This window comes from Bartonella sp. AU55XJBT, assembly GCF_028618525.1.
Genome location: NZ_JAQITC010000002.1, coordinates 1 through 57671 on the forward strand (window position 1 = coordinate 1; position 57671 = coordinate 57671).

General features: G+C 37.5%; 47 protein-coding genes, 1 tRNA gene and 3 pseudogenes (1 of these 51 running past the window's edge). 25 read left to right on the forward strand and 26 right to left on the reverse strand.

What is annotated here, in order from left to right:
• The 3 genes and pseudogenes from PVV70_RS01205 to PVV70_RS01215 all read right to left on the reverse strand — a co-directional run.
• A partial coding sequence (locus PVV70_RS01205) for an antA/AntB antirepressor family protein (RefSeq protein WP_273757609.1) occupies positions 1-416 on the reverse strand: 416 nt, incomplete at its 3' end.
• Between the two features lie 585 nt (positions 417-1001).
• Entirely contained in the window at positions 1002-1580 is a 579-nt protein-coding gene (locus PVV70_RS01210; protein WP_273757610.1) for a hypothetical protein, read from the reverse strand.
• Positions 1577-1905, reverse strand: a pseudogene (locus PVV70_RS01215) (hypothetical protein). The gene PVV70_RS01210 and the pseudogene PVV70_RS01215 overlap by 4 nt, the downstream one beginning before the upstream one ends.
• Before the next feature lie 352 nt (positions 1906-2257).
• Between PVV70_RS01215 and PVV70_RS01220 the strand changes: the two are divergent.
• A complete protein-coding gene (locus PVV70_RS01220; protein ID WP_038473319.1) occupies positions 2258-2440 on the forward strand; it encodes a type II toxin-antitoxin system HicA family toxin in 183 nt (60 codons plus the stop codon).
• Between the two features lie 20 nt (positions 2441-2460).
• On the forward strand, positions 2461-2883 hold the full coding sequence (locus PVV70_RS01225) for a type II toxin-antitoxin system HicB family antitoxin (protein WP_273757611.1): 423 nt from the start codon (positions 2461-2463) through the stop codon (positions 2881-2883).
• A gap of 3 nt (positions 2884-2886) precedes the next feature.
• Here PVV70_RS01225 and PVV70_RS01230 read toward each other — a convergent pair whose 3' ends face one another.
• Both PVV70_RS01230 and ssb read right to left on the reverse strand, forming a co-directional pair.
• Positions 2887-3429, reverse strand: coding sequence for a hypothetical protein (locus PVV70_RS01230; protein WP_273757612.1), 543 nt, complete (start codon positions 3427-3429; stop codon positions 2887-2889).
• A gap of 10 nt (positions 3430-3439) precedes the next feature.
• Positions 3440-3730 (reverse strand): annotated as a pseudogene (ssb, locus tag PVV70_RS01235) (single-stranded DNA-binding protein); the annotation flags it as partial.
• Positions 3731-3750: 20 nt separating this feature from the next.
• Between ssb and PVV70_RS01240 the strand changes: the two are divergent.
• From PVV70_RS01240 to PVV70_RS01265, 6 genes and pseudogenes are all read left to right on the forward strand, one after another.
• Positions 3751-3978, forward strand: coding sequence for a hypothetical protein (locus PVV70_RS01240; RefSeq protein WP_273757613.1), 228 nt, complete (start codon positions 3751-3753; stop codon positions 3976-3978).
• Positions 3979-4024: 46 nt separating this feature from the next.
• Complete coding sequence (locus PVV70_RS01245; protein ID WP_273757614.1) at positions 4025-4513, forward strand: hypothetical protein; 489 nt, start codon at positions 4025-4027, stop codon at positions 4511-4513.
• A gap of 34 nt (positions 4514-4547) precedes the next feature.
• A pseudogene (locus PVV70_RS01250) lies at positions 4548-4885 on the forward strand (hypothetical protein).
• A 207-nt stretch (positions 4886-5092) separates the two neighbouring features.
• Positions 5093-5311 carry a hypothetical protein gene (locus PVV70_RS01255; RefSeq protein WP_273757615.1) on the forward strand — a complete coding sequence of 73 codons (219 nt, stop codon included), beginning with the start codon at positions 5093-5095 and terminating at the stop codon, positions 5309-5311.
• 9 nt (positions 5312-5320) lie between these two features.
• Complete coding sequence (locus PVV70_RS01260) at positions 5321-5752, forward strand: hypothetical protein (RefSeq protein ID WP_273757616.1); 432 nt, start codon at positions 5321-5323, stop codon at positions 5750-5752.
• 97 nt (positions 5753-5849) lie between these two features.
• Positions 5850-6275 carry a helix-turn-helix domain-containing protein gene (locus PVV70_RS01265; protein ID WP_273757617.1) on the forward strand — a complete coding sequence of 142 codons (426 nt, stop codon included), beginning with the start codon at positions 5850-5852 and terminating at the stop codon, positions 6273-6275.
• 43 nt (positions 6276-6318) lie between these two features.
• On the opposite strand, the gene PVV70_RS01270 is transcribed toward PVV70_RS01265, so the two are convergent.
• A tRNA-Glu gene (locus PVV70_RS01270) sits at positions 6319-6393 on the reverse strand.
• A 1267-nt stretch (positions 6394-7660) separates the two neighbouring features.
• Here PVV70_RS01270 and PVV70_RS01275 point away from each other — a divergent pair.
• Together PVV70_RS01275 and glpX are read left to right on the forward strand one after the other, a co-directional pair.
• Positions 7661-8977 carry a homoserine dehydrogenase gene (locus PVV70_RS01275; protein ID WP_273757618.1) on the forward strand — a complete coding sequence of 439 codons (1317 nt, stop codon included), beginning with the start codon at positions 7661-7663 and terminating at the stop codon, positions 8975-8977.
• A gap of 135 nt (positions 8978-9112) precedes the next feature.
• Positions 9113-10099, forward strand: coding sequence for a class II fructose-bisphosphatase (glpX, locus tag PVV70_RS01280; RefSeq protein ID WP_273757619.1), 987 nt, complete (start codon positions 9113-9115; stop codon positions 10097-10099).
• Positions 10100-10215: 116 nt separating this feature from the next.
• On the opposite strand, the gene PVV70_RS01285 is transcribed toward glpX, so the two are convergent.
• Positions 10216-11322 carry a branched-chain amino acid aminotransferase gene (locus PVV70_RS01285; RefSeq protein WP_273757620.1) on the reverse strand — a complete coding sequence of 369 codons (1107 nt, stop codon included), beginning with the start codon at positions 11320-11322 and terminating at the stop codon, positions 10216-10218.
• A gap of 309 nt (positions 11323-11631) precedes the next feature.
• Between PVV70_RS01285 and PVV70_RS01290 the strand changes: the two genes are divergently transcribed.
• Positions 11632-11907 (forward strand): hypothetical protein, encoded by a 276-nt coding sequence (locus PVV70_RS01290; RefSeq protein ID WP_273757621.1) that lies wholly within the window; start codon positions 11632-11634, stop codon positions 11905-11907.
• 184 nt (positions 11908-12091) lie between these two features.
• On the opposite strand, the gene PVV70_RS01295 is transcribed toward PVV70_RS01290, so the two are convergent.
• The 3 genes from PVV70_RS01295 to PVV70_RS01305 all read right to left on the reverse strand — a co-directional run bounded on the left by PVV70_RS01295 (position 12092) and on the right by PVV70_RS01305 (position 17746).
• Complete coding sequence (locus tag PVV70_RS01295) at positions 12092-14602, reverse strand: SPOR domain-containing protein (RefSeq protein ID WP_273757622.1); 2511 nt, start codon at positions 14600-14602, stop codon at positions 12092-12094.
• A gap of 153 nt (positions 14603-14755) precedes the next feature.
• A complete protein-coding gene (gene argS, locus PVV70_RS01300; RefSeq protein WP_273757623.1) occupies positions 14756-16513 on the reverse strand; it encodes an arginine--tRNA ligase in 1758 nt (585 codons plus the stop codon).
• Between the two features lie 30 nt (positions 16514-16543).
• Positions 16544-17746 (reverse strand): deoxyguanosinetriphosphate triphosphohydrolase, encoded by a 1203-nt coding sequence (locus PVV70_RS01305; RefSeq protein ID WP_273757624.1) that lies wholly within the window; start codon positions 17744-17746, stop codon positions 16544-16546.
• Between the two features lie 110 nt (positions 17747-17856).
• Here PVV70_RS01305 and PVV70_RS01310 point away from each other — a divergent pair, with 110 nt between their 5' ends.
• From PVV70_RS01310 to glmS, 5 genes are all read left to right on the forward strand, one after another.
• Complete coding sequence (locus PVV70_RS01310; protein WP_273757625.1) at positions 17857-18180, forward strand: iron-sulfur cluster assembly accessory protein; 324 nt, start codon at positions 17857-17859, stop codon at positions 18178-18180.
• Between the two features lie 40 nt (positions 18181-18220).
• A complete protein-coding gene (locus PVV70_RS01315; RefSeq protein ID WP_273757768.1) occupies positions 18221-19204 on the forward strand; it encodes a carboxypeptidase regulatory-like domain-containing protein in 984 nt (327 codons plus the stop codon).
• 25 nt (positions 19205-19229) lie between these two features.
• Positions 19230-20036, forward strand: a complete 807-nt coding sequence (locus PVV70_RS01320) for a cytochrome c biogenesis CcdA family protein (RefSeq protein WP_273757769.1) — start codon at positions 19230-19232, stop codon at positions 20034-20036.
• 14 nt (positions 20037-20050) lie between these two features.
• A complete protein-coding gene (glmU, locus tag PVV70_RS01325; RefSeq protein WP_273757626.1) occupies positions 20051-21415 on the forward strand; it encodes a bifunctional UDP-N-acetylglucosamine diphosphorylase/glucosamine-1-phosphate N-acetyltransferase GlmU in 1365 nt (454 codons plus the stop codon).
• Positions 21416-21586: 171 nt separating this feature from the next.
• Positions 21587-23410 (forward strand): glutamine--fructose-6-phosphate transaminase (isomerizing), encoded by a 1824-nt coding sequence (glmS, locus tag PVV70_RS01330; protein WP_273757627.1) that lies wholly within the window; start codon positions 21587-21589, stop codon positions 23408-23410.
• A gap of 404 nt (positions 23411-23814) precedes the next feature.
• Here glmS and recG read toward each other — a convergent pair whose 3' ends face one another.
• On the reverse strand, positions 23815-25923 hold the full coding sequence (recG, locus tag PVV70_RS01335; RefSeq protein WP_273757628.1) for an ATP-dependent DNA helicase RecG: 2109 nt from the start codon (positions 25921-25923) through the stop codon (positions 23815-23817).
• Between the two features lie 379 nt (positions 25924-26302).
• Here recG and dnaE point away from each other — a divergent pair, with 379 nt between their 5' ends.
• Positions 26303-29791, forward strand: a complete 3489-nt coding sequence (gene dnaE, locus PVV70_RS01340) for a DNA polymerase III subunit alpha (RefSeq protein ID WP_273757629.1) — start codon at positions 26303-26305, stop codon at positions 29789-29791.
• 188 nt (positions 29792-29979) lie between these two features.
• Here dnaE and PVV70_RS01345 read toward each other — a convergent pair whose 3' ends face one another.
• Together PVV70_RS01345 and PVV70_RS01350 are read right to left on the reverse strand one after the other, a co-directional pair.
• On the reverse strand, positions 29980-31227 hold the full coding sequence (locus tag PVV70_RS01345; protein ID WP_273757630.1) for an FAD-binding protein: 1248 nt from the start codon (positions 31225-31227) through the stop codon (positions 29980-29982).
• 46 nt (positions 31228-31273) lie between these two features.
• A complete protein-coding gene (locus tag PVV70_RS01350; RefSeq protein WP_273757631.1) occupies positions 31274-31522 on the reverse strand; it encodes a zinc-finger domain-containing protein in 249 nt (82 codons plus the stop codon).
• 326 nt (positions 31523-31848) lie between these two features.
• Here PVV70_RS01350 and PVV70_RS01355 point away from each other — a divergent pair, with 326 nt between their 5' ends.
• Together PVV70_RS01355 and ppx are read left to right on the forward strand one after the other, a co-directional pair.
• Positions 31849-34029, forward strand: a complete 2181-nt coding sequence (locus PVV70_RS01355) for an RNA degradosome polyphosphate kinase (RefSeq protein WP_273757632.1) — start codon at positions 31849-31851, stop codon at positions 34027-34029.
• Between the two features lie 6 nt (positions 34030-34035).
• Positions 34036-35553: an exopolyphosphatase gene (gene ppx / locus PVV70_RS01360; RefSeq protein WP_273757633.1), complete on the forward strand. Its 1518-nt coding sequence runs from the start codon at positions 34036-34038 to the stop codon at positions 35551-35553.
• Between the two features lie 407 nt (positions 35554-35960).
• On the opposite strand, the gene rnd is transcribed toward ppx, so the two are convergent.
• Positions 35961-37115 (reverse strand): ribonuclease D, encoded by a 1155-nt coding sequence (gene rnd, locus PVV70_RS01365; protein ID WP_273757634.1) that lies wholly within the window; start codon positions 37113-37115, stop codon positions 35961-35963.
• A 133-nt stretch (positions 37116-37248) separates the two neighbouring features.
• On the opposite strand from rnd, the gene aspS reads away from it, so the two are divergent.
• Both aspS and parC read left to right on the forward strand, forming a co-directional pair.
• The gene (gene aspS, locus PVV70_RS01370; RefSeq protein WP_273757635.1) at positions 37249-39042 is read left to right on the forward strand and encodes an aspartate--tRNA ligase; all 1794 of its coding nucleotides are present in this window, start codon (positions 37249-37251) and stop codon (positions 39040-39042) included.
• 1225 nt (positions 39043-40267) lie between these two features.
• Positions 40268-42517 (forward strand): DNA topoisomerase IV subunit A, encoded by a 2250-nt coding sequence (parC, locus tag PVV70_RS01375; protein ID WP_273757636.1) that lies wholly within the window; start codon positions 40268-40270, stop codon positions 42515-42517.
• 554 nt (positions 42518-43071) lie between these two features.
• Here parC and PVV70_RS01380 read toward each other — a convergent pair.
• From PVV70_RS01380 to rpe, 10 genes are all read right to left on the reverse strand, one after another.
• Positions 43072-44328 (reverse strand): multidrug effflux MFS transporter, encoded by a 1257-nt coding sequence (locus PVV70_RS01380; protein ID WP_273757637.1) that lies wholly within the window; start codon positions 44326-44328, stop codon positions 43072-43074.
• Positions 44329-44399: 71 nt separating this feature from the next.
• On the reverse strand, positions 44400-44732 hold the full coding sequence (gene grxD, locus PVV70_RS01385) for a Grx4 family monothiol glutaredoxin (RefSeq protein ID WP_273757638.1): 333 nt from the start codon (positions 44730-44732) through the stop codon (positions 44400-44402).
• 94 nt (positions 44733-44826) lie between these two features.
• On the reverse strand, positions 44827-45060 hold the full coding sequence (locus tag PVV70_RS01390) for a BolA family transcriptional regulator (RefSeq protein WP_273757639.1): 234 nt from the start codon (positions 45058-45060) through the stop codon (positions 44827-44829).
• 60 nt (positions 45061-45120) lie between these two features.
• Positions 45121-47331: a phosphoribosylformylglycinamidine synthase subunit PurL gene (gene purL / locus PVV70_RS01395; RefSeq protein WP_273757640.1), complete on the reverse strand. Its 2211-nt coding sequence runs from the start codon at positions 47329-47331 to the stop codon at positions 45121-45123.
• A gap of 288 nt (positions 47332-47619) precedes the next feature.
• Positions 47620-48291 (reverse strand): phosphoribosylformylglycinamidine synthase subunit PurQ, encoded by a 672-nt coding sequence (gene purQ / locus PVV70_RS01400; protein WP_273757641.1) that lies wholly within the window; start codon positions 48289-48291, stop codon positions 47620-47622.
• 11 nt (positions 48292-48302) lie between these two features.
• A complete protein-coding gene (gene purS, locus PVV70_RS01405) occupies positions 48303-48542 on the reverse strand; it encodes a phosphoribosylformylglycinamidine synthase subunit PurS (RefSeq protein WP_273757642.1) in 240 nt (79 codons plus the stop codon).
• A gap of 88 nt (positions 48543-48630) precedes the next feature.
• Positions 48631-49395, reverse strand: a complete 765-nt coding sequence (purC, locus tag PVV70_RS01410) for a phosphoribosylaminoimidazolesuccinocarboxamide synthase (protein ID WP_273757643.1) — start codon at positions 49393-49395, stop codon at positions 48631-48633.
• Positions 49396-49568: 173 nt separating this feature from the next.
• The gene (locus PVV70_RS01415) at positions 49569-50117 is read right to left on the reverse strand and encodes an alpha/beta hydrolase (RefSeq protein ID WP_273757644.1); all 549 of its coding nucleotides are present in this window, start codon (positions 50115-50117) and stop codon (positions 49569-49571) included.
• A 67-nt stretch (positions 50118-50184) separates the two neighbouring features.
• Complete coding sequence (gene purB, locus PVV70_RS01420; RefSeq protein ID WP_273757770.1) at positions 50185-51492, reverse strand: adenylosuccinate lyase; 1308 nt, start codon at positions 51490-51492, stop codon at positions 50185-50187.
• On the reverse strand, positions 51492-52178 hold the full coding sequence (gene rpe / locus PVV70_RS01425; RefSeq protein ID WP_273757645.1) for a ribulose-phosphate 3-epimerase: 687 nt from the start codon (positions 52176-52178) through the stop codon (positions 51492-51494). Before rpe ends, purB begins: the two co-directional genes overlap by 1 nt.
• A gap of 143 nt (positions 52179-52321) precedes the next feature.
• Here rpe and PVV70_RS01430 point away from each other — a divergent pair, with 143 nt between their 5' ends.
• Both PVV70_RS01430 and dksA read left to right on the forward strand, forming a co-directional pair.
• Positions 52322-52855, forward strand: a complete 534-nt coding sequence (locus tag PVV70_RS01430) for a flavin reductase (protein WP_273757646.1) — start codon at positions 52322-52324, stop codon at positions 52853-52855.
• A 312-nt stretch (positions 52856-53167) separates the two neighbouring features.
• Entirely contained in the window at positions 53168-53584 is a 417-nt protein-coding gene (gene dksA / locus PVV70_RS01435; protein WP_273757647.1) for an RNA polymerase-binding protein DksA, read from the forward strand.
• Between the two features lie 51 nt (positions 53585-53635).
• Here the strand turns inward: dksA and PVV70_RS01440 are convergent, their stop codons facing one another.
• Positions 53636-54022 carry a flagellar biosynthetic protein FliO gene (locus PVV70_RS01440; RefSeq protein ID WP_273757648.1) on the reverse strand — a complete coding sequence of 129 codons (387 nt, stop codon included), beginning with the start codon at positions 54020-54022 and terminating at the stop codon, positions 53636-53638.
• A 7-nt stretch (positions 54023-54029) separates the two neighbouring features.
• Between PVV70_RS01440 and PVV70_RS01445 the strand changes: the two genes are divergently transcribed.
• Together PVV70_RS01445 and PVV70_RS01450 are read left to right on the forward strand one after the other, a co-directional pair.
• Positions 54030-54161, forward strand: coding sequence for a hypothetical protein (locus PVV70_RS01445; protein ID WP_273757649.1), 132 nt, complete (start codon positions 54030-54032; stop codon positions 54159-54161).
• A 165-nt stretch (positions 54162-54326) separates the two neighbouring features.
• Positions 54327-56870: a response regulator gene (locus PVV70_RS01450; protein WP_273757650.1), complete on the forward strand. Its 2544-nt coding sequence runs from the start codon at positions 54327-54329 to the stop codon at positions 56868-56870.
• A gap of 279 nt (positions 56871-57149) precedes the next feature.
• Here the strand turns inward: PVV70_RS01450 and purN are convergent, their stop codons facing one another.
• A protein-coding gene (gene purN / locus PVV70_RS01455; RefSeq protein WP_273757651.1) for a phosphoribosylglycinamide formyltransferase crosses the window boundary here: on the reverse strand, positions 57150-57671 show its 3' portion. 90 nt of this gene lie beyond the right edge of the window; only the last 522 of its 612 coding nucleotides appear in the window; the start codon falls outside the window, past its right edge — the gene reads right to left on this strand; its stop codon occupies positions 57150-57152.

The following is a 57671-nucleotide window of genomic DNA, read 5'->3' on the forward strand; positions in this document are numbered from 1 at the left end:
AATTCTGCAATCACATGATCTTTTTGTTCAATTTGACTTTGTAAGTGATTCAAAACACCAAGTAATGCTTCGGGTTTTGAGTAATCAACTTGTGGTGTTGCTACTTTTTTCAAAAGCCGTTCACATTTGATAAAGTATTGACGTGCTTCATGCCCCTCATCATTACGCTCTATCATCGAAAGGTGTTTAGCCATGTCGAGCGTGAGATAGTATTCTTTCATTTTTCCACCCCGGTAAAAATTTACCGCGGTTATAAAGTCTATATTTTCTCGAAAGTTACATTCTTTAATACGATTTTTAATCCAGTCTGCAAACTTTGATGTAATTTCTAAAAACGCGTGTAAATCACGCGCATTAACTGTTTGAACAGTCTCTTGATCAATAACTTGTTCTTTAATTTCTATAAGAGTGTTCATAATGAACTCCTTATCGTTAGATGTTTGTTAATGACACTCTAAAAAAGAGTGCCGGGCGCTAACAAATACGGCGATAAGTCCGTCGTTACACTTTCCCCGCAAGGGTATTGTATAATGTAACCACACCCGACAAAATCACTATATGCTACAAAGCATGTGATGAGTCAAAGTTTTTAAATTTCGGCGGGAAGAGATTATTTCGGTAATCTATCCGCTTATCGTTGGGTGTTTGTTAGGCACCTGATTCGACAATAGACATATTGTCAAGAGGTGACTTCATATTTTTTAAAATAATTATAGATTGTATAGTGTGTATATAAGTACACATTAAATTCGTTATTTATCAATGGCTTATGTGTACAATGTACAGTCGATTTGCAAATTCTGTTGCTAGCGATAGTTCGCGCTAGCCTGCCCCGCAACGAAGCCAACCCGCTGGGAAGTACCTTTTGCATTGATTTTATTGGTTTTTTTATGGAAATAACAAAGTGCAAGTGATAATTTGTTTTTAAAATTGTCATAAGAACATGTAATGTATAAACCAATAAGGATATGTAATATAGAGATAGAGCTTGGAAACATGATCTAGCCTCTTTTATTGGCAGCGTATTCTTGACGAGCAAGTTGTCTCTGTATGTTTTTGGTTAGTCTTTCACTGGCATATTGTGCGATAGCATTTGCAATTTCTGGCTTAGACATAACTTTAGCAATTGATGGTTCTTCTTGTTTTGCAATAGGGAATTGGTCTCCATCATCTCTTTGAAACACATTCCCTCCCATTTTTAAATCAACTCGCTTAGGAAAACTTCCTCCCTTAATAAAACCATGGGGCAAGATTTGTTTTTTCCCAAACAATTTGTAAGTTACACCGCGTTTTGTTTCTTTTGCCTTAAAAAATTTAAGAGGGATCGGTGTTCCAGAACCAGTGATATCTGTCTCGAGAAATTTTGCTGTAGCTTTTTCTTTAATATAAACGCCTTTTTTAACGCGCTTTGGTTGGGCTGATGAGATGTCAGCAACTTGCTTTTCAGTAAATCGTTCTACTTGTTTTGCTGCGGTGTTGACAGCATTACGCAAAGCCCAATTAAGGCGAGGTGCTTGAAGATTGGTAAAGGTATCTTTTACTTGTTGAAGATACCATCCTTGATGGATAATTAATTTCAACTTTTATGCTTTTTAGCAGGAGGTGTTGATGGCTTGGAAACTTTTTTAGGTGTTTCGGTCTGTTGAAGTGAAGTTTCTTCTGCTCTTAGTTTAGAAGATGTTTGTACAACTTCTTTTTCGATTGGCTTAGTCTGTTCAATTACCTTTTCAGATTTTGCTGTTGTTTTACTTTCAACAAAGGGTTTTACGGCATTGGCGCGTTTGAGGCGTGGTAGACTTGATTGGAAACCTCCACAAATGGATTACTTGAAGTTGATGGTTCAAAACGAATAGTGCTTTTATTATCGCCAACAACACACATTGGTTTGGTGATGATTGCTTTCATCTTGACTCCTTTTGAGGTAATTAATTAATGACATCATTGGTCAATTAATGGCTTTTGATGTATGCAAAATAGATAAGCCAATTTTATCAATAAAAACAGTAATTTAAACTGCTTTTAAAGCTTAATATTTTATCAAATTTTAGAGGATATTTTTGAATTTTAGATACAATACGACTAGTGCCGTACTGCCACTAAATACGATTTTTCACGTATTGTCAACAGAAAAATCTAAATATTGTATATTTTTTCATTTTTTTGATCAAAACTTAGTATTTTAAAAGTCAATCTTTAATTTTATACAAATAACAACATTTATGTTGTATTTAAACATTTTAGATGTTATATTATATTTATGAACAGTCAAGAATTAAAAAGATATCTTACAAAACATGGTTGCAGTTTTACTTCAGGGAAAGGCGGCCATTTGCTTGTAAAACGTGGTTCTAAAAAATCCGTTTTACCTATGCATGGTACGCGGAAAGAATTAGGAACGGGATTAGTTCAAAAGATTCTTAAAGATCTTGACCTAAGGTAAGTCTGAATATGGAGATGTAAATGAAATATGCACTTAAATTTATCAAAGATGACAATGATACTCTTCTTGTCGTTTCCAAAGACTTTCAAGAATTTATTACCTATGGTAACGACGAAAAAGAGGCTTTGGAACACGCAAAAAATGCCCTTTTAACAGTTATTATGGGGCGTTTCCAAGATCGAGAAGTTGTTCCTTTTGGGGCTCGTGATACTGCCTATCCTTTTGTTGAAGTATCTTCATTGGTCACTTTAAAAATTGCAATACATAACGCTATGGTTGAAAAGAATTTACGCAAAGCTGATCTTACGCGTCTTTTAAAACTCAATCCAATACAAATTGACCGATTATTGGATTTTAACCACGCAACAAAATTAGACTCTTTAGAATCCACTCTTATTACTCTTGGCAAAGAAGTTACCATTAGTATCCAAGATGCCGCTTGAAACTTATTGGTTTTGCGTAAAATGTTTATGGAGCGCATTAAGAGCAACATACAGCGAACTAACAAGATATGATAGTGATTGATCTTCGATAACAAGATATTGTAATGCGGCATGAAGATTATATTGATGGTAAAAACATTGCGCTTCTTTGATAACCCCTTTCATTTCTTCATAACAATGAGTTACTCTTTCAATCCACCGTTGTTGTGCCTCTTCATTTGATGAAGGAGTAAAATCATCATAAATTGCATTAGGCAACCCTTTTTCACAGAGGTAATTATTTCTCACTTCAAGATATTTTTGTGCAGCGTCATATTGATCTTGATTGAGATTTCCTTTTAAGTAAAGCCGCCCGATATAGGTACCGGAAAGCGGATTTTTTGCCTCTTCTGTGGTCAAACAGAAGCGTTTGGCACGCATTTCTATTGCCAATTTATCAATGGGGGCACGAGGCATTTTTGTCCGTGAGATACGCCCATTGGGTTCTCTGATACATCCTTCAATGCGTGGGCGACCACGTTTTGCTCGTTTTTTTCTTTTTGTCATATTTTTTCAATCAGAATGGTATGCTGTCATTAAGAGATGCACTATAATTGGAGGCACCAGAGGCGATAGCATAATTTTGAGAAGTTACGGGTGAGGGAAGAGATTGCTCTTTCTTTGCATCAAGCAACTGCAATTCACCTTTGTATTGTGACAAGACAATCTCTGTTGTGAAGCGGTCAATACCATTTTTATCTTGCCATTTACGGGTTTGTAATTTGCCTTCTACATAAACTTTTGAACCTTTGTTTAAGTATTGAAGAGCGATTTTTGCCAAATGTGGATTAAAAACCACCGCGGAATGCCCATCCTGAGGGAGAAGTTGTGCATGATGAAAATGGCAATGTCCTCTATAAAAATGGAAACTATTTAAAACCAGAAGAAGAACAGCATTTACAAAAAGGCTCTGATGGCGAGGTTCATATGTTTTATAATGGTATTTTTACCTCACCCGATGATGCCGCGCGTTATGCCGTCCAGTTTGCTGACAATGATCATGATCATCTGTATTTTACTATTTCCCCCAAGCTAAAGACTGGGAAGTGGAGATAGGGATAGCGGTTTTTCAGAAGCTTCTGGAAGGTAAACTTTTTTTGGATTGACCAATTCGACCAAGAAGTTTCAGAATACAATGTCTCTCTATGGCAATGACGGATTACATATTGATGCACACAGCCGTCGTAGCTTAACAGTAGGCAATGGAATGCGTGACTTTGAAGAGCATGGCATCCACGGTATATCCCAAAAAACAGATATCTATCTTTATGGACCAGCGGATCATGCTCGATCGATAGCGAATGCACACTATTATGTGAGTGATGGCAAGAAAGATCATATTTATTTACAAAACCATATATTTGATCCCAATGGTACAGGAATTGGTCATAATCTACCGACAGCTTATAAGGTACCCTTGAAGTTCCCCTATATATTATCTCCACCAGCAATTGCAATAAGAGAGCAAGTGGGAGCGCTACGCGACTTTAAACCTAGCACCCATAATTGTTATGGTATGCAGGGAAAAAATGCTAAGATACCTATGGAACACCTCATAATGCAACAATTTATGCATCTCATGCGATTTTAGATAATTTAGGTTTAGGTTATTTATGGAGGAAAAAATGAATACATTGTTTAAATTATTGAGTGGGCTGATTCTGTTAAGTATAACTGGATGTGACATATCAAATATCGATAAACCTTCTCTAGAAGAAGTATACGTGTGGTTGAAGCCAAGAGCAGACTTTACTGAGATAGGAAAAGCCCTGTTAGAATGTGGTATGCCGAGTCTTATTGATCAGGATTCCGTGATAGATACGGTGGTCCATATTGGTGCTACAATTATAAAGACCTCTCCATTTGCCAGCCTAGTGCTGTTATTCCGAAGCGAAGTGTCAAGAAGCGCTTAAACAGCCCTTATTGTAAAAGGTATAAAAACGCGGATGAATGCGTACCTTAAGTCTTGCTGTTGATGAAAAACACAATCCCCACATTCATGTATCCCCATGCTTGTGCGGGATTGTTCCTTCAACAAACCATCTAACACTGTATGTGAAACAATATGACATAGGGAATACACTCAGTAATCCTGTTACTTGCATTAAAAAATGTGATTTTTGATTTTGCACTTCATAAGCTTCGTGTGAAAATGAAAAGCCTTGTCCATATGAGTAGAAAGAAAAGTAATGAGGAGCAAGAACTTACACAAACAGAACGACAGCTTCTTCACGAGATGATAGAAACCTATCAAGGCTTAAAGATGATGTCACGTATTGTGAAGTGGTTAGCCTTTATTGTCTTTATGTTTGTAATTGATTTATCCCGTTTCATGGACGCATTAGGGAATAGCTTCTCACATTTAAAAAAATGGATAGCTAAAAGTTAGAGAAAACCTATGTTTGATATACCACATAGAATTAGATTTTTAAAAACTCATAATGGAGATTCAAGCTTAGAACAAGACTGCCTCTTAACATCAACAATGAATCGTCAATGGCAAAAAATTTTTAATAATCTTCTCATAGTTAGCTATCATCATCAGAAAAAAAATAAAGTAAAAAATCCAGATATTAGTTTTCAGAAGGATGTGATTGATTTTTCTGATGATGACGCAATTGAACAACGTATTGCGTTGATTAATTATTATTTGTCTGATTTCTTCAAGGAGGATTTTGATGATTGCTATATTGCAAAACGCTATAGTTCCGGTAGTTTTAACGATTTTTATTTCGTGGCAAAAGTAAACGGTTTTAGTTTTCCACTTCATTTAGGAAACAAGAAATACCGTAAGGTTTTTCATTCTAAAATTATCCAAACCTCTCCTTAAAAAGGAGTTCTGATTCGCAATAACAATAATTGAGGAAAGCTTGAAAAAGATTTGTTAGAATCAGAAGGAATATTTCTTCTCTAACAGGACCTTTTATATGGTTACATCTTTTGGTAAAATTTTACGTAAACTTCGCGCTGATCACTCAGAACGTCTCTTAGATATGTCTAAGAAATTAGACGTATCTGTATCATTTTTATCTTCTGTAGAAATTGGCAAAAAATCTGTACCTGTTGGTATGGAAGAAAAGATCATAGAGCTTTATGGTTTAGATCAAAAGGAAGCATTACTTTTAAGAAAAGAAGCCTATGCATGTCGAAAGAGTTTTACAATAAAGCCTTCTGATTCATGCAGATGTGAAATTGTTGGCATGTTTGTTAGAAACTTAGAAAATTTTTCACAACAAGACTTAACAAAATTTAAAAAATTGTTAGAGAAATTCGATAAAAAAAGCAGGCGTCCTATAGAGACATGTTGCAAACCCTATTCCCTTAACTTTATTCGGGTATCCCTTACCTCTTAAAACATAAGTAAAATGAATATCTTATATAGAAGGAAAAGAAGAATGGTACGCCCAAGGGGAATCGAACCCCTGTTTCCGCCGTGAAAGGGCGATGTCCTAACCGCTAGACGATGGGCGCAAACCAATGATGAGGCTTATAGAGAGGATCTTTTTACTTCGCAAGCCCTTAGGGGCATTTTTTTTGAAAAAAGTGTGTTTTATTGAATAATTTTTTATGTGACTTTTGTTTGGATCGTTTTATTTTCTAAGTTTTTTGTAGAAAAAATACAGAGTTATCATGATGAATAGAAAATTTTACTGCGAATATCATATTGAGTGAATGATATTTGTTGTTTATTTTCAGTTTGAGGCATAGATAAAAATGATCATAACAGCATTTTAAAGATATTTATTTTTGCATATTTTATTCATCTTTGTTTCATGCTTATACATGTAAATATTCTTTAACTTGCTTGCGTGAGACCTTATATAGGAAGGCTACTTATTTGAGCTTATCATAAAGCAAAGCCATATAATTTATGAAGGAGAAAGCCAATATTTATGAGCTAGTTAATAAATAAAATATACGAATCACATAAAAAGTTTTCTTTATATTTTACAAATTGTTTTTCTTAACTTTATTTTTACATGGCTGTAAAAAAAATAAAGGCTTTTTATTTGTTCTCTCACATCTTTAGAAAGTTTTTTATTTGAAAGTGAGTCAGCACAGATACAGATAAAGGAGATTTATTGAGGTTCTTGTCATTTCAATTCGTTCGTTTTTCAAAATAGTGCCAATAAGTTGAGATAAAATATTCGAATTTTGCAAATTTATTCTCAATATTTATAATATTTCAGAGTTATGCTGTACACACATGAGTTTTTGCTTTTTACTTTTGTAAGGTTTTGTTTTGATATATGAGAGCGTTAAGATTTTTGTATTAAAGAATGACTTTAAGCTATATAATGGAGGAAAGAATGTGGTATTATGTATTAATCTACTTTATTTTGTCCATTCTCTTTACGTATCATATGAAAGAATGTTTTTTGTTTAATACTTGTTAATTTAGAAGAGTTGTGTTTTTGTTTTTTACTAAGTTTTCAGTATTCTTTTTTTAAAATAAGGAAATTTTAAAAGGAAACTTGCATTTATCCGTTTTGCAGATTTTCATTTTGAATTAAATTTTTTATAAAGGTTATGAAATCTTTGAAAAAATAAATAAAAGAAAATAAATATTTGTATTTTTAGGGATTTTGATTGAACAAGCGGGGATAATTCTATTAGAAAAAATAGAGTGAAAAGAGCAGGGGGATTTCTTTTGTCCTGAGGGATATAAGCATTCTTTGTGTCGAAGGCACATCGTTTAAACGATTTTTCAATAAAGATAGGGATCAGTGGTTAGATAATGGCAGAAACTTTAAAAGTTGGCGTTGCAGGACTTGGTACGGTTGGTACTTCAGTTGTTCGAGCTCTAAGCGAAAAAGTAAATAGTTTAGCTTGTCAATGTGGACGATTCATCCAAGTTGTTGCTGTTAGTGCGCGCGATAAAGGCCGTAATCGTGGAATTGATCTCAGTAATATAAGATGGTTTGATTCACCTATGGAGATGGCTTCCTCTGATGAGATCGATGTTTTTGTCGAGTTAATTGGTGGTGAATTGGATATTGTGTATACTGCTGTTAAGAGGGCACTTGAGGCAGGACATCATGTTGTGACAGCCAATAAAGCTCTTCTTGCTCGACATGGAGTAGAACTGGCTATAATTGCAGAACAAAAAGGTGTTTTTCTTCATTTTGAAGCAGCTGTCGCAGGGGGAATCCCTGTTATTAAAGCGATGAGAGAATCACTTGTCGGTAATCACATATCGCGGATTTATGGTATTCTCAATGGAACCTGTAATTATATATTAACACGCATGTTTACAGAAGGTCTTTCATTCAGAGAGTGTTTAGCAGATGCACAGAGACTGGGTTATGCTGAAGCAGATCCAACTTTTGATATTCAGGGAAATGATACGGCTCATAAATTAGCTTTGTTGACAAGTTTGGCATTTGGAACGGCTGTTTCGTTAGATGATGTTTATGTTGAAGGAATTCATAATATTTCGCAAATTGATATTCGGGCGGCTGATGAATTGGGGTATCGAATTAAGCTTTTAGGGGTTGCTTTAAAAACGGATTCCGGAATAGAGCAACGCGTTCACCCGACAATGGTCCCAACATCTTCAATGATTGCACAGATCAATGGTGTAACCAATGCTCTTTCTATTCAAAGTGATTTATTAGGTGAATTACTGTTTTCTGGTCCTGGCGCTGGAGGAATGGCAACAGCATCAGCTGTTATTGGTGATTTAGCTGATATAGCAAAAGCAAGTTCTGGTTTTCACTATGCACCTGTTTTAAGACGTCCAGCTTTAGAGCTTACTCCTCATAAAAAAGCACGCATTTCAAATCATGCAGGGGGCTATTTTATACGTTTAAATGTTCATGATCGTGCTGGTGTTTTTGCCGCGGTTGCAAGACATATGGCTGATAATCACATTTCATTAGAGTCGATTGTTCAAAGACCTTTTGTAGAAAATCAGATTGAAAAAACGATTATTTTAATCACGCATGAAACAACAGAAGTAAATGTACGACAGGCACTTGCAGAAATTGAAAAAGATGGACATCTTGTTGCAAAATCTCAATTCATTCGTATTGAACGTATGGCAGAGAATTGATAACCTATTTTGATAAGACAAGCTGGAATACTTTTATCTCTTGTGAAAAGTTTTCATCTTTGCCAAAAGCTTATTCTTAGAGCTTAATTAAGGACTCATATTTTTCCTGGTATTTATTCGGTAGGATTTTTTCATATGCTCACAACTCAGAAGATTTCAAATGGACTTGATCGTATTTTGACTCTTGAATTGGTACGTGTCACTGAACGTGCTGCTGTTGCTGCTGCGCGCTGGCGCGGACGTGGCGATGAAAAGGCTGCGGATCAAGCTGCTGTAGATGCAATGCGGCGGGAACTTAATCGATTGCCTATTGAGGGTACAGTGGTGATTGGTGAAGGTGAGCGGGATGAAGCACCTATGCTTTATATTGGAGAAAAAGTAGGTCTTCAAAATGGACTGGCGATCGATATTGCGCTTGATCCACTGGAAGGAACGACACTTTGTGCTAAAAATCTTGCCAATTCTTTGGCAGTGGTTGCCATTGCTGAAAAGGGGAACCTCCTTTATGCTCCTGATGTTTATATGAACAAAATTGCTATTGGTCCTGGTTATCCAAAGGGAGTGGTGGATATAGATGCTTGTCCTACCGATAATATTCACGCTCTTGCAAAGGCTAAAGGAGTGGCTGTTGATCAGATTACTGTTTGTATTATGGATAGACCTCGTCATGAAAAATTGATTGATCAAGTGCGAGCGACAGGAGCGTCGATTCGCTTGATTGGTGATGGAGATGTTGCTGCTGTTATTGATACAACTGATCCAGAAGAAACAGGTATTGATCTCTATATGGGGATTGGTGGAGCTCCAGAGGGTGTTTTAGCGTCTGCTGCTTTACGCTGCATTGGAGGACAGATGCAAGGTCGTCTGTTGTTTGATACAGAAGAGAAAATTGCTCGTGCAGCCAAAATGGGGATTAGTGATCCTAATAAAGTTTATACAATGGAAGAAATGGCAAAAGGTGATGTTTTGTTCTCAGCGACAGGGGTGACAGATGGTAATATGCTTTCTGGTGTTAAATTCACGCCTCGCTATATTCAAACGGAAACTCTTGTAATGCGTTCCCATACGGGCACAGTTCGTAATATTAAAACACAGCATAGAGACGATTCGAAATTTGATTAAGTATTTTCTTTCTTGTCATCCTTAGAAAAATAGAGAGATTATTTTTAGTGTGTACACTTCCATGAAGGTCGATATATCTTCATGGAAGCCTTTATAGATATGGGAATATCGACTTATTATGAAAGCTGGACAGAATAAACCCAGCCATTTTTATCTTCTATATTCCCTTTTTGAAGATTAACTAATTGTGTGCGAAGTTGCTTTGTGACTTCTCCAACTGTTTCATTTCCGATAATAAATTCTCCCCCTTTATATCTAAAACGGCCGATTGATGTGACAACGGCAGCTGTACCACAAGCAAAAACTTCTTTAAGGTGTCCACTCTTTGCATCTTCTTGAAGCGATGCAAAAGAATAAGGACGCTCTTCTATCTTTAATCCCATTTGTTGAGCCAACTGTAAAATTGAATGACGTGTTATTCCCGGAAGGATCGTTCCATTAAGGGGAGGGGTTAGGAGTGTATTATTGTCCATAATGAAACAGACATTCATACCCCCAAGTTCTTCAATCCATTTCTGTTCAACCATATCAAGGAAGAGCACTTGGCTACAATTGTTTTCAGTTGCAGTTTTTTGTGCGAGTAAGCTTGCTGCATAGTTTCCACCACATTTGGCAGCACCTGTTCCTCCTGGACCGGCTCGACTATACTCTGTTTCAATCCAGACGCTGACAGGTTTTTCTTCTCCTTTAAAATAGGATTCAACTGGAGAGGCTATGATACAAAAAAGATATTCTTGAGAAGGGCGAACACCCAAAAAGGTTTCATTGCCAAACATAAATGGACGAATATAGAGACTCGCGTTGGGATGATCAGAAACCCACTTTTGATCAATTTTGACGAGTTGATGAACGGCATCCAGAAAAATATCTTTTGGTAATTCTGGCATGGCTAACCGTTTTCCTGACTCTATAAATCTTTGTGCATTGGCATCAGGACGGAAGAGCAAGATGCGTCCATCTTTTGCACGATATGCTTTTAAACCTTCAAAAATTTCCTGTCCATAATGCAAGACAGTACTTGCGGGGTTAATTTCTAAAGTTTTGTATTGAGAAATAGCGGCGTTATGCCAGCCTTTGTCTTCTGTCCATTGAATAGTACACATATGATCTGTAAAAAATTGACCAAAACCAGGATTTCTTAGAATTTCTTCACGTTTTTCTTCTGACAAAGGTGACGGGTGCTTTTCTATTTTAAAGGGAAATGACGATAGGGGAGATTTCATAAGAAAAACCTTTTGAGAATGTTTTATTTTTTATTAATAAAAATAATGAGATATTTTGATTATAACTCTATTATTAGCAAATCCTTTGTGTCAATGTTTTATTGTAGAACTCAAAGAGTTTTATTATAGAACTCAAAGGCTGTGGTCGATATTTTAATTCTATTCTCGGCTCTTTTTTCCATCTTTATGAAGGTATCTGGAACCTTTATCTCTCTTTATCGTTTTCTCAAAATAAGTATCTGCATCATTTCATATATGCATATTTTCTAGAAATTTAAAGGTAAGGGAATCGAGAAAAGGAAATCCACTATGATTGATAAAAATTATCACACATATGAAGAACGTATGGCTGAAGAAAGAAAAGATCGTGAACAGCGTGTTTCAATTGCTAAAGGTATTTTTGCTATTCTTCTCGCGCTGTTTATTATCTGGTTTATTTTTGGTTTTTTAGGATCTTTTTTTGCAAAATCTCCTGAACATAGTTCACATTATAATACACCAGAAACAAACCAGAGCATAACAACGCCCCAAAAAGATTTAAATTCATCCCCTCCTGTACCTTATACCTATAAGAGTACGCAGTGATTTTTTTGTAAACATAATCTTTTAAATAAAGCGAAAACTGACGAAGATTAAAAAATAAAGTCAGCGTAAATACATCAGCGAAAAAGATTGAGAATGATTCCAATTTCTGAAGTTTTCGATAAATCTCATTCGATGCTATTGAACTAAATCATGTAACGGTTTTAACAACCGTTACATGATTGGTTTAACGCGTGATGAAGCAACTTCCACCAGAATTTTTAATAGTTTCACAAAGGATTATGGCTTCATTACGGTTCTGCGTTTGAATACGAACACGGTAATAGGTTCCTTTTCCTGATATAAAAGCCGGCTGAATATTTAAAGGACGGGACCCGATAATGAATCCAAATTTAGATTTCATCTTTTTCAAAGAATCTCTAGCTAACTCATGCGTTGGTTGAGAGGAAAGTTGTACATAATAACCCTCTGAATTTTGTGGTGCAACTCTGTTTGGTGATGTGGGACGAGTGGCGGTGTGCGTTTCGACTTCTGCATTTCTCTCTGCATGAGATGGAATTGGGATAAATTTTTCTTCAATACTGGCATTAGAAGTATTTTCAGCGATTATTTTATCAATATTATTTTTGAGATCATGATCACTTTCTTGGTCGTTTCTCTCGGAATCATGCGAAGAAACAACGGATGCTCCTTGAAACTCGTCAGGAATTTGATCAATGGTTTCTGCAGATTGAGCAGCAGGTTTGCTCTCTGTTTGATGCGCGGGAGCGAGTGTCACTGTACCATCTTGATTGACAATAACGGTTTGTACTTCTCGCGTTGGAATAGTATGATTGATGGCTTGTGTGACGGCATCTTCAACATCAGATTCAGTTGAAGAAGATGATGAAAAGTTTGGAGATTCTTCTGAGTTTAATTCCTCTAAATTTTCAGGTTGTTCAGAGTTATCAATAAGAAATTGTTGTGTATTTTCTTGTTTCTCATTTTGTCCAGTTGTTTGTTTATAGACATCTAAATTATGAGCAACATCGTTTTTTGTTTCAGTTGTTTCTGGTTTGAATTTAAAAGGTGTATTATCAGCGTGGATAATGACCGCTTCTTTATCTTTCTGTGATGGCATAAAAAAATGAGAATAACCAGCAAACCCCACGGCTATTAAAATAAGAAGAAAAATACCTTTGATGAAAATTTTACCCAAAATAGGACTTTTTAAGGGAGGAGGCGCTGAGGGATGCGCGAGGATTTCATCTGAGTTTGTGTAGGGTGAATTCTCACTAAAAGAGGGAGAATTATATTCCATATTGGCAGCAGAAAAATAGTCAGCATTCTGTTCTTTAGAGTTTATATACCCCCCTTCTTTTGAACTCTGCATAGCTTGATGAAAAATTTCATTGAAAGATTCACTTTTCGGTTGTTTTTGAGAAAAATCATCTTTTGGAACATTGCCTACATTGAGCACATCCGCAAATTCTTCTTCCAGGACACCTGTTGGTACATCGTATTCTGGGGCTTCATATGGGACTTCTGGAACCATAATAGGACCAGTTTTTTCTACGATTTCTTCGGAAAACTTATAAGTATCAACATTGGGAGGGGGAGTATCTCTGTGTGTATAGTTATGGGCAAAAAAGCTCTCTGTTTGTTTTGTATTAAGAGGTTCTGATGAGGAAAGAAACGCATCTAAATTATTTTGGTTATATGAAATTTCTCTGTTTGGGTTAGAGACATTTTCAGCCTTATTGATGTATGGGGTTTGAGCCTCATTATATGTTGGAACTTTTTCGCTATACGTTTCTTGTTGTGAGGGATTTTCTTCAAAAAAATAGGGATAATTGATTGTATGATGTTCTTGTAAAGATTCCTTTAAATAAGATTGTCTGTCAACGTGTGTAGAATCCAAAGGAGAAGAGAAGTCATTTGTTGTTTGATTTTTTGGCGTGTTTTGTTTTTCCGACACAAGGTCGGAAGATGAGAAAAACTCATTTGTTTTTGAAGAAGAGGAGACATCCGTATAATCTTCTTGAGTCCAATTTTCTTGGTTTGCTGAAATTTTATAGGGATGGTTTATGGAAGGATCATAGAAGTTTTGATTGTCATCATAAGTTTTTTGTATATTCGAAGTCTCAGGCTGTTGTGAAGTTGTTTGTGAAAAACAATTGGTTCTTTCAACAGTCTCTGTCTCATCTCTTTCATTTTCGCGTTTTTCAGATTCATGAGAAAAGAAATTTTCTGATTCTGATTGTGAGATAAAATTCTTTTTTTCAAAAAAAGGATGAGTGCGTGTTGCTGTTTTTTTCTGTTGAGACAACTGATTCTTTTGGATTGGTAATGGAGAAAGCGCGTCTAAAATTTGTTCTTCATCATGACTGGTCGGTGAAGAATATTTTTCTTCAGATAAATTATTTTGTTTTGAATGGTTGAAAGAACCAGTTTGTGCAATATCTGAGGCTGTTGCGTTGCTGGTTGCATGCAAGTTCCATTGTTTTTTTTGATCATCAAACGGTAAGTCGTATGTTAAATTGTTTTCAAGTTCTTCTTCTAGGAAGGACAAATCAAAATCATCAGAAGATGATGTTTTGGAATGAGATGTCGAGCGATCTGTCTCTAAAGAAGAGTGCTCATTTTGGTTTCCGCTTTGTTTGGTTGGATTAAAAATGCGCGTAAGTCTTTCTAAAGGATCATGGTGTTCATGATCTTGTTTTATTTCGTGCGGATTTTTGCGATCGTTATCGCTCATAGCTTTTCTCACATAATGATTTGCACTGACGTGCAATCAATGGTTAGTTTTGGTTTGTTATATTTTAAAATTACAAATTTTCCCCCTCTCATGCAAGGATACATGAAAAAGTTTACCAATAAAGTACCTATTGTATGTATTTATAGAACTTTTTCAACGCATTTCTATGGGGGCTTCGACTCCTATGATGCTAAGTCCTGATGATAAAATATTGATAACAGCTTGTATCAAGCCCAATCTTGCAAAGGATAACTCTTTATCATTAGGCTGAATAAAGCGTAAATTGAGATTTTCGCTCCCTTTATTCCAATGGGTGTGAAAGCAGGAGGCAAGATCATAAAGATAAAATGCTAATCGATGGGGTTCTTTATGAATGACCGCTTGTTCAATGATACGCGGATATTCAGAAAGTTTGCGTATTAATAATATTTCATTGTCATCTGTTAGTCGATGAAGATGGAGAATCAATGTGTCCTTTGAAAAGCTTTCAATATGAAGCACTTCTTGTGCTTGACGAAAGACTGAGTGACAACGTGCATTTGCATATTGTACGTAAAAGATGGGGTTATCTTTTGATTGTTCTGTTACTTTTGCAAAATCAAAATCAAGAGGCGCTTCACATTTGCGGTATAGCATCATAAAACGCACTGGATCACGACCAACTTCCTCGACAACATCTCTTAGAGTGACAAATGATCCTGCTCTTTTTGACATGCGTACAGGTTGACCATTACGAAAGAGTTTTACCAATTGACATAAGAAAACACTTAATTTGGCTTTATCTCCAGAAATTGCTTTTGCCATGGCTTCTAGCCGCTTTATATAGCCAGCATGGTCTGCGCCTAGGATATAAATCATTTCATCAAAATGACGATTAAATTTATCCCGAAAATAAGCAACATCAGCAGCAAAATAAGTGTAAGAACCATCAGATTTAATCAAAACACGGTCTTGGTCATCACCAACATTTGTTGAACGAAACAAAGTTTGTTCGCTTGGTTCCCAATCTTCTATATTTTGTCCTTTGGGAGGGGGAAGCTTTCCTTTGTAGATATAACCATTTAAAGTGAGGTCGTTAATGGTGTTACGAATAGCACGGGCATTATCTGCGTAAAGCATTCGCTCAGAGAAAAAGATATCATGATAAATATTAAGAGTTGCCAAATCTTCGCGAATCATGGACATCATTGCCTGAATCGCCCGTTCTTTCACGATAGATAAGGCTTCATCTTTATCCATGGTGAGGAGTTGGTCACCAAACTCTTGAGCCAACGATCGACCTAATGGTATCAAGTACTCTCCAGGATAGAGCCCCTCTGGAATTTCATTAATTTTTTGTCCAAGAGCTTCACGATAGCGCAACAGTACGGAGTGAGCGAGAACTTCGATTTGTTGACCAGCATCATTGATATAATATTCTTTCGTGATGTTATAGCCCGTAAATTGCAGCAAATTGGAGAGAACATCTCCCACCACAGCTCCGCGACAGTGCCCTACATGCATAGGACCCGTCGGATTTGCTGAGACATATTCAACATTGACGCGTTTTCCCTGTCCCATAGGCATGCGACCATAAGAAAGTCCTAATTCAAGCATGGACTTTATAGCATCTTGCCAAAATAATTTTGTAAGTTTGATGTTGATAAAACCAGGACCGGCAACATCAATATTCTCAATAGAGGAATCATTTTTAAGCAGTTCTATGATTTTATCGGCAAGAGCACGGGGCCCCATCCCAATAGATTTTGCAAGCACCATAGCAGCATTGGTTGATAAATGACCATGGGAGGAATCACGTGGGGGATCAACAGTGATTTTTGTTAAATCGAGATCTTCTCTATTTTTTCCTTTTATATCAGATAATTCAATTGATTTTTTAATTTTTTTTTCGAAGTTTTTAAAGATATTCATATTGAGCTTCCATGATGATGCTAAAAGCCATTAAACGAAATGATCTGTATGGTCAAATAAACGGTGATATTCACGTAAAGCATAGTGATCAGTCATCCCTGAAAGAAAGTCAGCAATCAGACGTGCTAACTCTTGATTTTTTAAGTGCACTGCTTTTTTGCACCAACTTTCAGGCATTGTATCTGGATTTTCATAATAACAATTGAATAATTTTTGTACAATGCATTTTGCTGCATTGCGACGACTAAGAACTTGTTCGTGGTAATAAAGATTTTTAAAAAGAAAGTTTTTTAATTCTTTTTCGTAAACGCTCATTAACGGTGAAAAGGTAACAATAGTTTGTTTTGCTTGGTAAATATCGCTTATGCTGGTTGGTTTGATATGTGCTAAGTTTTCTTGTGATTGTTTGATAACATCTTCAACCATGGTTGTTATTTGTCTTCGTACAAGTGTGTAACCGCATCGTGCTTGGTCGAGGTGGGGATGCTCATCTGTTATATCTTTTAATATTGCTGCTGTTAGTGAAACGTTTTCAAATTGATCGAGTGTTAAAAATTGTGACCGTAAACCATCATCAATATCATGGGCATTGTATGCGATATCATCTGCAATTGCGGCACATTGCGCTTCTAGTCCTGCAAAACAATCGAGTGCAAGATCATGCTTTGCATTGTATTGTAAAATATCGCTAGGAACCTCTTTATTTTTAGCATAAGAACCTAAAAGGGGACCATTATGCTTGACAAGTCCTTCGAGAGTTTCCCATGTAAGGTTCAGTCCATCAAAATTTGCATAGCGCTGTTCTAGTTTTGTAACAATGCGTAAAGCTTGTGCATTATGGTCGAAGCCACCATAATGAGCCATGACTTCATTGAGAGCCTCTTCTCCTGCATGACCAAAAGGCGTGTGTCCAAAGTCGTGAACAAGGGCAATGGCTTCGGCAAGATCTTCATCAACACATAGGGCACGGGCTAATGTTCGTGCAATTTGAGAAACCTCTATGGAATGGGTGAGGCGGGTACGATAATGGTCGCTTTCATCAGCAATAAACACTTGCGTTTTATGTTTAAGACGTCGAAATGCATTAGAGTGGATAATACGATCTCTATCTCGTTGAAAGGGTGAGCGTGTAGAGCCCATCGTTTCATGGAATAATCGACCACGGCTTGTTTGCGGATGAGCACTGTAGACGGCTCGAGATTGGTAATTGAAGTTGATCGTGCCTATATCCATTGCAAGCTGTCCATTATCATCTTAAAATTGAGGGTGGTTTATGATGAATAAACTTCTCTTTATAATAATGGGATACTCTTTCTTGATGGCTTAATGCAAGGATATATAAAATGAAAGTGAAAATTTCAGATGCTGCTGCTAAGCAAATTGTACAGATACTTTTGCGTGAACCCGATAAAATCGCATTACGTATTTCTGTCGAAGGCGGTGGATGTTCTGGTTTTTCTTATAAATATGATTTGGTTTCTGAAATGTGTAAAGATGACCTTGTTCTCAAAAAAGATGGGGCAACTGTACTTATTGATTCACTCTCACTTCCTTTCATGGAAGGAGCTGAGATTGATTTTGTTGATGATCTTATGGAGCAGTCTTTTCAAATCCATAATCCCAATGCTGTTTCATCGTGTGGTTGTGGTGTAAGTTTTTCAATTTGAGAGTGGGGGCATTGTGATATTGTTTCTTGAAAAAAATATCATGTTGGTCAACAATGTAAAAATGGATAGTCTTATAAAAATAATGCACCGATGTGTGCGGTTAGGCGTGGTGCTCACTTTATTGATCTGGAGCCACTGTGCTTTTTGTGAAGAAGGAGTAGATCAGCAGCAGGGACAATCACGGAGTTTTATTATAAAGTCAAAAGAGCAGGAAAAAGAGAACTTAGCATCTCAGGCACAACTTATTTTGAATGCTCGATTAACAAATAGCCGTCAAGATATTGATAAGGGGCTTGTCTGGCGGGTTTATGCCCCTATTCTAGGGATTGATAATAAATTACCATTAGTGGCAACCTATAAGGGGGGAAGTGCACATTTTGATTTAGAGCCAGGAAGTTATCTTGTTCATGTCTCATTTGGTCATATGAGTGTTGTGCGTCATATTCGTCTGGAAAATGGGCAAAGTCTTGTGAAAAACTTTTACCTTGAGGCTGGTGGTCTTATTTTAAATGCGACGCTGCTCAATGGTATCATCAATGAAAAGGAACTCCGTTTCACGATCTATGAGGATGAAAAAGAAAATGATGATACGGGGGTGATTTTATCAAATGTTAAACCTCAATCAGTTGTGCGTTTAAAGGCGGGCCGCTACCATGTTGCTTCCCATTATGGTTCCATTAATGCGACGGCACGTTCGGATATTCAAGTGGAGGCTGGTAAAATAACGGAAGTTACCCTTGAACATCAGGCAGCTCAGATTGTTTTAAAGCTGGTACGACAAGAAGGAGGGGAAGCGCTTGCAGATACAAGTTGGTCTCTTGCCAATGATTCTGGTGATATCGTTTATGAAACTGTTGGTGCTTATGTTTCACTCGTGTTAGCAGAGGGAGAGTATATTGCAATTGCTAAAAATAAAGATAGAATTTATCAAAAGGTTTTTTCTGTCGTTTCTGGTCATGATGAAGATATAAGTGTGGTGGCGAATGAACAAAATCTGCAACGAATTGATGAAGATATGGATTGATCGTTGTTCGTGGATCTAAACCATGATGAGAGACGGGGTGTGCGTTTTGATTGAAATTTCAACAGTTGGTGTGTTTTTTGCTGGGGCGCTCTCTTTTTTGTCGCCATGTGTTTTGCCATTAGTTCCTCCTTATTTATGCTATATGGCAGGGATTGGTATTGATGACTTTCGTTCAGAAAAACGTGATGAGAAAGTCTTTATACGGTGGGCTTTATTGTCTTCTGTTATTGCTTTTGTTCTAGGGTTTACCACTGTTTTTGTTGCTTTAGGTGCGAGTGCAAGTACAATTGGTAAGTTCATCGGTTATTATCGTGATTGGTTTGCACTTGCTGCTGGAATTATCATTATTATTTTTGGTTTAAATTTTTTAGGTTTTTTCAAGATCTCTTTTTTATTTCGTGAGGCGCGTTTTCAGACGGATAAAACACCTGCTGGTCCTTTAGGGGCCTATGTTATTGGTTTAGCTTTTGCCTTTGGTTGGACACCATGTATTGGTCCCATTTTAGGGCCTATTATAACGCTTGCTGGAACAAAGGAAACTGTGGGCGAGGGGGCTATTCTATTAGCAGTTTATGCGTTAGGTCTTGCTATTCCTTTTGTGTTGGCAGCTTTATTTTCCAGTTGTTTTATGCGGTTTTTAGCAGCTTTTCGTATTCATTTAGGAAAAGTTGAAAAAATTATTGGTGTTTTTCTTATTCTTACAGGGATTTTATTTTTAACAGGCTCTATGCAGGATCTTTCCTTTTGGCTTTTAGAACATTATCCTTCATTGAGTTATGTTGAAGATATTCGTTGGCACGATATTATGAACTTTTTTGGATTTTCTCGTTAGTCTTGTGTGTTTTTATGGTTAGAAGCTGTCTTTCTATTGTTCTTGCTGCCGGTGAGGGGACGCGTATGAAATCGTCTCTGCCTAAGGTGCTTCATAAAATTGCTGGATTGCCTCTTATATGCCACGTTCTAAAACAAATAGAATTGGCAGGCTCTTCACAATTAGCCGTCGTCGTGGGATTTGGTGCTCAAGAGGTTGCGCATGTTGTTCAGTCATTTGTCAAAGATGTGATGATTTTTGAACAAAAAGAGCGTTTAGGAACCGCACATGCTGTTTTATCGGCTCGTTTAGCTTTGCAAAAGGGAGAGGATGATGTTCTCATTGTTTTTGGGGATACGCCTCTCATTCAGCAGGATTCACTGCACCAAATGCGTGCACAGCTTGCTGATGGGGCTGATGTTGTTTTTGCAGGCTTTCATACCCAAGATCCAACAGGTTATGGGCGCCTTCTTGAGAAAAATGGTCAATTGATTGCAATTGTTGAAGAAAAAGACGCGAGCGAGGAAGAAAAAAAGATTTCCTTTTGTAATGGGGGAATACTCGCTATGCGTGGAAAACATGCACTTTCTCTTTTAGAGAAGGTTGATAATAACAATATGAAAAAAGAATATTACTTAACAGATATTGCTTCTCTTGCTTCGCGTGAAGGATTAGATGTGCGTGTTGTTGAAGTCCCTTTTGAAAATATTGTAGGAATTAACAACTGTCTTGAGCTATCGAGGGCTGATTCTTTGTGGCAAAAACGTAAAGCATGCGATTTAATGTTATCGGGTGTTACACTCTTAAAACCAGAAACAGTCTATTTTTCTTATGACACAGAAATTGAACCAGGTGTGGTGATAGAACCAAATGTTTATTTTGGATTAGGCGTGAAAGTACAATCTGGTGCTGTTATTCGTGCTTTTAGTTATCTCGAAGGAGCTGTGGTGGGTCAAGATGCGCAGATTGGTCCCTATGCACGTTTGCGTCCTGGTACAGAGTTGGCAAAATCCGTAAAGGTTGGAAATTTTTGTGAAGTCAAACAAGCTAAGGTAGGAGAATCTTCTAAAATCAATCATTTAAGTTATATTGGTGATGCCGAAATTGGTGCTCATACCAATATTGGAGCCGGTACGATTACGTGCAATTATGATGGATTTAACAAATATAAAACCATGATTGGTGATCATGCTTTTGTTGGGTCTAATACGGCACTTGTTTCCCCATTGGTGATAGGGGATGGCTCTTATGTTGCTTCAGGAAGTGTTATTACTGAAAATATTCCTATGAACAGTATGGCTTTTGGGCGTGCACGACAGGTTATAAAAGAGGGCTATGCAACAAAATTTCGGGCGCGCTTGTTAGAGAATAACTCGACAGAAAATAAACAGAAAAAATGATCATTTTCAGTCTATTCTTTTGTTTTGTGTCGATTTAACGATGGATAGGAGGTTTATTCTTAAAGATTGCCATATTCCATGTTTGAATTATTTATTATTTATCGTTTTAAATAAAAGCTGTTGGATTGTTTTATAAGATTTAAATCTTAAGATGTGGGTTGGAGCTTTTTAATGTGTGGAATTATTGGAATTCTTGGAAAGAAGTGTGTTACGTCTTCTTTGCTTGAGGGGTTAAAACGTCTTGAATATAGAGGGTATGATTCATCTGGGGTGGCAACAGTCTATAATGGGCATCTTTATCGTGTACGTGCTGAGGGGAAGCTTGTTCATTTAGAAGAAAAATTAAAAAAAACACCTCTAGAGGGAAGTTTAGGGATTGGTCATACCCGTTGGGCGACACATGGCGTTGCAGTTGAACGCAATGCACATCCCCATGTGACTGAAAAGCTTGCGGTTGTTCATAATGGTATTATTGAAAATTTTGTAGAATTGCAAAAGGAACTCATCGAGGATGGTTATATCTTTGAAACAGAGACGGATACGGAAGTTATTGCGCATTTAATAACGCGTGCATTAAAAAGTGGTCTTTCTCCGCAAGAAGCCATGCGGACCAGCTGGAAAAGGTTACAGGGGGCTTTTGCACTTGCTCTTATTTTCGAAGGTGAAGATAATCTTATGATTGCGGCGCGTTCTGGTCCACCGTTGGCAATTGGTTATGGAAAAGATGAATTTTTTGTGGGATCAGATGCTATTGCTTTGGCACCATTCGTTGATCATATTAGCTATTTGGAAGATGGGGATTGGGCTGTTCTTACACGGGAAGGCGTCACAATTTACGATGGAAACAATCAACCGGTAAAACGTTCTGTGACAACATTACTTGAAGAAGCATTATTGATTTCTAAGGGGAATCATCGTCATTTTATGCACAAGGAAATGTTTGAACAACCTGAAGTGATTTCTCATAATTTGGCGCATTATCTTGATCTTGGAAATTATACCGTTCGCGCTTTTGAGAATTTGATTGATTGGAAAAATATTCATCGTCTCCTTTTTGCGAGTTGTGGAACGGCTTATTATTCAACCTTAGTTGCGCGCTATTGGTTTGAGAAATTTGCCGCTTTAAGTGTTGATAATGATGTTGCTTCGGAATTTCGTTATCGTGAACCTCCTATAACATCTGATGTGTTATCGCTGTTTGTTTCTCAATCTGGTGAAACAGCTGATACATTGGCTTCTTTGCGTTATTGTCGTGAGCGGGGTGTAAAAACAGCAACAATTGTGAATGTTGAGCAATCAACAATGGCAAGGGAGGCTGATTTTATTCTTCCAACACTTGCCGGACCGGAAATTGGTGTTGCTTCAACAAAAGCTTTTACCTGTCAATTGGCAACGCTTGCTTCACTTGCCCTTAGTGCTGCGAAACAACGTGACTACCTCTCAGTTCAAATGGAACAGCAATTGGTTCAACAGTTGGCAGAAGTTCCCCGTATTTTAAATGAGGTTTTAAAATTAGAAGGTAAAATTGAATCTATTTGTCGTGATTTGGTGAATGCAAAAAGTGTTCTTTATCTGGGACGTGGAACTTCTTATCCGATTGCTTTGGAGGGAGCCCTTAAACTGAAAGAGCTTTCTTATATTCATGCTGAAGGTTATGCAGCGGGGGAGTTGAAGCATGGACCAATTGCGCTGGTCGATGAGACAATCCCCGTGATTGTTGTGGCTCCTTATGATCGGTGGTTTGAAAAAACTTTTTCTAATATGCAAGAAGTGGTAGCGCGCAATGGTCGTATTATTTTGATAACCGATAAAAAAGGAGAAGAAGTAGCTTCTCTTAAGACTTTATCAACGATTACTTTGCCCGTTGTTCCAGAATTTATTGCTCCTATTATTTATGCTCTCCCCATTCAGTTAATTGCTTATCATACGGCTGTTTTATTAGGAACAGATGTTGATCAACCGCGTAATTTAGCAAAATCAGTCACAGTTGAATAAAAATAGATTGTGTAATTCTGAATTTGTCGAAAATAATCAAATGTAACAAATTGATTTATAGTGATGGTTTAGTTTTCTATTTTTCTCAGTTGCATGAGAATATCGAAGACAGGACTTTTCGTTTCAAATTCTTGATGACAGAATAAAAAATGTTTCCTTAGCGATCAAAAAATGGATCAGATGTATGAATATAAAAGTAAAAAGACGCAATAATATGCTTCTCCTCCTTTAATGTAAGCGTAATCCAGATTGGGAGAGAAGATGGGGCTGTTGGTTTGCTATTCTTTCATGAAGCATAATGGTGTAGGGATTATGTTAGATCATTTATGAGTGATATCAAGAAAGAAGAGCCTATTTGCATAGGGGGAGTATTTTTATTTTTTATCAGAGGTTCTTTTCTATTATTATCCTGCTCGTAAGAGGCGTGCGGCGTCATCGTGTCCGAAAAGATAAAGAAGCAACCGTAAGGCTTGTCCTTGTTCAGAGGAAAGATGAGGATCGCGTTGTAAAAATAGGCGTGCATCTTTTCTTGCTATGGATAAAAGATCACTGTGAACAGCAAGGTTTGCTATATGAAATTCAGGAACTCCAGATTGCTTTGTGCCTAAAAGTTCTCCTTCACCTCGCAAGCGCCAATCTTCTTCAGCAATTTCAAAACCGTCTTCTGTATGACGGATAATATTCAGACGTGTTGCTGCTGTTTTGGTTAGTGGCTCTTTATAGAGCAAAATGCAGGAAGATTTTTTATCGCCTCGTCCTACACGTCCACGCAATTGGTGCAATTGTGAAAGACCAAAATGTTCTGCGTGTTCGATGATAATAATCGAAGCGTCTGGAATATCCACGCCTACTTCAATGACGGTGGTTGCAACTAAAATACGTGTATTTCCGCATTTAAAAGATGCCATAGCGGCTTCTTTTTCTGCTGTAGACATTTTGCCATGGATCATTCCAACGTGAGCTCCAAAGCGCTCATAGAGAAACGCAAAGCGGTTTTCAATTGAAGTGAGATCAAGAGCTTTTGATTCCTCTACTAAAGGACAAATCCAATAGAGTTTTTCTCCTTTTTCGAGTGCAATGGCGATTCGTTCTATAAGCTCATGCATACGTTTCAAAGAAAGCGTTGCTGTTGTAATGGGGTGTCGTCCCATTGGTTTTTCTGTAATTTTAGAGACATCCATATCCCCAAAAGCTGTTAAAACAAGAGTGCGAGGAATGGGTGTGGCGGTCATGACTAGCATATCAGGCTTATTGCCTTTTTCTGTAAGAGCGATACGTTGGTGCACACCAAAACGGTGTTGTTCATCGATAATGGTTAAGGCAAGATTGTTATAAGTAACGCTGTCTTGTATAAGAGCATGGGTCCCGATGACAATAGAAACTTGACCTGATAAAATATCATTCAAGATATTTGTCCGCAACTTGCCTTTTTCTCGTCCTGTTAAAAGCGTTGTTTTTAAGCCTATCTTTTCGGCAAGAGGGGCAATAGTGGCAAAATGTTGCCGAGCGAGCACTTCTGTGGGGGCCATTAAAGCTGATTGACTTGAATTTTCAGCAATTTGTGCCATTGCCATCAGTGCAACGACGGTTTTTCCTGCGCCTACATCACCTTGGAGCAGTCTTAGCATCGGTTCTGGTGAAGCAAGATCATTGGCGATATCTTCTACCGCTTTTATTTGTCCCGTTGTGAGTTGAAAGGGGAGAACATTGAGCAGTTTTTTCGTATAAATTCCTGTTGATGGTCGAGAAGTCCCAACAAGAGATTTGGTTTTCAAACGCACAAGGCCTAACGCTAATTGACAAGCGAGCAGTTCATCATAGGCAAGACGTTTGCGTGCTGTACTTTCTAAGGATAGATCATCAGGATTAATGGGAGCATGGATACGGCGTAAAGCAACAGAAAAAGAAGAAAAATTTTGCTGCTTTTTAACATTTTCATCTATCCATTCTGGGAGGAGAGGAATAAAATCAAGAGCGTTTTGTATGGCGCGTCTTAATGTCTTTGCTGCTAGTCCGGCAGTAGAGGGATAAACAGGTTCGATGAGAGGAATCTGATTTGATTGTTCGCTTGGGGCAATATGGTCGGGATGCGCCATTGAAAGTTGCCCATTAAACCATTCAACTTTTCCTGATACAATGACCTTTTTTCCTTCAGGGAGTTGTTTTTTGAGCCAAAGAGGTTGAGCATGAAAAAAAACTAAATGTATTTTTCCTGTTTGATCATGGGCGATAACACGATAGGGGATTTTGTTATGACCACGGGGTGGGGGGTGATGTTGATCGATGATAATTTCGAGCGTAACCGTCTCTCCTTCTTTTGCATAAGCAATGCTGGGACGCATTCTGCGGTCTATAACAGAATGGGGCATTAATTGAAGAAGATCAATAAGGGTTGCTTCATGTTGTGCAGGATTAACATTTAAAAGTTTTGTCAGTAAGCCATAGACTTTAGGGGTAATACCAGAAAGGGTTCGAATAGAATTAAAAAGAGGGGTAAGTAGACTTGGAGGCATGAGGAAATTTAACCTGCTCTTTTTGTTTTTTCTAGACCTTTAGAAGAGCTTTTTGGGGATAAAGCCATAAAGGGGGAATTGTTTTATTAACACATTGCGTTTTAGGAAGAAAAATGAATACTTAAAGAGAAATACAATCTAGAGAATGCAAAAATGTAAAGTGCTTATGGTATATTTTGCTTCTTTTTATTTTAGGCGTTTATTTGCTGTGAATAGAAGCATTTTCTTGATAGAACTCTCTTATAAAGATCAATAAAATTGAGATATTTTTCTCATGTGGGATATGACAAATTTATAGCTTTAAAGTTATGCTAGCGTGGAATTTTTTTTCTTTAAGGGGTGCTGTTTGGCATCTAGTTTTTAATAGGAAATTGTGAGAGTGGCCAAAGATAAAAATAAACTGCAAGAGTATAAAAATTCTCTTCCTCGCTTTATTCATTTGAGAGTGCATTCAGCTTATTCTTTGCTCGAAGGGGCTTTAAAAATTCCTCAAATTATTCAACAGGCGATTTCAGATCAGGCACCCGCGGTTGCTATTACCGATACCAATAATTTATTTGGGGCTTTGGAATTTTCGCAGTATTGTCTTTCTCATGGGGTTCAACCTATTATTGGTTGTCAGCTTACCGTTGATTTTTGTGATGAAAATGATCATTCACGTTTGATTAAAGGACGGAATGCTTCTGATTTTTATTCTATCGTTCTGTTGGCTGCTAGTAAAGCCGGTTATGCTCATTTGGTTCGTCTTGTAAGCCGTGCTTATCTTGATAAATGTGATACTGATCCTCCTCATATTAAAGCTGATTGGTTGTCGGCACACAATGAAGGTATAATCGCTTTAACGGGCGGTAAGGGAGGACCTATTAATCTTTCCTTGGTAGAAGAAAAAAAAGAACGCGCTGTTGAGCGCTTAATTTATTTGAAAAAAACTTTTGCTGATCGTCTTTATGTGGAATTACAACGGCATGGTTTTTATGACAAAGGGGTAGAAGCAGATCTTATTGAATTAGCTTATGCGCATGAAGTTCCTCTTGTTGCAACGAATGAAGCCTTTTTTCTAAAAAAAGAAGGGTACGAAGCGCATGATGCGTTAATGGCTGTTTCAGAAGGACAAATCGTCTCTAATCCAGATCGAAAAAGGGTGACGCCAGATCATTACTTGAAGTCACAAGATGAAATGGTTGTACTGTTTTCTGATCTTCCAGAAGCTTTAGAAAATAGTGTTGAAATTGCATTGCGTTGTCATATTGCCACACCTCTTCGAAAACCGATATTGCCTCGTTTTATAGAACAATCTGCTCATTCAGAAAATACTTTAGAAGCAGAAGATAGCGAGTTGTTAAATCAAGCTAAAGCTGGTTTAAAGATGCGGCTTGAAACAATTGGATTGGCTGAAGGGTATACGATTGCAGATTATGAGCAGCGGCTTGATTATGAGGTTTCAGTTATTACGCGTATGCAATTTTCTGGATATTTTCTTATCGTTTCAGATTTCATAAAATGGGCAAAGGTTCATGATATCCCTGTTGGTCCAGGGAGGGGTTCTGGTGCTGGTTCACTTGTTGCTTATGCATTGACGATCACCGATGTTGATCCATTGCGTTTTTCTCTTCTCTTTGAACGTTTTCTCAATCCAGATCGTGTTTCGATGCCAGATTTTGATATCGATTTTTGTCAAGAGCGGCGTGAAGAAGTTATTCAATATGTTCAAAAAAAATATGGACGTGATCAAGTTGCTCAAATTATTACCTTTGGTAAGTTACAGGCACGTGCAGTTTTGCGTGATGTGGGGCGTGTTTTAGAAGTTCCTTATCGACAGGTGGATTATCTTACGAAATTAGTTCCTGCTACGCCAGGAAGTCAGGTGGAGTTGGCAGATGCTATTAAGGATGAACCTAAATTTGAAGAGGAAAAGAAAAAAGATCCCGTCGTTGGACGCGCATTAGATATAGCACTTCAGTTGGAGGGACTTTATCGTCATGCTTCAACGCATGCTGCTGGGATTGTTATCGGAGATCGGCCGCTGTGGGAGCTTGTCCCGATGTATCGTGATCCTCGTTCTGATATGCCTGTTACACAATTTAACATGAAATATGTTGAACAGGCAGGATTGGTAAAATTTGATTTTCTTGGATTAAAAACGCTTACTGTTTTGAAAATGGCTGTTGATTTTGTTGCTAGACAAGGGGACAAAATAGATTTGTCAAATATTCCTCTGAATGATGAAGCAACCTACGCTATGATGGCACGTGGTGAAACGGTTGGCGTGTTTCAGGTGGAAAGTTCTGGTATGCGCAAGGCGCTGATTGGAATGAAGCCAGACCGTATTGAAGATATTATTGCGCTGGTTGCGCTTTACCGTCCTGGTCCAATGGAGAATATTCCAACCTATAATGCACGCAAACACGGGGAAGAGGAAATTGCTTCTATTCATCCTAAAATAGATCATCTGATTAAAGAAACACAAGGTGTTATCGTCTATCAAGAACAGGTGATGCAGATTGCTCAGGTACTGGCTGGTTATTCACTTGGGGAAGCTGATTTATTACGTCGTGCTATGGGGAAAAAAATTCATGCAGAAATGCAAAAACAGCGCACGCGTTTTGTCGATGGAGCCGTTGCTGGTGGTGTTGATAAAGAGCAAGCTGATATTATCTTCGATCTTTTAGCAAAATTTGCCGATTACGGATTTAATAAATCACACGCTGCTGCTTATGCAATTGTTTCTTATCAAACCGCTTATATGAAGGCTAATTATCCCGTTGAGTTTTTAGCTGCTTCAATGACGTATGATATGACGAATACGGATAAACTCAATGATTTTCGGCGTGAGGCATTAAGGCTGGGTATTGAAGTTATTGCGCCTTCTATACAAACATCTCATCGCGTTTTTGAGGTTGGTGATAACTGTATTTATTATTCCCTTGCTGCCATTAAAGGGGTGGGAGAAACGGTTGTCGATCATATTGTTGCTTGTCGTGGGAATAAGATTTTTAAGGATCTGGAAGATTTTTGTGCGCGTGTTGATCCTCGTATTGTCAATAAGCGTGCGATGGAAAGTTTAGTTTGTGCTGGCGCTTTTGATTGTTTTAATATTGCACGTGAAGTTTTATTAGCCAATCTTGGAACGCTTCATGCACGGGCGCTTCGTATTCTCGATGACAATTCTAGTGGGCAGGTTGATATCTTTGGAATGGCAGGCGGATTAAAAGAGCCATTGATTTTATCTCAAACGACTCCTTGGTTGTTGGCTGAAAAACTTTATCGAGAATTTCAAGCAATAGGCTTTTACTTTTCTGCTCATCCATTGGATGAGTATCAAGCTATTCTTGCTAAAAAACGTGTTCAGACTTGGAGTAATTTTGCCAATGCTGTTAAAGGGGGAGCAACGGCTGCGCGGCTTGCTGGAACCGTTGTGGCAAAAAATGTGCGCAAAACAAAATCTGGTAAAAAAATGGGAATTATTCATTTTTCTGATACAAGTGGACAGTATGAGGCTATCCTCTTTTCTGAAGCACTTTCGGATTATGAGGAGATGCTAGAACCTGGAAAATCTTTTATTATTACGGTGAGCGCAGAAAATCGCTCTGAAGGGGTTAGTTTGCGAATTGAGACAATTCAGTCTTTGGAAAAGGAAGCATTACAGCAGCATAAAATGATGCGTCTTTTTATCAAAACAGTTGATATGCTTCCACAAATTGAACAAAATTTAAATCTGGGGGGACATGGAGAGGTTGGGCTTATTTTAATTCAAGAAGATGGATTGCGAGAAGTCGAAATTGCACTTCCAAAGCGATATAAGGTCAATTCACATGTCGCAAATGCTATGAAATTAATTCAGGGTGTTGTTGATGTAGAATTGAGTTAAAACAAGAGTAAAAATAGGGGCTATTTGGGGAGATTTTTACTTTGGGAAAAGTTGAAAGTTGGGCTTTGAAAATCAGATAGGTGATTTCAAAAGATCTTCCTTTTATTTGGGTAAGTACTGGTCGATTTTTAGTGTCATAAAGTCAAAAAATCTTTTTCCTTGGTAATATTCAAAGTATTGGAAGAGTTTTATAAGTTTTTATCACAATTTTTTATGGAACTTATCGCATCATACATATAAAGCCAATGGAGGCTTGACATAATGCTCTCTGGTGTACGAATTTTCATCATGAGATTACGGGCTATTGCTATAGGCCCGGTTGCATGATAAGCTAATCTGTTGAAACTCCCACGTTTTTTTACGGCTGCAATACGGGGAATGCGTGTTTTTTCGTAAAGCGAAAGTGCTTTCGTTAATGAAAGATCTTTCAATGAAAGTGCTTCCGCTAATGTGGCAGCGTCTTCGATTGCCATAGCGGCACCTTGTGCTGCAAAAGGTAAAGCTGCATGTGCACAATCGCCAACAAACACTTGTCTCTCTAGGCCTAAAAAACGATCTTGTTTCATGTGAAAGAGTGGCCAATATCGCCATTCATCAATATGGTCAAAGATTTGTAAGATTTTTGAATTCCACCCCTTAAAAAGAGATTTGAGTTTTTCTTTATCTCCTTTATGGTCCCATCCTTCTTCGGGATTTTCTCCATGAGTAATGGCGACAAAATTAAAAATTTTTTCTAACGATTGAATGGGATAGACAACAAGATGATTGTTTGGTCCCATCCAAGCTGTGATTGTCTTCATATTGTGCAATGAAGAACGAAAGTTTTGAGGAAGATTATCCAATGCTGTTGTTGCACGCCAAGCAATAAAGCCACTAAAATTTGCTTTTTCATGAAAAGGAGATTGTTGCCGTAATGTTGACCAAACGCCATCACATCCGATCAGGAGGGGCGTTGAATAAAGCTGTTCTGTTGTTGCATCTGTTTTTATTGTTGTTATTTTAATGTTGGTTGCAGAGTGGGTAGAAGATACAATTGTTTCGCCTGCTTTGTATTGAATCAGAGGATTTTCGATCACTGCATTATATAAAATTTTTTGTAAAGCCGCACGATGAATTGTCATATAAGGGGCTTTCCAATATTTTTCTGTTAGATTGATAATATGAGCACGTAGACGTGTTTTTAAAGATATTCCATCTTTTAACTCAAGAAAATGTGGGATTGTTGCGACTTCAGTGAGTTTGTTAAGAAGTTTCCAGTGAGCAAGAATAGATGTTGCATTTGGAGTGAGTTGAATACCAGCACCTATCGTTTCAAGTTGCTTACACTTTTCGATAATGGTGCTTGAAATTCCTTTATGAGCGAGCGCTAAAGCGGTACTTAAACCAGCAATTCCTCCTCCAACGATGATGGGTGATTGCTCCACAAATGATTTCATCTTAAATAAGCAGAACTAAAAGAGTGGTAGAAAGCCGGATAACGCATTATACTCGCTTTTTTGAATGGTATAAACACCCTGTTGGGTTTGTTTGATCGCACAATAGTGAGGGAACATAACGATAAAGGGTTGAGCAATAAGGGCAGATTTTCTCATCAGCTGCTCCCATATCGATAAAGATATGAGGATGATCAAATGGTTGCGTAGCGCCTACGCACATAAATTCTTTCACACCAATTTCGATTGTTTTATATCCAAGATCATTTTGAAAATGGGGAATATTATGATCAGCCATGGTGTACAAACTCCAGAATAAATTATCATCATCAGCTGTGATGAGGCTTTTCTATTTTATAAGCGTGAGTTTGTAACAATGCTTATCATAATGCAAGATGCTTTTTAAGACAAAGTGCTCTTCTTTTATGCTATATGGAATAATCGTCATGTTTTTAGTACTTTTCAGATGGAGCTTGTTTCTAAGTATTTTTAAATATTCAATGGAAACATGATAATAAAAATGAGACATTGATGTATTATAAGTATGATAACATATTATAGAATATTATGTGAGGTGTTTCTTCAAGGACTTTAGAAAGTATAAAAGAATATTAATGAGAATATATGGAACAGAGGGTGGCAGATAAAATTTCTATATCGGATATAACGATGGAAAATCCGGCACGGTTTATTAATCGAGAGTTTTCATGGCTACAATTTAATAATCGTGTTTTGATGGAATCGGCTAATTCGAAACATCCTTTATTAGAGCGGCTACAATTTCTTTCGATTTCAGCAACAAATCTTGATGAGTTTTTTATGGTTCGTGTTGCTGGTCTTGCAGCTCAAATTCGTGCTCATGTTACAACATGCAGTGCAGATGGGTATACCCCACAGGAACAACTCGATATTGTGCTCGCTGAGATTTCCAAATTGCAGGCTCATCAACTCCAGGAATTGAATGTTTTACGTGATGAATTAAAAAAGAATGATATTGAAATTATTTGTTCTGATGATCTTTCAGAAGCCGAAAAATCGTGGCTTGAAAAATATTTTCTTGATAAAATTTTTCCTGTTCTAAAACCTTTGCCGGTTGATTCTACGCATCCCTTTCCCTTTATCCCTAATTTAGGGCTTTCTCTTGCGTTTCAATTGTCTGAAGGAACTGGTCAACACGCACGTACAGTGTTATTGCCCATTTCAATGCTTCTGAGGCGTTTTATTCTTCTTCCTCAAGAGGGCAATCATTTTCGTTTTATTGCATCTGAAGATGTTATTTATCTTTTTATCAAATATCTATTTCCTCACGATGAGGTTAATGGAATTGGTACATTTAGAGTGATTCGGGATAGCGATATTGAAGTAGAAGAAGAAGCTGAGGATCTTGTTCATTTTTTTGAAAAGGCTCTTAAAAGGCGGCGGCGTGGGCAGGTTATTCGCGTTGAATTTGATGCAAAAATGCCAGAGAATTTGCGCCAATTTATAGTGAATTGTCTTGCTGTTCCTGATAACTGTATTAATATTCTTGATGGATTTTTGGCACTTAATATGGTCTCAGAGATTGTTTCTATTCCCCGTGATGATCTCAAATTTATTCCTTATATTCCTCGTGTTCCGGAATCTATTCGTAAACATAATGGGGATTGTTTTACAGCTATTCGTGAAAATGATCTCGTGATTCATCACCCCTATGAGACATTTGATGTTGTTGTCCAATTTTTACGTCAAGCTGCTGGCGATCCTGATGTTGTGGAAATCAAACAAACACTTTATCGGACATCAAATGATAGCCCAATTGTTAGCGCTTTGATTGAAGCCGCTAAAGGGGGAAAGTCTGTGACTGCTTTGGTAGAACTTAAAGCACGTTTTGATGAAGAAGCAAATATTCGTTGGGCGCGGGATCTTGAATGTGCTGGAGTTCAAGTTATTTTTGGTTTTATTACCTTAAAAACACATGCCAAGATGTCTCTGGTTGTGAGACGTGAAGGAAAACGTCTTTGTTCTTATGTTCATCTTGGAACAGGAAATTATCACCCCGTGAACGCTAAAACTTATACGGATCTTTCTTTTTTTTCCACGGATGATGATATCGCTCATGATGTTGCGTTATTGTTCAATTATATTGCGCAATATGAGCGTCCACGTGAAACAATGAAGATCGCTTTTTCGCCTTTGACATTGCGTGGTCGTATTTTAGAGCATATTGAAGGAGAAATTGCTCATGCACAACGAGGAAAGTTTGCTGCTATTTGGATAAAAGTGAATGCATTGGTTGATCCTGAAATTATTGATGCTTTATATCGTGCTAGTCAAGCAGGGGTACAGATTGATCTGGTTGTGCGAGGGATATGTTGTTTACGTCCTTGTATTCCAGGAATTTCGGATAATATTCGTGTAAAATCAATTGTCGGGCGTTTTCTTGAACATAGCCGTATTTTTTGTTTTGGGAATGGGCAAGATTTGCCTAATGAAAATGCACTTGTTTACTTAGGTTCTGCTGATATGATGCCTCGTAATCTAGATTATCGTATTGAAATATTGGTTCCAGTTTTTAATAAAATGGTGCGACGGAAGATTCTTTTACAAATTATGCTAGCTAATCTCATTGATAATCAACAAAGCTTTGATATACTCAAAGATGGGATATCGAAACGTATCACACCGCAGATAGGTGAAAGTCCGTTTAATGCGCAGGAGTATTTTATGGCCAATACAAGTTTTGCGGGGGAAAATGAGTCTTTTGAATCTTCCATTTCACGCTTGGTTGCGTTGCATCGGCAACAAGCTGAAATGCATAAAGACTGAAATCCGATGACGTATAGAGATGCTCAAGGTAGGCTAAAAGGACGTAAGCCTGTTGCTGTTATTGACATTGGATCAAATTCTGTTCGGTTGGTGATTTATGAAGGGCTTGTTCGCTCACCAACGGTTTTGTTTAATGAAAAGATTCTTTGTGGTCTCGGTCATGGTGTGGCAAAAACGGGCTTTTTAGAAGAAAAAGCGATGAAAATGGCGTTGCAAACGCTCAAACGATTTCGAACACTGTGTCGACAGATTGGGGCCGATGAGGTCTATACTTTAGCAACGGCGGCAGCACGAGATGCAAAAAATGGCGTAGCGTTTATTCAAAGTGCTGAAGATATTTTACAAAATAAAATATATCTTCTTTCCGGAAGTGAAGAAGCTAAGTACTCAGCCTATGGGGTTATTTCTACTTTTTATCAACCAAAAGGTATTTCTGGAGATCTGGGTGGTGGAAGTCTCGAATTGATTGATATTGATCATTCTGATGTCGGTGAAGGGATAACGCTTCCATTAGGTGGTTTACGGCTACAGTATATGTCCAATAATGATAGTGCTGTTGCTGCAAAAATTGTACATGAGCAATTTTATCAATCTTCTGTTGCGCGTACGCGTAAAGGTATGGCACGTTATTTTTATGCCGTAGGGGGGACATGGCGTAATTTGGCAAAACTCCATATGGCAATGAAACATTATCGGCTTCCTGTTATGCATGGCTATGAAGTTGATGCCATGGAAATGGAGAAATTTTTACGTCTTGTAGCAAGCGGAAATATTGATAATATGAGAGGGATTGCGGCGGTTTCACAGAATCGTCGGAAACTTTTGTCCTATGGGGCAATTGTGCTTATTGAACTCATTCAGTGTATGGAGTTTGAAAAGATAATCTTTTCTGGTGCTGGCGTTCGTGAAGGTTTTCTTTATTCACGCTTGCCGCAGGCGATTCAACTTTCAGACCCTCTCATTGCTGCATGCACAGAAATGGCTATTCTACGGGCACGTTCACCAAAACAAGCAGAAGAGCTTATTGATTTTACGACAAATGCCTTTGACGTTTTTGGAATTTCAGAAACTGAAAATGAATGCCGTTATCGTCAAGCGGCTTGCCTTCTTGCCGATATTGGTTGGCGTATACATCCAGATTATCGAGGCAATGAAGCAGCCAATCAGATAGCATTAGGATCTTATCCAGGGATTTCTCATGAGGGGCGCCTTTATGCAGCGCTTGCTGTTTTTTTTCGCAATACCAGTTTACTGGTTGATAAAGAATCTTTTCCCATCTTTCAATTAGCAACACAAAATATCATTGAAAAAGCACGTATTCTTGGTGAAACAATGCGTATTGCTCATCTGTTTAGCGCTTCTGTTGCAGGAATTTTACCTCATTTATTTTGGCATAAAAAAGCAGATCATATTGTTTTGCAGATCCCCCAAAATTACGCTGGATTATTGGGAGAACGTCCTCTTGGACGATTAAAGAAGTTATCAAAAATAATTAAACAACCTCTTGCTTTTGAAATTTCTTGATTTTTCCTGCTAATTTATTCGCATTTTAGATCTTAAAAGATTAGGTATTTTAGATTTTTTTTTAACAAGATTGTTATTTGATTGATCTAAAAAATATTTAACGCTTTTCTTTAATAAGAGCCTTACTATTTAAGTTTTTAAATTTGTCAGCAGCAGGTTTTATTTACCCTATTTGCGTTGTCTTCTAGCCTATAGCAAATTGATATAGATAAGTAGCGTAAAGGATTTTTTTTAATGAGAATATTTTAAATTTATTCAGAATTTCTTTTATATTATTTCAAATAAAATTGATTTAATAAGGTACGATTACAAAAATTTTTTTCTTTTGATTTTCTACTCATTTTGACATAAAGTAAGATTCTCTTTAGGGGATCTTATGGAAATCTCGAAATGTGGAGAAATGTTCATTAGAGCTGTTTTGTGCTTATTTTCCCATCGTTAAAGTAAAATCCTATCTGACCCCTTAGAAGTTGTTCGGCTTTTTGACCAAATATTTCATAGCGCCAGCCATTCATAGCAGGGATATTTTTTTTAATTCCTCCATTGGCGATTTTTTCTAAATCACTAGATGTTGCAATAATTTTAGGGGCAATGCTGTTTTCGTTTGCAACAAGTTTTAATAATACTTTGAGAAGTTCGATAGCAGCGGCTGTCGTATCATTGAGTGGATTATGTTTAGGAATAGGGGGTAAAGTAGAAAGATCAACCTCTAAGCCTTCCTGGACAGCCTTGATTAATGATGATGCAATTGAGCGTTTATCCCAATTCTTATTAAGGCTGCGCAACCGTTTTAACGCAGATTCATCTTTTGGTTGTTGGGTTGCTATTTCTATAAGACATTCATCTTTCATGATATGACGACGGGGCATATTGTATTTTCGTGCTTCACGTTCACGCCAAGCGGCTATCTTTTGTAATACAGCAAGTTCACGCGGTTTTTTAACTTTTCCTTTCACTTTTTTCCATGCTTCATCTTCTGGCATATCATAGGTTTTAGGATTTAAGAGGATTGTGATTTCATCATCCATCCAGTGAATTCGTTGATTTTTTTCTAATCTTTTTTTCAAGAGAAGATAAACATCTCTTAGATAGGTTACATCGGCAAGGGCATAGAGCAGTTGTTTTTCAGACAGGGGGCGACAACTCCAATCTGTAAAGCGGGAGGACTTATCAAGATGATGCCCCGTGCAGCGTTGTACAATTTGATCATAAGAGATCGAATCACCAAATCCGCAAATTGATCCGGCTATTTGTGTGTCGAAGAGAGGAGAAGGAATAACGCCACCAAGATAATAAATCGTTTCAATATCTTGGCGGGCAGAGTGAAAAACTTTGACGATTTTTTTATCGATCATAAGCTCAAAAAAGGGTTGTAAATCAATATCTGGTGCTATGGGATCAATTAGAACTGTAGCATCTGGTGATGCAAGCTGGATTAAACACAGTTGAGGCCAAAAAGTTGTTTCGCGGATAAACTCAGTATCGACTGTTACAAAATCAGAGGTTCGTAGAGCGTTTAGTGCAATTTTAAGATCTGTTGTTTGTGTAATAAGATTCATCATTCTACTATAGCTAGATAAATTAAATTTGTCTTTTATTGGACTTTATTTTCGCGTTTTTATTCTCATATCTTGACAAATGGTTATGAAAAAGCGTTTTTAGCGCATGTGAATATTATAATCAAAGGCAAAAAACATGCACCGTTATCGCAGTCATCATTGTGCGGCTCTTCGTAGATGTGATGTAGGAACACAAGTTCGTCTTTCAGGTTGGGTTCATCGTGTCCGTGATCATGGAGGAATTCTTTTTGTGGATTTACGCGATCATTTTGGAATCACACAAATTGTTGCGGATCCTGCTTCGCCGGCTTTTAAAGTTATTGAAAAAGTGCGTTCTGAATGGGTTATTCGTGTGGATGGAGAGGTCTGTGCACGGTCTGATGAGGTTATCAATGCAACGCTTCCAACAGGTGAGATTGAAATTTTTGCACAAGAGGTAGAAATTCTTTCAAAATCTGATGAGCTTCCTTTACCGGTTTTTGGTGAGCCTGATTATCCAGAAGATATTCGATTAAAATATCGTTTTCTTGATTTGCGTCGGGAGACTATGCATAAAAATATCATGCGTCGGACTGAAATTATCGCGGCTATGAGACGGGCTATGCAAAATAATGGTTTTACGGAATTTACAACGCCGCTTTTGACCGCCTCATCGCCGGAAGGTGCACGTGATTTTTTGGTTCCAAGTCGTGTTCATCAGGGAAAATTTTATGCATTACCACAAGCACCACAGCAATATAAGCAGTTGTTGATGATGTCAGGTTTTGATCGTTATTTTCAAATTGCGCCATGTTTTAGAGATGAAGATCCGCGGGCTGACCGTCTTCCTGGTGAATTTTATCAATTAGATATTGAAATGAGTTTTGTTGAGCAGGAAGATGTTTTAGCAACTATGGAACCCATTATGCGTTCTATTTTTGAAGAATTTGCAGATGGGAAAATGGTGACCCAAAACTTTCCTCGCATTTCTTATGATGAAGCAATGCGGAAATACGGTTCTGATAAGCCTGATTTGCGTAATCCGATTATTATAGAAGATGTTTCTCAGCATTTTTACAATTCTGGTTTCAAAGTTTTTGCTCAGATTTTAGCGAATGATGAGAATGCACAAGTGTGGGCTATTCCGGCTAAAACAGGTGGAAGTCGTGCTTTTTGTGATCGTATGAATGTATGGGCACAAGGTGAGGGGCAACCAGGGCTCGGTTATATTTTCTGGCGTGAAGAAGAAGGAAAATTTGAAGGAGCAGGGCCTATTGCCAAAAATATTGGTGAGCAGCGAACTGAAGCGCTTCGTATGCAACTTGGACTTGAAAGTGGTGATGCTTGTTTTTTTGTAGCTGGAGATCCAAAAAAATTTGCATCTTTTGCTGGTGCAGCACGCATACGGATAGGAGAAGAATTAGATCTTGTCGATAGAGAGAGTTTCTCTTTAGCGTGGATTGTTGATTTTCCATTTTTTGAATGGAATGAAGATGAAAAAAAGATTGATTTTGCCCATAATCCTTTTTCTATGCCTCAAGGGGGAGAAAATGCTCTGGAGTCTCAAGATCCTCTTACGCTTAAAGCTTTTCAATATGATCTTGTTTGTAATGGTTATGAGATTGCATCCGGTGGAATTCGTAATCATTTACCGGAAATGATGCTTAAAGTTTTTGAACTTGTGGGACTTTCTAAGGAAGTTGTGAAAGATCGTTTTGGTGGTCTTTATCGCGCATTTCATTATGGGGCTCCACCCCATGGTGGTATGGCAGCGGGAATTGACCGCATTATTATGCTGTTGCAAGGTGTTAAAAATTTACGTGAAGTTGCTTTATTTCCTATGAATCAACAGGCACTTGATCTTTTAATGAGTGCGCCATCTGATGTTTCTTCTACACAATTACGTGATTTAGGAATCCGCATGGCTCCTCCTCACAAAAATAATTCATAAAGTTGATTTATGGATTGTTGTCGTCTCTCTTTCTCCGTAGTGTGAAGTCTTGATGTCTCTCAAGAGCATATCTGTTGTTTATGGACTTAGAGAGGTAAAAATGCTATTGTGTTAATCCTTCAAGAGGCTTGTTTATAAAGAAATATCTCTCAATGTAGTCTATCTCGTTTTATGATGCTCGCTTATGAAGGATATAACTTAAAACCTCATGAGTGGTATAAAACCGTTGCCATCTTTATTGAATAAAGGGTAGGCTGTTATTTTCCTTTCTAGGTTTTAATATTGCTGACAGTTTTTGTATGCAAAGGGTTTCAGTGTTTTTGTTCCTTTCTTAGATAGTCACTCTTCCCTTTGTGATAAGCAGGAAAATGATTGTGATTGATTTATCATAAATAAATTGGAAATGGAAAAACTTTAGAATACTTGGGATTTTCATTTAAGTTGTATATATAACAATATGTTATTTATATTTTGTTAAAGTTCTTACAACATTGTAAAAGATAATTATCTCTCTTCGTATTTATGAAAATAATGCATTTTTGCTTCCTATGGACTTCATCTTGGGGAACTCTATAAGCTTTGAATATTTTTTAAATTTTTCATGGAAAAACGAGATGAAGTTGTTATACAATCCACTTTTATACTAAAAGATAATGTTTGAAAGGTGCTTTTGTCATTCCCAAAAGGATGAAATATCTCTTTGTAGCCGTTAAATTATATCGTTGGATTTGCTAAAGCTTTCAATAAGATTTTTGTTGAGAATAATCTGTATTCAAAATATGTTTTGGGGGAAATTGTTGTTGTTGAAAAAACGATAAAAATTTATTTTACATCGTTTCGAAAAATTATATCATCGTAACTCCAGTTTGCTTAGTAATAATAGCGTTGTTTTTGAGATTTTTATTTATTTAAAAATGCTTGTCGCTTTCCTTAACAATGAAAATATTTTCTACTTCTTTTGGTTTATTTTGTTTTTTTACCTTTTAAAGAGGATAGTGAAAGAAATTTTCGATAATGTGTTAAATATTTTCATATATTGTTTAGAACAAGAGCGAAGAACATGTATAAATTTTTCAAATTGATATAATTTTCTGTTCATGTTCTAATTACAACGTTTATTTTTATGTCGTTGACTTTTAATAAAAAAGTTTACTCATAAGAGTTTGTATTAAATAAATCCTACACAATAATTTCTTATTATTGTGGGAATTTTTGTTCTAATATTATGTCTGATAAAATGAATTTACCTTTTGATGAAGAACATATTGAGCCAATAGAATTACGTTCTGCTTTACAGGAACGCTATTTGGCTTATGCACTTTCTACGATTACTCATCGTGCATTGCCTGATGTGCGTGATGGATTGAAGCCTGTCCATCGTCGGATTGTTCATGCAATGCGTCTTCTCAAACTGAACCCTGGACAATCTTATGCGAAATGTGCGCGGATTGTTGGTGATGTCATGGGAAAATTTCATCCTCATGGAGATGCCTCTATTTATGATGCTTTGGTGCGTTTGGCTCAAAGTTTTTCGGTTCGTTATCCGTTGGTTGATGGACAAGGCAATTTTGGTAATATTGATGGTGATAATGCTGCGGCTATGCGTTATACCGAAGCACGCATGACTGAAGTAGCTGCGTTGTTGCTTGAGGGCATTAATGAAAATGCTATTGATTTTCGTTTGACCTATAATGAAGAAGATGAAGAGCCTGTTGTTCTACCAGGTGCTTTCCCTAATCTTTTAGCCAATGGTTCTTCAGGTATTGCTGTTGGTATGGCAACCTCTATTCCTCCCCATAATGTTGCTGAGCTCTGTGATGCGGCGCTGCATTTGATTGCACACCCTGATACGCGTGATGAGGATTTAAACCAATTTGTGCTGGGACCTGATTTCCCAACCGGTGGTATTTTGGTTGAACCTAAAAAGAGTATTGAGGAATCTTATCGTATAGGGCGGGGTTTTTTTCGATTACGTTCACGTTGGCATCAGGAAACTGGTAGCCGTGGTTCTTATGTGATTGTTGTGACTGAAATTCCCTATCAAGTTCAAAAGTCACGCCTTATTGAAAAAACTGCGGAATTGTTGCTTGCGCGGCGCTTACCAATGCTTGATGATATTCAAGATGAATCAGCAGAAGATATCCGCATTGTGCTTGTTCCTAAAAACCGGTCGGTTGATCCTGAACTTCTTATGGAATCCCTTTTTAAATTGACTGATTTTGAAATCAGATTTCCTCTTAATCTTAATGTTTTATCTTTGGGAAAAAGACCCAATGTTCTCTCGCTGCGAGAAAGTTTGCAACAATGGCTTGAACATCGTCAAGAAGTGCTTATTCGACGCTCTCACTATCGGCTTGATCAGATTGATAGCAGATTGGAAATTCTTCATGGGTATCTTATTGCCTATTTGAATCTCGATGAGGTCATACAGATTATTCGTGAAGAAGATGAACCGAAAAAGAAATTGATTAAGCGTTTTGAATTAACAGAGAATCAAGCTGAAGCTATTCTTAATATGCGCTTGCGTTCTTTACGCAAGCTTGAAGAATTTGAAATTCGTAAGGAATTTGAAACGCTTAAAGCTGAAAAAGAAAAACTACAGAATTTGTTAGCCTCTCCTATAAAACAATGGAAAATAATTTCAGAAGAAATTAAAAAAGTTCGCAATACTTTTGGTCCTGAAACGCTCTTAGGGAGAAGGCATACAACATTTGAAGAAGCGCCAAGACATGATCTTGACGATATTCAACAAGCAATGATCGAAAAAGAACCTGTGACTGTTGTTATTTCTGAAAAGGGGTGGATGCGTGCTTTGAAGGGGCATTTGAACGATTATAAAGCACTTTCTTTTAAAGAAGGAGATGGTTTAAAGTTGGCATTTCCAGCATTTACGACCGATAAGATTGTGCTGATAACTACAGGGGGAAAGTTTTTCGCATTTGGTGCAAATAGTTTGCCTGGAGGACGAGGACAGGGGGAGCCCATTCGTCTTTTAGTTGATATGGATGATGAACATGATGTTCTTACAGCTTTTGTGCATCACGCAGAAGAAAAATTGCTTTTGGTTTCATCTTATGGAAATGGCTTTATCGTTCCTGCTACAGAAGTGTTTGCCAATACACGAAAAGGAAAGCAGGTGATGAATGTGAAGTTTCCTGATAAGGTAAAGCTTTGTGTTCCGGTCAATGGTGATCATGTGGCTGTGGTTGGTGAAAACCGCAAAATGCTTATTTTTTCTATTGAACAAATACCGGAAATGAATCGTGGTAAAGGGGTTCGTTTACAACGTTACAAAGGAGGGGGCATTGTTGATGCCAAGACTTTTAATTTATCAGAAGGCTTAAGTTGGCAAGATACCGCTGAACGAATCTTTCATCGTCAAGCGGACGATCTTATTGAATGGATGGGAACACGTGCGGGTGTCGGGCGTCTGGTTCCAAAAGGATTTCCAAAATCAGGAAAATTTATCAATTAAATAATAGAAAATTCTTATTCAAAGTCTATAAAAGTTTAAAGAGAAATGCTATGTATTTTTATTATATGATAAGATATTGATTTATAATAATCATTCAATATAAATTCATGGTCAATGAGAGGCTCTAATATCTATAGGTTTTCTTATTTCAACTTTGTTCATGTTGAAACAATTAAAATGGTCTGCTCGCACATCATAAGCGGAGTGGTGTTGTAGATAGAAACTTATAAAGAAAAAAATTAAAAATGTCTTTTATGAGCGGTTTCAAGTGCCAAGAGCTGTTGTAACTTTGGGAACTGAATAAATATCAATAGGCTTACACGGTTCATAAGTGTGAGGATGATCGAACGGTTTTTATACACTTTTTTGTTTTATTATCATATTATTTCATGGGGGCTGTCATAAATTGATTTGATGCTTTGAGAGGTATATCTTTAAAACAAATATGTGAATGCTTAACACAAAAGTGTCCTATTGGGAGGTATTCTGTTTTGTGTGAAAGGTCTATCTTTCTTGTTCAAGAGAGATGTTGTTAATCTTGCGCGTAAGCATGTTTATTCGTTAGGATTATGATGATATTGCCTAAAGAGATGACCGCGTTCAGCCCATAAGACAAGAAGGATGGCAACGAGACTGAGAAAGAAAAATCCTGCTGAGTTTGGGATGGTTGTTTCATCAAATTGTTGCGCTACAAAAAAGCTCAGCCCTGCACCGATGGATGTTTGGAGAAATCCGGAGACAGAAGAGGCTGTACCAGCAATTTCGCCCACAGATTCGAGAGCGAGTGTATTGAAATTGGCCATTATACCACCGCAGGTAAACATTAATATACAATATAACGTCATATAAAAGGGGAAAGAGATAACGCCACCTGCTAAGACGGATCCAATAAACCAAATGCATGAAGTGGCACAAAAAAGCAAAAGCATCGTATGGGCAATACGCCGCATTCCAAGACGTCCGACAAGTTGAGAATTCATGAATGATGAGAAAGCCTGAAATGCAGCACCGATGGCAAATGCTATCGGAAACCAAAAGCCTAAGTTATAAATTCCTTCATAGGTTTGTTGTGATGTATTAACAGCAATAAAAATACAGCCTAAAATGATGGATGTTGCGAGTGTATAGCAAAGTGTCGTACGATTTGTCACAACAATCCATAAGTTGTGTTTAATGGAAGAAAAGGAAAGAGGGCGTTGTTCATGAAGTGTTTCAGGCAAGCGAAATAGAATCCAAATCATTAGCCCAAAACCAATTATTGCCATGAAAATAAAAATAAATTGCCAATGTCCGAGCAGCAAAATGATCTGTCCTGTTGCGGGACCAACCATGGGGGCAACAAGAAAGACCATCATAACAATAGACATAACTTCTGCCATTTTTCGGCCACTATAGAGATCACGTACAACGGAAACCGTAAGAACGCGCATAGACGCTCCTCCAATCCCTTGCAAGACACGCAAAATAAGTAAGAGAGAAAAATCAGTTACAAAGGCACAGCTAATCGCCGTAAATGAATAAAAAGCAAGCCCAATAAGCATAAGTTTGCGTCGTCCATAACGATCGCTTATTGGACCAAAAAATATTTGAGCAATACCGTAGCTAATAAGATAACTCGAAATGATATAATGTTGATCATTCTCGTTGAGAACATTTAATCCTTCCAAAATATTGGGCATAGCTGGTAACATAATATCTACAGCTATAGCATTAATAGCCATGAGCGAAGCAATAAGAATAACAAATTCTTTATAGCCAATTTTCTTTCTTAGCGCATCGCTGTGCGTTTGTTCATCAACTGAATATGACATATGGCATCCTTGAAATAAAAATTTCGTCTGAAAACAGCTCTTTTTAAGAGGCTGAATAAAATAAAAGATACCTATGATTGATTACACGGAATACTCTTTTCTTTTAAAAGTTCCTGTAACTCATTGTTTTGAAACATTTCTTTAACAATATCACACCCTCCAATAAATTCACCTTTGACATAAAGCTGTGGAATTGTTGGCCAATTTGAGTAATCTTTGATCCCTTGACGCAATTCGTCAGAAGTCAGAATATTAATCCCTTTATAGTCCAATCCCAAATAATCAAGGATTTGAACAACTTGCCCTGAAAACCCACATTGTGGGGCGTCAGGTGTTCCTTTCATGAATAAAATGACGTCGTTTGTTTTAATCTCGTTGTCAATAAAATCATGAACAGTGGTCATTTTTATCCCTCGATATCTCAGATTTTTATAAGTGTGTAATGTTCGTACTATTTTTAATCGTATTGAATGAATGAATGCAAGAAGAAATTTAAGACTATTTTGGGATATTTGTTTGTAACATTAAGGCGTGAAGATCATTTCCCATATTGCCTTTAAGGGCGTCATAGACCATTTTATGTTGCTGAACACGGGTTTTACCACGAAAACTTTCAGAAATAACTTCTGCAGCATAATGTTCTCCATCTCCAGCAAGATCACGAATTGTTACAATAGCATCGGGAATACCTTCACGAATAAGGGCTTCAATTGCATGGGCACTCATTGCCATTACTATTCTCCTATGTTGTTTATTTTTTGTAAGAGCTGTTTTAAGAGAAAGAATAAATTTTTATTCTTCACCCATAAATTGTGGAAACCAGTTCTCATAGGCTTGTGTGAGACTTTCTACTGAAAGTGTGAATATCCCATCTATATGAAGGGAATCTCCCTCAACTTGTCCTAGCTCTATTAAAGAAACGGCGTGGGTTTGCGCATACTCTTTAAGACTGTTGAGAGCACCAGGTTTGACGGCTAAAAGATAACGGCCTTGGTCTTCTCCAAAAAGTTCTGCATGATGGGGAGATTTATTGCTTAATTTTATCTTGATTCCTTTCCCTGCTTTAATGACCATTTCGGCAAGTGCAATCGCTAGTCCCCCATCAGAAATGTCATGAGCGGCATGAACAAAACCGTTATGAATGACATCTCGGACAAATTGACCATGCTTTTTTTCAAGTTGTAAATCTACAGGGGGAGGGGCACCTGCATCAATATTTAAAATATCACGTGCATAGATTGATTGTCCTAAATGAGAGCCGCAATCTCCCACTAAAATGATACTATCTCCATTTTGTATACCGTTGATTGTCACCATTTTAGACCAATCACTCAGAAGGCCTACACCAGCAATTGTGGGGGTCGGAAGAATAGCTACCCCATTTGTTTCGTTGTAAAGAGAAACATTACCTGAAACGATAGGGAAATCAAGAACTCTGCAAGCTTCTCCGATGCCTTTAATCGCAAAAACTAGTTGTCCCATAATTTCAGGTTTTTCAGGATTCCCAAAATTGAGATTATCTGTCGCAGCCAGTGGTGTTGCACCTGTCGCGCTAATATTTCGCCAGCATTCTGCGACAGCTTGTTTCCCTCCCTCATAAGGGTCTGCTTCACAATAGCGAGGGGTTACATCAGAAGAAAAAGCAAGAGCACGTTTACTCTTATTGCTGACGCGGATAACGCCTGCGTCACTTCCTGGACAAATGAGGCTATTTCCTTGGATAAGCGTATCATATTGTTCATAAACCCATCGGCGTGAACTTTGATTAGCAGAATTCAATAAGGTCAAAAGCACATCACCAAGATTTTCAACTTTTTTGACATCTTCTGCTTTCAGTAGCGTTTTTTTTGCAGGTTCACTCCAAGGACGATCATAAACAGGCGCTTCATCACCAAGTTCTTTGATGGGAAGATTGACAACTTCTTCTCCTTGATGAACGACACGGAAACGTAAATCATTGGTTGTTTTTCCAATAATGGAAAAATGGAGTCCCCACTTATGAAAAATTGCTGCTGCTTGCTTTTCTAGCTCTGGTTTAAGAACCATGAGCATACGCTCTTGACTTTCAGAAAGCATCATTTCATAGGCTGTCATGTTTTCTTCACGAACGGGAACTTTATCGAGATTAAGCTGTATTCCTAGATTTCCTTTTGCACCCATTTCAACAGCAGAAGAGGTGAGCCCTGCAGCTCCCATATCTTGAATAGCAACCACGGCTCCAATTTTCATGAGCTCTAAACACGCTTCAAGAAGACATTTTTCTGTAAAAGGATCACCAACTTGAACAGTTGGGCGTTTTTCATTGATTGAATTATCAAATTCAGCAGAAGCCATTGTTGCTCCACCAACACCATCACGCCCTGTTTTGGCACCAAGATAAACAACAGGAAGTCCGATGCCTTGTGCTTTAGAATAAAAAAGGGCGTCTGTCTTTGCAATGCCGGCGACAAAAGCGTTAACGAGGATATTGCCGTTATAACGTTTATCAAAATTGACTTCCCCACCAACTGTTGGAACACCAAAAGAATTGCTGTAACCACCTATTCCAGAGACGACACCAGAGACAAGATGGCGCGTTCGGGGGTGATCAGGAGCACCAAAACGCAATGCATTCATCGCGGCAACAGGACGGGCACCCATTGTAAAGACATCACGTAAAATACCACCAACACCTGTCGCGGCCCCTTGATAAGGTTCAATATAAGAAGGATGGTTATGACTTTCCATTTTGAAAACAACACATTGCCCTTCACCAATATCAACAACACCAGCATTTTCACCAGGCCCTTGAATGACACACTTTCCTTCTGTTGGAAGCGTTTTGAGCCATTTTTTAGAGGATTTATAGGAACAATGTTCGTTCCACATTGCAGAAAAAATCCCCAATTCAGTAAATGTTGGTTCTCTCCCGATTAACGTTAGGATATGTTGATATTCATCCTCTTTTAGGCCGTGTTGTGCAATGAGCTCTGGTGTAATCGTGATGTTATTGCAAGGATTCATGAGTATTTATCCGTCAAATTAATCGAAATTTAGCATTTTAATTTTTTTTAATCTAGCAGCTTAGATTATGGAAAACTACGTGATTTAATAATAAAAATATTCATTTATAAGCTGAAGATTTTGTTTGTTGGGTTGGGTGAATTTCAAGACCAAAAATAATCTTAAATAATTATGTGTTTAATAATATCCATCGTTATTTGTATAGAGTTTCCATTCATAAATTTACAACGTGACAAATGATATAAACTTTTGTTTTTAAAATGATAGAGGACAAAGAATTTTGCGGTATCATCCATTGACTAATTCTAAAGCACTTTGAAAAAGTAAACGACCGTCAATCCCTCCATGGGCAGGTTCAATAAAGTTTTCAGGATGAGGCATCATACCAAGAATATTACCAGCTTTATTAACAATACCAGCAATATCTTTCATTGAGCCGTTAGGGTTTGTATTCTCTGCATAGCGAAAAACAATTTGTTCATTGTCTTCCATTTGCTTTAATGTTTCACTATCAGCAAAGTAATTCCCATCGTGGTGGGCAACAGGGCAACGAATAATTTGTCCTTTAGAATAATATCGAGAAAATTTCGTCTTAGCATTAACGACTTCAAGTTTGATTTCACGACAAACAAATTTTAAGGAAGCGTTACGCATTAAAGTCCCAGGGAGCAATCCAGCTTCCAACAAAATTTGAAATCCATTACAAATACCTATTATCGTAATCCCTTTTTGTGCTTTTTCACGAATAGCTTTTAAGACGGGGGTTCGTGCTCCAATAGCCCCACATCGCAAATAATCACCATAAGAAAAACCACCCGGAATAATAATAACATCTACATCGGGAATTATTGTTTCTGTTTGCCAAATTTTGAGTGGCTCAACTCCTGTTATATGATGCAATGCCGCAACCATATCTCGGTCGCGATTTAATCCAGGAAGTTGAATGATGGCAGTTTTCATGAGCGTTCCATTTAAAGAAGTTCGATAGTATAATTTTCAATGACAGTATTTGCGAGTAATTCTTCACACATCTGATCAAGTTTTTTCTTTGCTATTTCAGAGGGTTGATCATCAAGAACAATATCAAAAACTTTTCCTTGACGAATGGAGTGAATACCTTGGAAAGCTAAACTTTTTAAAGCACCGACAATTGCTTCTCCTTGTGGATCAAGGACGCTTTCTCTTAAAGTAACTGTAATGCGCGCTTTCATTTTTTGCTTCCTGTTTTTAAAAGAACCTCTCCTTTGAAGAGAAGGTGTATTGATAGAAGGTGCTATTGTTTTACCTTGACGAGGCTTTTTACTTTACCAAGACGGGACCACTTGGCCGAGTTGGCTCATTTTCATTCATAATACCAAGGCGTTTGGCAACCTCTTGATAGGCATTAATAAGCCCCCCCATATCACGACGAAAACGATCTTTATCCATTTTTTCTCGTGTTTGCATATCCCAGAGTCGTGCAGAATCAGGTGAAATTTCATCAGCAAGAATAATGCGCATTGTTTCATCTTCCCACAGGCGACCAAACTCCATTTTAAAATCAATTAACTGGATATTGACACCGGCAAAAAGCCCAGAAAGAAAATCATTAATACGAATTGAAAGTTGCATGATATCTTCTAGCTCTTGCGGGACAGCCCACCCAAAAGCAGTGATATGTTCTTCTGTTACCATCGGATCATCGAGAGAGTCATTTTTATAGTAGAACTCAATGATAGATTGTGGGAGTGGGGTCCCTTCTTCTAGTCCTAAACGCTTTGCAAGAGAGCCAGCCGCGACATTGCGAACAACAACTTCCAATGGAATAATTTCTACGGCTTTAATAAGCTGTTCGCGCATATTTATGCGTTTGATGAAATGTGTTGGGATACCCAAACGCCCAAGATGGCTAAAGATATATTCCGAAATTCGGTTGTTTAAAACCCCTTTCCCGTCGATAATTTCATGTTTTTTTGCATTAAAGGCCGTGGCATCATCTTTAAAAAATTGAATATACGTTCCTGGTTCAGGTCCTTCATATAAAATTTTGGCCTTGCCTTCATAAATACGGTGGCGACGATTCATTATAATTCTCTATTTATCTTGAGAGGTTTTTAATAACATTAGTAAACGATACTATCCTAATTAATCAAAATTCTCAATGATATTGCTATGATACTTTTACAATTTTTGTCATGGTACATCTGCCTAAAGGAAAAGATACAGAGGTAATGAGAAAAAGGGCATGCTCTTTTGGATTAGATTTTTGCAAGAAAGTGGGAGAGGACCATAAGCCCTTCAGGCCAAGGTCCGTGTCCAGATTCCGCGTTAATATGGCCAGAATACCCAGCATCAACAAGGAGTGAACCCCAGTCATGGGCAATTTTTTCTGCTACTGAAAATTGACAAAATTCATCGTTGCGGCTGGCTATGACAATAGAAGGAAAAGGCAACTTTTGACGATGATAGGGGCCAAATGTCATTAAATGTTTAGGACGTATTTTTTCATTCGCGACATCGGGAGGCGCAACAAAGAAAGCGCCACAAATTTTTTCTGTATTTTGGACAGTTGCATGAAGTGCGGTAGGAACGCCTAATGAATGAGCGATAATCATAACAGGCCTTTGAGCTTGTGCGATGGCGGTTTTAACTTTATTAACCCACTCTTCGCAAACAGGTTTTGACCAATGGGCTTGTTCTATGCGGCGTGCTGTCGATAGTTTTTTCTCCCAACGTGTTTGCCAATGATCAGGACCAGATCCTTTGTAGCCAGGAACGATCAGAATATCGAGTTGATTTGCTTTCATGAATTGTTTTCTTTGTTACAATAGTTTTTGAGCATAAAGTGAATAGATTTGGGTTTTCTATGTTGTTCTATTGTTGTTCAAAAACACGTTTAAAAATCGTATTGATATGTTTGGTGTGATAAGAAAGATCGAATTTTTCTCGAAGTTCTGCTTCATTTAAAGCTTTACTAACATCTTTGTCATTGAGTAGTTCTTCTAAAAAATCTTTTCCTTGTTCCCAAACTTTCATCGCATTTCGTTGTACAATCCGATACGCATCTTCGCGACTGATTCCTGCTTGTGTGAGTGCTAAAAGTACCCGTTGTGAGTGAACAAGACCTCGGAATTTATGGAGATTTTTTTGCATATTTTCTGGATAGACAATGAGATTTTCAATGACGGATGTGAGACGAGAAAGAGCAAAATCAAGTGTAATCGTTGCATCAGGACCAATATAACGCTCGACAGATGAGTGAGAAATATCGCGTTCATGCCAAAGTGCTACATTTTCCATGGCAGGGAGTGCAAATGCACGAACCATACGGGCTAACCCCGTTAAATTTTCTGTTAAAACTGGATTACGTTTATGGGGCATTGCTGAGGAGCCTTTTTGCCCTGGTGAGAAATGCTCTTCTGCTTCGAGAACTTCGGTTCGCTGTAAATGGCGTATTTCTATCGCGAGCCTTTCAATAGAGGACGCAATAACACCAAGTGTTGCAAAAAACATCGCATGACGATCCCGAGGTATAACTTGGGTGGAAACGGGTTCAGCACGCATCCTCAAGGCTTTTGCGACGTGTTCTTCAACGCGTGGATCGATATTGGCAAAAGTTCCTACAGCGCCTGAAATCGCGCAAGTAGAAATTTCTTCGCGTGCAGCTAGAAGACGTTTGCGACAACGGGAAAATTCAGCATATGCAAGGGCAAATTTGACTCCAAATGTCGTTGGTTCAGCATGAATGCCATGACTCCGCCCAATAGTAATGGTTTCTTTATGTTCAAAAGCACGTCTTTTTAAGGCTTCAAGGAGTTGGTCTATATCCTTGAGCAGAATATCACTCGCACGCATCAATTGAATGCTCAGTGTTGTATCAAGAACATCAGATGATGTCATGCCTTGGTGGATAAAACGTGCTTCTGGTCCAATGAATTCAGCGAGGTGGGTTAAAAAAGCAATAACATCATGTTTGGTAATGGCTTCAATTTCATCAATACGATTGACATCAAATTTAGCGGCTGCCCCTTTTTCCCAAATGACTTTGGCGGCTTCTTTGGGAATAACGCCCAGTTGAGCAAGAGCATCACAGGCATGGGCTTCAATTTCAAACCAAATACGATATTTCGTTTCGGGAGACCAAATTGCTACCATTTCAGGGCGGGAATAACGTGCGATCATCATTTTTTTCCTTGTTGTGAGAGGAGTGCGGCTTGGCGCAATGCACTCATGCGTGCTTTGTAAAGCTCTTTGTTTCCGTTTTTATAAATTGCAGAGCCTGCCACAAATACATTTGCACCAGCTTTTGCAGTTATTCCAATTGTATCAACGGTGATACCACCATCAACTTCAAGATCAATAGGGCGGTTTGCAATCATGCTTTTAACGCGCTTAATTTTATCTTTTATTTCTGGAATAAAATGTTGTCCACCAAAACCGGGATTGACCGTCATGATGAGGATGAGATCTAATTGATCAAGCAAATATTCAAGGATATGTTCAGGGGTGCTTGGATTGAGTGCAATTCCTGCTTTTTTACCCATTGCTCTGATTGTTTGGAGTGAACGATGAAGATGGGGACTTGCTTCAGCATGAATGGTTATAATATCTGCACCCGCTTTTGCAAAAGCTTCCAAATAAGGATCAACTGGTTTGATCATCAGGTGGACATCAAATATTGCTTTGGTTAATGGACGCAGAGCCTTGACGATTTCAGGGCCAAAGGTGATGTTCGGAACAAAGTGCCCATCCATAATATCAAGATGGAGCCAATCTGCACCAGCATCAACAACATCTAATATTTCTTGCCCAAGTTTAGAAAAATCAGATGCCAAGAGTGAAGGTGAAATGAGATGAGAATGGGGCATAAAAAAACTCCTTGATTGGCTGTTTTTATCATGTCGCTGTGTATACACAAATATCTTTTGTGTTATGACGAAAAAGAAAAATACGTATTATATTTTTTTATACAAGGATCGCTTGAAATTTTAAAGTTTGATAAGTGAGAGATATGTCGAATCATAAAACATGTTTGAAGTCTGAACTTCAAGATAATATTACCGTTTCTTCGCAAGAATATCGAGATGCTATGAGCCATTTTGCAGGCGCTGTGCATATTGTGACAACAGATGGCATTAAAGGAAAGCGCGGGGTGACAGTTTCGGCGTGTTGTTCTTTGTCAGATGATCCTCCAACGCTTCTTGTTTGTCTCATGCGCCATAATCTGAAGAATCATGTGTTTATGGAGAATGGAATTTTTTGTGTTAATAGCTTGGCAGGAAAACATCGTCCATTAGCGGACGCTTTTTCAAGGCGTTGCAATGTTACACAAAATGAGCGTTTTGATAGGACACAATGGGGAACTTTGCAGACAGGAGCTCCTAGTCTTTCAGATGCTTTAGCCTCTTTTGATTGTCGTTTGATTTGTTGGCATGAGCATGCAACCCATTGTGTCTTGATTGGTGAAGTTGTTGCAATCAACCGTAGCCAAGAAAAAGATGCTTTGATGTATTTGAATCGTGGATATCACACTTTATCTTTATAAAGATTTTTATTTTTTGCATGGGTGAAATGATTTATGGATGTTCCATTTAAATTTTAATGCACTGAGGAAGGAGGAGGGAGACGGCTTTGAACTTTGAATTTTCTTCTTTTTGAGGTTCCTTAATAAATGAGAAAGATGATTTTGGGATGATCTTTGATCAAAAGTTCAACTTGAGATAAAAAAAGCGATCAAGATTAAACAGCGTATTTAGACATATTTATAGATTGTTATGAAAGAACATTTTATTCTTGTGTTGATGGGTATTGCACAATATATAGACCCCACAGAGCAGATGTGGAGGTTTTTTATTGCATGAGCGAAGAGATTGATGGTCAATATCGCCCTAGTGAAGATGAGCCTTTTATGAATGAACGGCAGAAGGCGTATTTTCGTGCTAAATTGATTTCTTGGAAAAATGATATCTTAAAAGAAGCGCGTGAGACTTTGGAAAATTTGCAGGAAGAGAATGTTGGTCAACCAGATTTGACCGATCGGGCGTCCTGTGAAACTGATCGTACAATTGAATTGCGTGCTCGTGATCGTCAAAGGAAACTTATTGCAAAAATAGATGCTGCCTTGGAGCGAATTGATAATGGGACATATGGTTTTTGTGAAGAAACCGGCGAGCCTATTAGTATCAAGCGTCTTGAGGCTCGGCCAATTGCCGTTTTGTCGTTGGAAGCACAAGAACGTCACGAACGTCGTGAAAGAGTTTATCGTGATGATTAAAGTTATGAAAGTGATAAATAAACGAAGTTCGTAGAGATAAAATTGTATATTTTATTTTGGAGGGGTAGGAATAAACAAAGATGGTTCTTGTCTCCCTTCAATTTCGGCCGTGATGGCTGAATCTTTTACCGTTTGATTCGTAAAAGAAGAGGAGGTTTTATCTGCCGTCTCGTTTTTTTCTGTAAGGGAGGAGGTGGGGTGGGGGTGTATTTCTCTCTTTTGTGTTCTAGATGTGCTGGTAATATCGGATTCTATAACAACATCTGTTAATCCGCCAATAAGGAGTAAATGTTCTTTATGATCACAACGGACTAAAACGAGGCGACGTGTTCGATCTATAGAAATTGCTTCACATAATGCTAATCGTGATAGATTTTTTTTTCTATTAGTGTTGAATTTTCCCATATTTAAACGGCGTAAAAAAAAGATAATTATCATAAGAGCTATGATTGTTATTATACAAAACAAAAAACTTATCGTTATGTTTGCAGCAGATGTACCTATTTGGTCTGATAACCAGATAACCATAGATTTTCTCCCATTTTGGTATGGAAACTATCGTTTTTTATTGAGATAAATTTATAAACATCCCCTTAAAAGTTTCACTTAAAGACGAAGAAATAAACTTTTTAACATTAAGTGAGCTTTCTTAGAAAGGTAATATCATAGTATATATTTTATAACAATGAATATAAAGGAAGTTTCTTGGTATAAGAGACAGCTAAATCTAAGGCAAAGAGAGATGGATAAAGGTTTTGAGAATAATGAAGGATCAGCGTCTTCGTCTTCTGTTCGTCGGAGAGTTGTGATTTTAGGTGTTGTTTTTATCTTTGTTTTCCTTTTCACTGTGGGCATTTTAGATTTTTTTTATCCACAAAGTTATTTGCAAAAGGCTGTGGTGGCATCTTTTTTGATTCTAGCTACTATCGGTGTTGCAGCACTCATTTTAAGTGGAATGGGAATTTTAAGATACCATGCATTGTGGTTGCATGAAGATTTTGATTTTAGCATCTTTAATGGAAGCGATGATGCGATTGTAATCTCTGATCTTTCTGGTTTTGTTTATTATTCTAATCAAAACTATCAAAAAATTCTGACCTATAAGCCTGAAGGATCTTGTTATAGGGTTATTGCTGATCTTCCAGGAGCTGGTGCACTTTCCTATCGCTTAAAGGTTGCTGCCTATAATAATCTTTCAGCGCAAGAAGAGTTAAGAGTAGAGCAACCAATCTTTACCGGTTCTACTCAAAAAAAATCTGTTTGGTATAATATCTCTGTTCAACCTATTACAAAACGGAAAAAAAAGCTTTTATTTTGGCGTATTAGTGATATTTCGCATTTACAACAAAACCGAGAAGTTTTTTTCTCTAATCTTCAAGAGGCAATTAATCACTTAGATCAAGCGCCTGTTGGTTTTATATCCGTTAATACACAAGGTACACTTCTTTATGCCAATGCGGTTTTTGCCGAATGGTTCTCTATTGATTTAGCAAATTTCTCGGTTGGTCAATATCATTTTGATCCATTATTTGAGAGCGTTGGCGCTAAAAGCTCATGGAGTGATATTTGTTTACAAACTAATAGATATCAAAACTCAGGTTACTCTTTACCTTATAGATTTTCATTGTGTTTAAATTCACAGACGATAGGTGAAAAAATATTTCATTGTTTTATCTCTGCTTCTTCTTTCTTAGAGGAGGAAGCCGTTTATCGTATTGTGATCATTCCACAACAAATACAAAAAGAAGAGGCTGATCAATCAAAATTACCCAGTATATTAGAAGAATATTTTGATGCGAGTCCTTTTGCAATAGCCGTGGTAAATCAGGAAGGGCAATTGATTCACATGAATAATGCTTTTTCATCACTCACCGAATGTATGGATAAGACTATCAATTTTTATGATATTATTTCTCGTCGTGATTGTGTGCAGTTAGAGCGTGCCTTTCAGAAAATTGCGACCAATAAAAATTATTTTGTTTCTCTTGAAACGGTTTTAGAAAAGAATGAAGAACGCCATTTACGTCTCCATGTGATGTCTGTACCACCCTATCATGGTGATGTGCTACAAGATTTGGTCATTATCTCTGTCATTGAAACAACAGAACAAAAAACACTTGAAGATAAAATGATGCAAAGTCAGAAAATGCAAGCTGTTGGACAATTGGCAGGTGGCATTGCGCATGATTTTAATAATGTTTTAACAGCAATTTTAATGTCATGTGATCTTCTTTTAAATACGCATCGGAGCTCTGATCCTGCTCATGCTGATCTGATCAATATTAAAAATAATGCTAATCGTGCAGCTGCTCTTGTCCAGCAATTACTTGCTTTTTCTAGAAAGCAAACACTTCGACTTGAAGAGGTTGATTTCACAGAATTTTTATCAGATATTCGTAATCTTGTTTTACCACTTTTGGGGAATAATATTCAGTTAAAAATTATCCATGGAAGAGATTTGTGGAGTGTTGAAGTTGATCAAGCCTCTTTTCAGCGTGTGATTATGAATTTGGTTATTAATGCGCGTGATGCCATGGTCGATGGAGGTATTGTTAAGATTGCGACAAACAATATTACAAAACAACAAAGTGCTGAATTTAATCATCTGGGTTTGTCAATTGGTGAATATGTGCAATTGACTATTTCAGATACAGGGTCTGGGATATCTGCTGCTATACAAGAAAAAATGTTTGAGCCATTTTTTACAACCAAAGAAGTTGGAAAAGGAACAGGCCTTGGTTTGTCAATGGTGTATGGAATTATCAAGCAAAGTGGTGGGTATATTTATTGTGAAAGTAAAGAGGGAGAAGGAGCAACATTTCATATTTTTCTGCCCCGTTATATCCGCGATATAAAAGGAGAAATTTCTCAAAAGATTGAAAAAGATGAAGAGAAAGATAAAAATATAGACTTAACAGGATTTGCAACTGTTTTATTGGTTGAAGATGAGGATGCGGTCAGAATGGGGGGGGTCAGAGCTCTTCAAATGAGGGGATATACGGTTTTAGAGGCGGCAAGCGGGGTGGAAGCTCTTTCTATTCTTGAGGAAAAAAAAGGCGTTGTTGATATTATTGTTTCTGATGTGGTGATGCCAGAAATGGATGGGCCTACTTTATTGAAGGAAGTCCGTAAAAACTATCCTGATATCAAATTTCTTTTCGTTTCTGGATATGCAAAAGATGCTTTTGCTAAGAATCTTCCACAAGATGCTGTTTTTGGTTTTTTATCTAAACCTTTTACACTCAAACAGTTAGCTCTAACAGTTAAAGAAACACTTTCGTCATGACACAAAAATTAATGCAATAAAAAAATTGTATATTTTAAGATTTTTTTAGGAGAAATACGAAAATATTTTGATTAATAGAGCGCGTGGTAATGTTCAGAAAACGAAATGAAGAAGAACGATTTGGAAATTTAAATAAAACTCAAAAAAAATTGCACATTCTACGCAAAAATTTATGAAGAAATAAAACTTCACCTTGTCAACATTAGAGGTTTTTAATTATAGGTGCTGAAGATAAATTGTATGTAAAATGTTGAAAAATGCTATAGGATGCTGATATCCTCAAAAGGATAAGAGCTGTTGTTGCGTATCGACTATTTTACTTTTTCCTTCAATAAATGCTTTTAAGGCTTTGGGGTAGAGTTTATGCTCTGCTTTAAGAACTCTTTGTGCTAAGCACTCAGTGGTATCATCGGGATAGACCGGAACGGCTGCTTGGGCAAGGATTTTTCCTGCATCCATATCTTCTGTAACAAGATGAACAGTGCAACCCGTGATTTTTACGCCTGCTTGTAAAACTCTTTCATGCGTGTTTAAGCCTTTAAATGAAGGTAAAAGAGAAGGGTGAATGTTTAAAATTCGTCCTTCATAACGTTTTACGAACCGCAATGAGATAAGGCGCATATACCCCGCAAAACAGAGAAAATCCGGCTTATATTGATCTAAGATCGTAAAAATATCTTCTTCATGCTCTTCTTTTGTTTTATAGATTTTGCGATCAACAATATGAATAGGTAAATTATGATTTTGTGCCTTTTCAATACCCTTTGCACGCGGATTATCGCAAATAACTGCGACGATTTC

What these genes read in the sequence shown, in the direction of transcription:
- PVV70_RS01220 (WP_038473319.1), top strand. Translation starts at nt 2,258, where the DNA reads ATGAACAGTCAAGAATTAAAAAGATATCTTACAAAACATGGTTGCAGT.
- PVV70_RS01225 (WP_273757611.1), top strand. Translation starts at nt 2,461, where the DNA reads ATGAAATATGCACTTAAATTTATCAAAGATGACAATGATACTCTTCTT.
- PVV70_RS01230 (WP_273757612.1), bottom strand. Translation starts at nt 3,429, where the DNA reads ATGACAAAAAGAAAAAAACGAGCAAAACGTGGTCGCCCACGCATTGAA.
- PVV70_RS01255 (WP_273757615.1), top strand. Translation starts at nt 5,093, where the DNA reads ATGAGTAGAAAGAAAAGTAATGAGGAGCAAGAACTTACACAAACAGAA.
- PVV70_RS01260 (WP_273757616.1), top strand. Translation starts at nt 5,321, where the DNA reads ATGTTTGATATACCACATAGAATTAGATTTTTAAAAACTCATAATGGA.
- PVV70_RS01265 (WP_273757617.1), top strand. Translation starts at nt 5,850, where the DNA reads ATGGTTACATCTTTTGGTAAAATTTTACGTAAACTTCGCGCTGATCAC.
- PVV70_RS01275 (WP_273757618.1), top strand. Translation starts at nt 7,661, where the DNA reads ATGGCAGAAACTTTAAAAGTTGGCGTTGCAGGACTTGGTACGGTTGGT.
- glpX (WP_273757619.1), top strand. Translation starts at nt 9,113, where the DNA reads ATGCTCACAACTCAGAAGATTTCAAATGGACTTGATCGTATTTTGACT.
- PVV70_RS01285 (WP_273757620.1), bottom strand. Translation starts at nt 11,322, where the DNA reads ATGAAATCTCCCCTATCGTCATTTCCCTTTAAAATAGAAAAGCACCCG.
- PVV70_RS01290 (WP_273757621.1), top strand. Translation starts at nt 11,632, where the DNA reads ATGATTGATAAAAATTATCACACATATGAAGAACGTATGGCTGAAGAA.
- PVV70_RS01295 (WP_273757622.1), bottom strand. Translation starts at nt 14,602, where the DNA reads ATGAGCGATAACGATCGCAAAAATCCGCACGAAATAAAACAAGATCAT.
- argS (WP_273757623.1), bottom strand. Translation starts at nt 16,513, where the DNA reads ATGAATATCTTTAAAAACTTCGAAAAAAAAATTAAAAAATCAATTGAA.
- PVV70_RS01305 (WP_273757624.1), bottom strand. Translation starts at nt 17,746, where the DNA reads ATGGATATAGGCACGATCAACTTCAATTACCAATCTCGAGCCGTCTAC.
- PVV70_RS01310 (WP_273757625.1), top strand. Translation starts at nt 17,857, where the DNA reads ATGAAAGTGAAAATTTCAGATGCTGCTGCTAAGCAAATTGTACAGATA.
- PVV70_RS01315 (WP_273757768.1), top strand. Translation starts at nt 18,221, where the DNA reads ATGTTGGTCAACAATGTAAAAATGGATAGTCTTATAAAAATAATGCAC.
- PVV70_RS01320 (WP_273757769.1), top strand. Translation starts at nt 19,230, where the DNA reads ATGAGAGACGGGGTGTGCGTTTTGATTGAAATTTCAACAGTTGGTGTG.
- glmU (WP_273757626.1), top strand. Translation starts at nt 20,051, where the DNA reads ATGGTTAGAAGCTGTCTTTCTATTGTTCTTGCTGCCGGTGAGGGGACG.
- glmS (WP_273757627.1), top strand. Translation starts at nt 21,587, where the DNA reads ATGTGTGGAATTATTGGAATTCTTGGAAAGAAGTGTGTTACGTCTTCT.
- recG (WP_273757628.1), bottom strand. Translation starts at nt 25,923, where the DNA reads ATGCCTCCAAGTCTACTTACCCCTCTTTTTAATTCTATTCGAACCCTT.
- PVV70_RS01345 (WP_273757630.1), bottom strand. Translation starts at nt 31,227, where the DNA reads ATGAAATCATTTGTGGAGCAATCACCCATCATCGTTGGAGGAGGAATT.
- PVV70_RS01350 (WP_273757631.1), bottom strand. Translation starts at nt 31,522, where the DNA reads ATGGCTGATCATAATATTCCCCATTTTCAAAATGATCTTGGATATAAA.
- PVV70_RS01355 (WP_273757632.1), top strand. Translation starts at nt 31,849, where the DNA reads ATGGAACAGAGGGTGGCAGATAAAATTTCTATATCGGATATAACGATG.
- ppx (WP_273757633.1), top strand. Translation starts at nt 34,036, where the DNA reads ATGACGTATAGAGATGCTCAAGGTAGGCTAAAAGGACGTAAGCCTGTT.
- rnd (WP_273757634.1), bottom strand. Translation starts at nt 37,115, where the DNA reads ATGATGAATCTTATTACACAAACAACAGATCTTAAAATTGCACTAAAC.
- aspS (WP_273757635.1), top strand. Translation starts at nt 37,249, where the DNA reads ATGCACCGTTATCGCAGTCATCATTGTGCGGCTCTTCGTAGATGTGAT.
- parC (WP_273757636.1), top strand. Translation starts at nt 40,268, where the DNA reads ATGTCTGATAAAATGAATTTACCTTTTGATGAAGAACATATTGAGCCA.
- PVV70_RS01380 (WP_273757637.1), bottom strand. Translation starts at nt 44,328, where the DNA reads ATGTCATATTCAGTTGATGAACAAACGCACAGCGATGCGCTAAGAAAG.
- grxD (WP_273757638.1), bottom strand. Translation starts at nt 44,732, where the DNA reads ATGACCACTGTTCATGATTTTATTGACAACGAGATTAAAACAAACGAC.
- PVV70_RS01390 (WP_273757639.1), bottom strand. Translation starts at nt 45,060, where the DNA reads ATGGCAATGAGTGCCCATGCAATTGAAGCCCTTATTCGTGAAGGTATT.
- purL (WP_273757640.1), bottom strand. Translation starts at nt 47,331, where the DNA reads ATGAATCCTTGCAATAACATCACGATTACACCAGAGCTCATTGCACAA.
- purQ (WP_273757641.1), bottom strand. Translation starts at nt 48,291, where the DNA reads ATGAAAACTGCCATCATTCAACTTCCTGGATTAAATCGCGACCGAGAT.
- purS (WP_273757642.1), bottom strand. Translation starts at nt 48,542, where the DNA reads ATGAAAGCGCGCATTACAGTTACTTTAAGAGAAAGCGTCCTTGATCCA.
- purC (WP_273757643.1), bottom strand. Translation starts at nt 49,395, where the DNA reads ATGAATCGTCGCCACCGTATTTATGAAGGCAAGGCCAAAATTTTATAT.
- PVV70_RS01415 (WP_273757644.1), bottom strand. Translation starts at nt 50,117, where the DNA reads ATGAAAGCAAATCAACTCGATATTCTGATCGTTCCTGGCTACAAAGGA.
- purB (WP_273757770.1), bottom strand. Translation starts at nt 51,492, where the DNA reads ATGATCGCACGTTATTCCCGCCCTGAAATGGTAGCAATTTGGTCTCCC.
- rpe (WP_273757645.1), bottom strand. Translation starts at nt 52,178, where the DNA reads ATGCCCCATTCTCATCTCATTTCACCTTCACTCTTGGCATCTGATTTT.
- PVV70_RS01430 (WP_273757646.1), top strand. Translation starts at nt 52,322, where the DNA reads ATGTCGAATCATAAAACATGTTTGAAGTCTGAACTTCAAGATAATATT.
- dksA (WP_273757647.1), top strand. Translation starts at nt 53,168, where the DNA reads ATGAGCGAAGAGATTGATGGTCAATATCGCCCTAGTGAAGATGAGCCT.
- PVV70_RS01440 (WP_273757648.1), bottom strand. Translation starts at nt 54,022, where the DNA reads ATGATAATTATCTTTTTTTTACGCCGTTTAAATATGGGAAAATTCAAC.
- PVV70_RS01445 (WP_273757649.1), top strand. Translation starts at nt 54,030, where the DNA reads ATGATTGTTATTATACAAAACAAAAAACTTATCGTTATGTTTGCAGCA.
- PVV70_RS01450 (WP_273757650.1), top strand. Translation starts at nt 54,327, where the DNA reads ATGGATAAAGGTTTTGAGAATAATGAAGGATCAGCGTCTTCGTCTTCT.